The 44,150-nt window shown below is 60.5% G+C and carries 46 protein-coding genes and 3 pseudogenes; 30 read left to right on the forward strand and 19 right to left on the reverse strand.

Going from position 1 to position 44,150, the window contains the following annotated elements:
* The first annotated feature begins 224 nt into the window (after positions 1–224).
* Positions 225–1,655 carry a porin gene (locus tag EN804_RS33195; protein WP_135922193.1) on the forward strand — a complete coding sequence of 477 codons (1,431 nt, stop codon included), beginning with the start codon at positions 225–227 and terminating at the stop codon, positions 1,653–1,655.
* Positions 1,656–1,983: 328 nt separating this feature from the next.
* Here EN804_RS33195 and EN804_RS33200 read toward each other — a convergent pair whose 3' ends face one another.
* Positions 1,984–2,256 (reverse strand): hypothetical protein, encoded by a 273-nt coding sequence (locus tag EN804_RS33200; RefSeq protein ID WP_127275987.1) that lies wholly within the window; start codon positions 2,254–2,256, stop codon positions 1,984–1,986.
* A gap of 93 nt (positions 2,257–2,349) precedes the next feature.
* A pseudogene (locus EN804_RS33205) lies at positions 2,350–2,952 on the reverse strand (alpha/beta hydrolase); the annotation flags it as partial.
* 331 nt (positions 2,953–3,283) lie between these two features.
* Here EN804_RS33205 and EN804_RS33210 point away from each other — a divergent pair.
* The 6 genes and pseudogenes from EN804_RS33210 (at position 3,284) to EN804_RS33235 (ending at position 9,758) form a co-directional block, all read left to right on the forward strand.
* Positions 3,284–3,751 carry a DUF1214 domain-containing protein gene (locus EN804_RS33210; protein WP_246693523.1) on the forward strand — a complete coding sequence of 156 codons (468 nt, stop codon included), beginning with the start codon at positions 3,284–3,286 and terminating at the stop codon, positions 3,749–3,751.
* Between the two features lie 126 nt (positions 3,752–3,877).
* A pseudogene (locus EN804_RS33215) lies at positions 3,878–5,961 on the forward strand (mechanosensitive ion channel family protein); the annotation flags it as partial.
* Positions 5,962–6,089: 128 nt separating this feature from the next.
* Positions 6,090–6,521 carry a potassium channel family protein gene (locus EN804_RS33220; protein WP_127275975.1) on the forward strand — a complete coding sequence of 144 codons (432 nt, stop codon included), beginning with the start codon at positions 6,090–6,092 and terminating at the stop codon, positions 6,519–6,521.
* A 208-nt stretch (positions 6,522–6,729) separates the two neighbouring features.
* Positions 6,730–7,698: a helix-turn-helix domain-containing protein gene (locus EN804_RS33225; RefSeq protein WP_127275976.1), complete on the forward strand. Its 969-nt coding sequence runs from the start codon at positions 6,730–6,732 to the stop codon at positions 7,696–7,698.
* 144 nt (positions 7,699–7,842) lie between these two features.
* Entirely contained in the window at positions 7,843–9,360 is a 1,518-nt protein-coding gene (gene adh, locus EN804_RS33230; RefSeq protein WP_127275977.1) for an aldehyde dehydrogenase, read from the forward strand.
* A 62-nt stretch (positions 9,361–9,422) separates the two neighbouring features.
* The gene (locus tag EN804_RS33235; RefSeq protein WP_127275978.1) at positions 9,423–9,758 is read left to right on the forward strand and encodes a DUF779 domain-containing protein; all 336 of its coding nucleotides are present in this window, start codon (positions 9,423–9,425) and stop codon (positions 9,756–9,758) included.
* Positions 9,759–9,861: 103 nt separating this feature from the next.
* Here the strand turns inward: EN804_RS33235 and hemN are convergent, their stop codons facing one another.
* Complete coding sequence (gene hemN / locus EN804_RS33240; RefSeq protein WP_127275979.1) at positions 9,862–11,211, reverse strand: oxygen-independent coproporphyrinogen III oxidase; 1,350 nt, start codon at positions 11,209–11,211, stop codon at positions 9,862–9,864.
* Between the two features lie 162 nt (positions 11,212–11,373).
* Between hemN and EN804_RS33245 the strand changes: the two genes are divergently transcribed.
* On the forward strand, positions 11,374–12,102 hold the full coding sequence (locus tag EN804_RS33245) for a Crp/Fnr family transcriptional regulator (protein ID WP_127275980.1): 729 nt from the start codon (positions 11,374–11,376) through the stop codon (positions 12,100–12,102).
* A 2-nt stretch (positions 12,103–12,104) separates the two neighbouring features.
* Here the strand turns inward: EN804_RS33245 and EN804_RS33250 are convergent, their stop codons facing one another.
* Positions 12,105–12,515 (reverse strand): hemerythrin domain-containing protein, encoded by a 411-nt coding sequence (locus EN804_RS33250; protein ID WP_127275988.1) that lies wholly within the window; start codon positions 12,513–12,515, stop codon positions 12,105–12,107.
* A gap of 249 nt (positions 12,516–12,764) precedes the next feature.
* On the opposite strand from EN804_RS33250, the gene ccoN reads away from it, so the two are divergent.
* From ccoN to EN804_RS33300, 10 genes are all read left to right on the forward strand, one after another.
* Complete coding sequence (gene ccoN / locus EN804_RS33255; RefSeq protein ID WP_127275981.1) at positions 12,765–14,375, forward strand: cytochrome-c oxidase, cbb3-type subunit I; 1,611 nt, start codon at positions 12,765–12,767, stop codon at positions 14,373–14,375.
* An 11-nt stretch (positions 14,376–14,386) separates the two neighbouring features.
* Entirely contained in the window at positions 14,387–15,118 is a 732-nt protein-coding gene (ccoO, locus tag EN804_RS33260; RefSeq protein ID WP_135922195.1) for a cytochrome-c oxidase, cbb3-type subunit II, read from the forward strand.
* Positions 15,119–15,130: 12 nt separating this feature from the next.
* Positions 15,131–15,280: a cbb3-type cytochrome c oxidase subunit 3 gene (locus EN804_RS33265; protein ID WP_127275983.1), complete on the forward strand. Its 150-nt coding sequence runs from the start codon at positions 15,131–15,133 to the stop codon at positions 15,278–15,280.
* A gap of 2 nt (positions 15,281–15,282) precedes the next feature.
* Complete coding sequence (ccoP, locus tag EN804_RS33270) at positions 15,283–16,146, forward strand: cytochrome-c oxidase, cbb3-type subunit III (protein ID WP_127275984.1); 864 nt, start codon at positions 15,283–15,285, stop codon at positions 16,144–16,146.
* 178 nt (positions 16,147–16,324) lie between these two features.
* Entirely contained in the window at positions 16,325–17,884 is a 1,560-nt protein-coding gene (ccoG, locus tag EN804_RS33275; RefSeq protein WP_127873531.1) for a cytochrome c oxidase accessory protein CcoG, read from the forward strand.
* Positions 17,881–18,378 carry a FixH family protein gene (locus EN804_RS33280; RefSeq protein WP_135922196.1) on the forward strand — a complete coding sequence of 166 codons (498 nt, stop codon included), beginning with the start codon at positions 17,881–17,883 and terminating at the stop codon, positions 18,376–18,378. The genes ccoG and EN804_RS33280 overlap by 4 nt, the downstream gene beginning before the upstream one ends.
* Entirely contained in the window at positions 18,375–20,663 is a 2,289-nt protein-coding gene (locus EN804_RS33285; RefSeq protein ID WP_135922197.1) for a cation-translocating P-type ATPase, read from the forward strand. The genes EN804_RS33280 and EN804_RS33285 overlap by 4 nt, the downstream gene beginning before the upstream one ends.
* Positions 20,660–20,815, forward strand: a complete 156-nt coding sequence (gene ccoS, locus EN804_RS33290; RefSeq protein WP_135922198.1) for a cbb3-type cytochrome oxidase assembly protein CcoS — start codon at positions 20,660–20,662, stop codon at positions 20,813–20,815. The genes EN804_RS33285 and ccoS overlap by 4 nt, the downstream gene beginning before the upstream one ends.
* A 206-nt stretch (positions 20,816–21,021) precedes the next feature.
* The gene (gene nirK, locus EN804_RS33295) at positions 21,022–22,128 is read left to right on the forward strand and encodes a copper-containing nitrite reductase (protein ID WP_127275574.1); all 1,107 of its coding nucleotides are present in this window, start codon (positions 21,022–21,024) and stop codon (positions 22,126–22,128) included.
* Positions 22,129–22,181: 53 nt separating this feature from the next.
* Positions 22,182–23,051, forward strand: a complete 870-nt coding sequence (locus tag EN804_RS33300) for an SUMF1/EgtB/PvdO family nonheme iron enzyme (RefSeq protein ID WP_135922199.1) — start codon at positions 22,182–22,184, stop codon at positions 23,049–23,051.
* Positions 23,052–23,108: 57 nt separating this feature from the next.
* Here EN804_RS33300 and EN804_RS33305 read toward each other — a convergent pair whose 3' ends face one another.
* Together EN804_RS33305 and EN804_RS33310 are read right to left on the reverse strand one after the other, a co-directional pair.
* A complete protein-coding gene (locus EN804_RS33305; protein WP_135922200.1) occupies positions 23,109–24,284 on the reverse strand; it encodes an NnrS family protein in 1,176 nt (391 codons plus the stop codon).
* A gap of 99 nt (positions 24,285–24,383) precedes the next feature.
* A complete protein-coding gene (locus EN804_RS33310) occupies positions 24,384–24,821 on the reverse strand; it encodes a pseudoazurin (protein ID WP_127275571.1) in 438 nt (145 codons plus the stop codon).
* Between the two features lie 151 nt (positions 24,822–24,972).
* Between EN804_RS33310 and EN804_RS33315 the strand changes: the two genes are divergently transcribed.
* Complete coding sequence (locus tag EN804_RS33315; protein ID WP_135922201.1) at positions 24,973–25,674, forward strand: Crp/Fnr family transcriptional regulator; 702 nt, start codon at positions 24,973–24,975, stop codon at positions 25,672–25,674.
* 3 nt (positions 25,675–25,677) lie between these two features.
* Here EN804_RS33315 and EN804_RS33320 read toward each other — a convergent pair whose 3' ends face one another.
* Both EN804_RS33320 and EN804_RS33325 read right to left on the reverse strand, forming a co-directional pair.
* Entirely contained in the window at positions 25,678–25,893 is a 216-nt protein-coding gene (locus tag EN804_RS33320) for a DUF1858 domain-containing protein (RefSeq protein ID WP_135861739.1), read from the reverse strand.
* 169 nt (positions 25,894–26,062) lie between these two features.
* A complete protein-coding gene (locus EN804_RS33325; protein WP_135922202.1) occupies positions 26,063–26,758 on the reverse strand; it encodes a VIT family protein in 696 nt (231 codons plus the stop codon).
* A 381-nt stretch (positions 26,759–27,139) separates the two neighbouring features.
* Between EN804_RS33325 and EN804_RS33335 the strand changes: the two genes are divergently transcribed.
* From EN804_RS33335 to EN804_RS33345, 3 genes are read left to right on the forward strand one after another with little or no spacing between them, the layout of a single operon-like run.
* Positions 27,140–27,901 (forward strand): FMN-binding protein, encoded by a 762-nt coding sequence (locus EN804_RS33335; protein ID WP_135922203.1) that lies wholly within the window; start codon positions 27,140–27,142, stop codon positions 27,899–27,901.
* Positions 27,902–27,926: 25 nt separating this feature from the next.
* Entirely contained in the window at positions 27,927–28,649 is a 723-nt protein-coding gene (locus EN804_RS33340; RefSeq protein WP_245511969.1) for an FAD:protein FMN transferase, read from the forward strand.
* The gene (locus EN804_RS33345) at positions 28,646–30,157 is read left to right on the forward strand and encodes an RnfABCDGE type electron transport complex subunit D (RefSeq protein WP_135922204.1); all 1,512 of its coding nucleotides are present in this window, start codon (positions 28,646–28,648) and stop codon (positions 30,155–30,157) included. Before EN804_RS33340 ends, EN804_RS33345 begins: the two co-directional genes overlap by 4 nt.
* 7 nt (positions 30,158–30,164) lie before the next feature.
* Here the strand turns inward: EN804_RS33345 and EN804_RS33350 are convergent, their stop codons facing one another.
* The 3 genes from EN804_RS33350 to EN804_RS33360 are packed head-to-tail and all read right to left on the reverse strand — an operon-like array spanning position 30,165 to position 32,442.
* The gene (locus EN804_RS33350; protein WP_127873523.1) at positions 30,165–31,508 is read right to left on the reverse strand and encodes a HAMP domain-containing sensor histidine kinase; all 1,344 of its coding nucleotides are present in this window, start codon (positions 31,506–31,508) and stop codon (positions 30,165–30,167) included.
* Entirely contained in the window at positions 31,508–32,173 is a 666-nt protein-coding gene (locus tag EN804_RS33355; protein WP_127275563.1) for a response regulator transcription factor, read from the reverse strand. The genes EN804_RS33350 and EN804_RS33355 overlap by 1 nt, the downstream gene beginning before the upstream one ends.
* The gene (locus EN804_RS33360) at positions 32,173–32,442 is read right to left on the reverse strand and encodes a hypothetical protein (RefSeq protein ID WP_245464237.1); all 270 of its coding nucleotides are present in this window, start codon (positions 32,440–32,442) and stop codon (positions 32,173–32,175) included. The genes EN804_RS33355 and EN804_RS33360 overlap by 1 nt, the downstream gene beginning before the upstream one ends.
* Positions 32,443–32,627: 185 nt before the next feature.
* Here EN804_RS33360 and EN804_RS33365 point away from each other — a divergent pair, with 185 nt between their 5' ends.
* From EN804_RS33365 to EN804_RS33375, 3 genes are all read left to right on the forward strand, one after another.
* Complete coding sequence (locus EN804_RS33365) at positions 32,628–32,861, forward strand: hypothetical protein (protein WP_127275561.1); 234 nt, start codon at positions 32,628–32,630, stop codon at positions 32,859–32,861.
* A gap of 43 nt (positions 32,862–32,904) precedes the next feature.
* Positions 32,905–33,444 carry a DUF2231 domain-containing protein gene (locus tag EN804_RS33370; RefSeq protein ID WP_127275560.1) on the forward strand — a complete coding sequence of 180 codons (540 nt, stop codon included), beginning with the start codon at positions 32,905–32,907 and terminating at the stop codon, positions 33,442–33,444.
* Positions 33,445–33,579: 135 nt separating this feature from the next.
* Entirely contained in the window at positions 33,580–34,278 is a 699-nt protein-coding gene (locus tag EN804_RS33375) for a CBS domain-containing protein (protein WP_127873541.1), read from the forward strand.
* A 76-nt stretch (positions 34,279–34,354) separates the two neighbouring features.
* Here the strand turns inward: EN804_RS33375 and EN804_RS33380 are convergent, their stop codons facing one another.
* The 4 genes from EN804_RS33380 to EN804_RS33395 form a co-directional block, all read right to left on the reverse strand.
* Positions 34,355–34,903 carry a hypothetical protein gene (locus EN804_RS33380; RefSeq protein ID WP_135922205.1) on the reverse strand — a complete coding sequence of 183 codons (549 nt, stop codon included), beginning with the start codon at positions 34,901–34,903 and terminating at the stop codon, positions 34,355–34,357.
* Positions 34,904–35,009: 106 nt separating this feature from the next.
* Positions 35,010–35,279 (reverse strand): DUF6455 family protein, encoded by a 270-nt coding sequence (locus tag EN804_RS33385; RefSeq protein ID WP_127275558.1) that lies wholly within the window; start codon positions 35,277–35,279, stop codon positions 35,010–35,012.
* Between the two features lie 113 nt (positions 35,280–35,392).
* Positions 35,393–38,011 (reverse strand): magnesium-translocating P-type ATPase, encoded by a 2,619-nt coding sequence (gene mgtA / locus EN804_RS33390; protein ID WP_246693524.1) that lies wholly within the window; start codon positions 38,009–38,011, stop codon positions 35,393–35,395.
* Positions 38,011–38,820 (reverse strand): universal stress protein, encoded by an 810-nt coding sequence (locus EN804_RS33395; RefSeq protein WP_167531550.1) that lies wholly within the window; start codon positions 38,818–38,820, stop codon positions 38,011–38,013. The genes mgtA and EN804_RS33395 overlap by 1 nt, the downstream gene beginning before the upstream one ends.
* A 187-nt stretch (positions 38,821–39,007) precedes the next feature.
* Here EN804_RS33395 and EN804_RS33400 point away from each other — a divergent pair, with 187 nt between their 5' ends.
* Positions 39,008–40,564 carry a PAS domain S-box protein gene (locus EN804_RS33400; protein WP_127873518.1) on the forward strand — a complete coding sequence of 519 codons (1,557 nt, stop codon included), beginning with the start codon at positions 39,008–39,010 and terminating at the stop codon, positions 40,562–40,564.
* Positions 40,551–41,165 carry a response regulator FixJ gene (fixJ, locus tag EN804_RS33405; protein WP_127275555.1) on the forward strand — a complete coding sequence of 205 codons (615 nt, stop codon included), beginning with the start codon at positions 40,551–40,553 and terminating at the stop codon, positions 41,163–41,165. Before EN804_RS33400 ends, fixJ begins: the two co-directional genes overlap by 14 nt.
* 9 nt (positions 41,166–41,174) lie before the next feature.
* Here fixJ and EN804_RS33410 read toward each other — a convergent pair whose 3' ends face one another.
* The gene (locus EN804_RS33410; protein WP_127873540.1) at positions 41,175–41,387 is read right to left on the reverse strand and encodes a hypothetical protein; all 213 of its coding nucleotides are present in this window, start codon (positions 41,385–41,387) and stop codon (positions 41,175–41,177) included.
* Between the two features lie 4 nt (positions 41,388–41,391).
* Positions 41,392–41,646, reverse strand: a complete 255-nt coding sequence (locus EN804_RS37460) for a hypothetical protein (RefSeq protein WP_127873517.1) — start codon at positions 41,644–41,646, stop codon at positions 41,392–41,394.
* A gap of 34 nt (positions 41,647–41,680) precedes the next feature.
* Between EN804_RS37460 and EN804_RS33415 the strand changes: the two genes are divergently transcribed.
* The gene (locus EN804_RS33415) at positions 41,681–41,920 is read left to right on the forward strand and encodes a lipoyl domain-containing protein (protein ID WP_135922207.1); all 240 of its coding nucleotides are present in this window, start codon (positions 41,681–41,683) and stop codon (positions 41,918–41,920) included.
* Between the two features lie 99 nt (positions 41,921–42,019).
* Here the strand turns inward: EN804_RS33415 and EN804_RS33420 are convergent, their stop codons facing one another.
* Both EN804_RS33420 and EN804_RS33425 read right to left on the reverse strand, forming a co-directional pair.
* Positions 42,020–42,310 carry a cytochrome c gene (locus EN804_RS33420; RefSeq protein WP_127275552.1) on the reverse strand — a complete coding sequence of 97 codons (291 nt, stop codon included), beginning with the start codon at positions 42,308–42,310 and terminating at the stop codon, positions 42,020–42,022.
* Between the two features lie 76 nt (positions 42,311–42,386).
* Positions 42,387–42,770, reverse strand: coding sequence for a phasin family protein (locus tag EN804_RS33425; RefSeq protein WP_127873514.1), 384 nt, complete (start codon positions 42,768–42,770; stop codon positions 42,387–42,389).
* 214 nt (positions 42,771–42,984) lie between these two features.
* On the opposite strand from EN804_RS33425, the gene EN804_RS33430 reads away from it, so the two are divergent.
* Positions 42,985–43,809 carry a universal stress protein gene (locus tag EN804_RS33430; RefSeq protein WP_127275550.1) on the forward strand — a complete coding sequence of 275 codons (825 nt, stop codon included), beginning with the start codon at positions 42,985–42,987 and terminating at the stop codon, positions 43,807–43,809.
* 136 nt (positions 43,810–43,945) lie between these two features.
* Positions 43,946–44,150 (forward strand): annotated as a pseudogene (locus EN804_RS33435) (5-aminolevulinate synthase); the annotation flags it as partial.

Consider the following 44,150-nt stretch of genomic DNA (forward strand, 5'->3'; position numbering starts at 1 on the left):
AGAAACCGGAGATCCATCTCAAGACGCTCGGCAAGTCGGCCGAAGAGATGGTAGATACCCTGGAACACTGGCTGGACGAGCGTGACATTGCCGAAGAGCAATATGACAATGGCGGCGGCATCTGACGCTTTTTGCTTTAGAATACGAGTGACGCGTCGATTGAAGGAGAACGCTGGCATGGTTCGGGTCGTTGGCTTCCTGCTCTGGCGTGTGCCAAGCCCGGCATGCTGATTGGCAAGCGGAACCCGCCGCCAGTTGGGCCCCTGGCACGGTCGTTCTCGAACGCTGCAAGCCTTTCGCAGGATGACAAAGAGGGCCGTCGGGAGCTGGGCGTGTTACGTGCGCCTGGCTCATCCGTTGACGCAAACAAGTCGCATGACGGTGTGTCGGCATCCACGGGACTGCGCCAAAACTCCGGCGAGGTAGTATTTGGGCGCCACGTTCGCCGCTTTTGCATGATCTGCTTGTGTCTCTTTCGCTTGTTGTCGCCGGCCTTCGCGCAGGACGATGGCGAGGACGAGGAGGAAGAAGATAGCGCCGTGTGCGACATCGATGTCGGCGGGTCTGGCTCGGAAAGCAAACCGCTCAGCGCAACCGATGGCACGGGGTCGCATCGCTACCTCGTCAACGGCGTTTGCTACGATCTATCCGGAAGCCTGCAGGGCACCCTGCAACACACCAATGCTCCGGAGCCGCATTTGGGACCTGGTTCAAGAACCGCCCGGACTTTCAGCTCCGAAGCGGATTTGCGCCTTGCAGCTGCGCGGCTGACGGGATCAGGACCGTTCAAGTTCGTCTTCGGTACTTCCTGGAGCTATAACTCCGACGATGGTTTCGACGCAGCGCCCACCTTGTCCGAAGCAACCATCGAATATGCGGGGGTAAAAGTTGGCTACGCTGAATCCCTCATGAACGCCTGGTCGGGCGATTTCCAGTTCACCGCGTCGTCGCCGTCGCTGAGCAGTTATCTGGCTTCCTACAAATACGAGATCACCGACGATCTATCGTCCTCTGTGGCGGTTGAGGCCGGTCCTCCGACCAGCCGCGGTGCAACCACCTGGGAATTCCCCAAGACGCCGCCGTATTTCACGGCGCAGCTCCATTACGAAAAAGACGACTGGATCATGCAGGTTTCGGCGGCCGCTCGTCGGCAAGAGACGCCGGCCGCGCGCTTGCTCGATTTGTCGGCCGGCAGCCGATTCGGTTGGGCAGCGACAGCCGGCCTTACGGCGCCGGTTAGATTTGCCGGTGAAGACGATAATTTTAGCGCCGGCCTTGCCTATTCGGTAGACGCGCCTGCTTTCCTTGGCACCGAAGCCGACGCCGCCGCTTTCGCCGCGCGCTTCCCCACCGTCGGCCCGATACAGGGTTGGAGCGCCGTGGCTTCGTACCATCATGAATGGTCGGACAAATGGGAGTCGAACGCGTTCGTAAGCTATGTCGCGGTGAATCTCGACCTGTTCGCGACCAACCCCTCGATCAGAACGAAGCGATACGGCGTAAATTTGATCTATCAGCCCACGGAAAAGTGGACGATCGGCACGGAAGTGGATGCGCTTAGCACACATGTCGCGCTCAACGGCGCGGTCGGTCTTATTCCGGGTGCCGATTTGAAAGGGACGACGGACTTCCTGTGGGTTACACGTGAATTTTGATCGGTTCGATGTAAACACGATCATCAAAGCTGTTGCCTCGCGGGATCTTCGACTTTTCTCCGCGCTACGAGAGCAAGAAGCCCGACAAACCTATCGTGCTAATTAGTGGCCGTTTCGGATCGCCGGCTGAAGCTCCTGGGCGGCATCCCCGCCCAGGAGCGAAAGGCGCGCGTGAACGTCCCGTGATCAGCAACAGCGCTGCGCTCCGGAACAAATGGGGCTCCTTCGGCGCAAACTGGGACGGTGGGACCGCAGAAGGCTGGCACGGCCCCAACGGACAGGCGCATCGCGCCTGTCCGGGAGCACTATTGCCAGAAGCCACCCAAAGTCACTGTATGTTGACGACGACGTAGCGCCCGCTGGAGGCCTGATAATACCTGCCGCCACAGTGCCACAGTACGGGGCCGTAGACGGTGGTTTTCACGCATGCGGCCGGGAGGCTGTTCACGTAGACACTCGTCCGACGGATTGTTCGGCGGGTGGTGCGCCTCGCAACGCCAGCGACGCTGCCGGGCGTGAGCGGATGGCCAACTCGCGCCTGCGCGTCGCCGACGAAAGAGGGGAGCGGTACAACTGTGTCGATCAGTCCGCCAAAAATCATGGCGACGGCGATCGCAGCCGCACCACCGGCCAATCTCAAGCTACGTCTTGTCATCGTTCATCCTCTCTATAAGTCAAATACCTGCGGCAAGCGCTACTTGGCCGTCAGGATCTTTATCGGCGCCGCGACGGGTAAAGTAAGAACGCGGGTTGTGGCGCCGGCCAGCCCGCCCTCTTGCTGATCTGGAATACCCTGCGCCAGGGCCTTGCGAAGATCCGGCGCAATTTCCGCGACTTGGGCGAACTTGCCGTGATTGGTCGCATCGTTGGCTTTCACATCAGACAAGTCAACGACTATCGCGCCGAGTTCTGCGAGTTCCGCCGTGTTGCTGCTCGCCCCAATCCGATCTTTGCCGCCAGCGATAAGCCTCGACAGACCCAATGCTTTGTCGTCGCGCGAGACAATGATCAAAAACGGCTTTTTTGGTTTCCCAATTCGCTGCATTTCCGATTTGAATACGTCCTCGTCGATGTCGGGGGCGGCGAGTATCACCGTACCAAGCTTGCTGGCGGAAGTGAGGTTTCCCGATATCTTGATTTGCCGAAATGCCTCGACGGTCACCCAGTTACCCATCGAATGCGCGAGGACGTTGATTTCATCGGCATCGCTGGCCAGCAAAAGGCGCAGCGTCCGCTCCAATCCGTCGCGAGCGATGGTCGCGCTGTTGTTGTCGTACACGCAGTCCAGCGTCTTGCCCCGCGAGGCCCAAACGCGATAACCCGCCGAAGGATGGAATTCATCAGCGGATCGCGGAAGCCGGTGCCATCCACGCCATCGACTACGAGTTCTATGAAGAGCTCCACACGGTCATCGAGCGTGAGCCGAGTTCGATGCTCGATCCGGAAATGCTGGGCCTGTTTGCCTCCATCGGCATCCAGAAGGGCAAGCCCTTCGCGCCGGACGAGCGAATGAAGAAGCTGCTGGTCGAAGCGCTCGCTATCGGCAACGCAACCGCCCGCGCGCTGGCCTTCCGCCCTCGCCTCGACGGCGCCCAACTCTATCCAAACAGCTCCTGGAACGCGGCTTCGTGGACGGCAGCTATGAATGGCTCCGGGACGGCGGCGAGGGCGGCCGCAATCTCGACTCCAGGACCATGTTCTTCTACCAGGCGACGGTGAACACGCCCGCCATGGTGCAGAAAATGATCGGCGTCGGTTCCCAATACGCCTATGCCTCAACCGACGTGAACGACGACTATCTGGACGGTGCCAAGACGTACAGCCTCCACATTCCCGCTAATCCGCCGGTCAAGGATTTCTGGTCCGTGGTGATCGGCGATCCGCAGACGCGCTCGGAGCTTGAGACGGGCCAGACCTTCCCGAGCAAGAACAACAAGCGCGACAAGCTCGCCGAGAACTCTGACGGTTCGGTCGATCTCTATTTCGGCCCGAAGGCCGCTGAAGGTAAAGAAGCGAACTGGGTCCAGACCGTCGCCGGGAAGGGATGGATGGTATCCGATTCTTCGGCTTTATGGCCCGCTCGAACCCTGGTTTGACAAGACCTGGCGGCCGGGCGAGTTTGAGGTGGTCAAGTAGCAGGGTTCCGCGTTCGATCCGGCATGGTTCGTTCGATTGCGGGAACGTCTGGTCGTACTGTCGATCGAAACTTGCCGGAGCGCTCGATGAGCAATGCACTGCCCACTCGAATTGGTCTTCTACTGTCGGCCGTCATTCCGATTTTCCTTTGGGTGCTCCTTGGAGCTTCCTGGGCCCAGCAGCCTCCGGACGGCGTGCCGCCCGAAAAGGCACGGCAATTCCTCGACCTGCTGTCCGATCCGGAGGTCAAGGTATGGCTCGAAGGAAAGATACCGGTAGCCGCCGAGGAACCGTCTGCCGCATCGCTGGCCGACGCAATCTCGAACTGGGAGCTGGCCGTTCGCGCACGTCTCGTCGCGCTCACCGATGCCATTCCTCGCATCCCGCAGGAGGCAGCTAACGCCGCCGGCGTCGTCTCGCGCGACGTGAATTCAGGTAGGCCCGGGCTGGTGATCCTGATCCTGGCAGTGCTGACTGTCGTCGGCTTCGGCGCCGAGTGGCTGGTCCGCCGGGCTTTGTCGCCTGGCGGTTCTGACCCAACAATTGATCCCGGACAGGCAGCCCTGTCCGAGGTCGCTGCCTTGCTGACATTTGCTCTGGCAGCCATCGGCTCGTTCCTCGCGTTCGACTGGCCGCCTTTGCTGCGCCGCATCGTGCTGACTTTGCTGCTCGCCTTCATCGCCGTGCGTGTCGTCCGCGCAATTGTCAGGTTGCTGTTTGGACTCGCCGGCGCGGAGAGCAGGACGCCGGATGAGACGCTGACAACAGTTCCTGTTGCAAACTCGACCGCGCAGCGTTTCTGGCTTCGGCGCGTGAGCCTCATCGCCGGCTTTCTGCTGTTTGGCTGGGCCGTGGTCAGCCTCATGCCGAGCATCGGTTTCTCGGTCGACGTGGCGCGGGTGGTTGCCCTGCTTTGTGGCCTGGGCATGTTGGCCATCGCCATCGAAATCGTCTGGCGGCGGCCGGGCAGCGCAGCTTCCGCTGCCAGGCATTCGCTGCTGACGCTCTATCTGATCGCGCTTTGGCTGGCCTGGGTGGCAGGACTGCTCGGCGTGCTGTGGCTCGGCCTCTATGCGCTGCTATTGCCGGTGGCGGTGCGTGGGGTTGGCAACGTCGCACAGGCCTTCGCCAGCAGAGCGCAGCGCAGCGGCGCCCTCGGCATCATGCTGAACGTGCTGATCGTCAGGGGAGCCAGGGCAGCGATGATTGGCGCGGCGGTCGCTTGGCTCGCCTATGTCTGGCGCATCAGGGCTGCTGCCCTTGCCGGCAGTGAAACAGGCGCGATCGTGATTTCGGGCCTGCTCAATAGCATCATCATCCTCCTGGTAGCGGATCTGCTGTGGCAGCTGGCGAAGGCGCTGATCGCTTATCGGATGGAGCTCGCGTCAAAAGACGGGTCAAGCGCGGACGACCTTGCCCGCAGCGGCCGGCTGCGTACGCTGCTGCCGATATTCCGCAACGTGCTTGCTGTCTTCATCGCGGCCGTCGCAGTACTGACAATCCTGTCCGGACTGGGCGTGCAGATTGCACCTTTGATCGCCGGCGCGGGCATTTTCGGCGTCGCTATCGGCTTCGGTTCGCAGACACTGGTCAAGGACGTGCTGAGCGGCGTTTTCTATATGCTCGACGACGCCTTCCGTGTCGGTGAGTATATCCAGAGCGGCAGCTATAAGGGCACAGTCGAATCGTTCAGCCTGCGATCAGTCAGGCTGCGGCATCACCGCGGCCCAATTTTCACCGTGCCGTTCGGCCAGCTCGGCGCCATCCAGAACATGAGCCGTGACTGGGTGATGGACAAGATGGCTCTCAGCATCACCTACGATTCTGACATAGACCTCGCTCGCAGGCTCATCAAGAAGATCGGTCAGGAGCTGGCCGCGGATCCTGAGTTCGCGGCCGATACGATCGAGCCGCTGAAAATGCAAGGTGTCGACAGTTTTGGCGACTCCGGGATCGACATCAGGATGAAGCTGATGACCAAGCCGGGAGGTCAGTTCGGCATCAAGCGGCGAGCCTTCATGATGATCAAGAAGGCATTCGACGAGAACGGCATCAAGCTCGCTGTTCCCACCGTGCATGTGGAGGGTGGCGGCGACAACGCGGCCGCCGCGCAGCAACTACTCAAGCTGAAGCAGGCTAAGAGCTAGCGGCAAACCCGGCGCCTGATGGCACTTCCGAATCCGGCCCGCTTTGTGACAACGCCACTGCGAGACTTGGCGAAAAAGGCCGGGACACCCCCTGCACTGCAGATTTGATCTGGCACAAATTGGGTCGTGATTTCGATCGGTATGATTATCTATGGTTCTAAATCTGCTCATCGGCACAATCGTCATAAGCCTGACGGTGCTGGTTCATACCTTTGGCCTTATCGCCGTCACACATGCGATGGGATACCTTGTGTCCCGCTTTCGCATGCACGGGCGCCGCAGCCGCATCGTCGCGATGATCAGCGTGGTGATGGGTCTCTTTGCCGTCATGACCACGGAGGTCTGGCTTTGGGCTGGGCTATACCGGATGCTCGACATCTTCGCCGATTTCGAAACTGCCTTGTACTTTTCCACCATCACTTTCTCGACGGTTGGTTACGGCGACATCGTGCCCGCCCATGCGTGGCGCGTCCTGGCGGCACTCGAGGGCGTGAACGGGTTCCTGCTAATCGGCTGGTCGACAGCCTACCTGATAGCAGCAGGCACCCGCATCGGGCCCTTCAAGGCCGGCGAGCATTTTTGACCGCAGCAGATGCTCCCATTTGCTCCCGATCAATGAACGCGCGTCAATCTGTCGGTAGGCTTTCTGTCGATGGTAACCACGAATTGCTCAGAGACAGGCGAGAGGAAGACATCCGCTTTCTGCTTCTTTCGACGAATTGACTATGTGCTACGGGAACCGCAGACCGGTCAGATCGGGAGGAAAGACATCAGGTTGGGAGGATTTAAGCATGGGCGAGGATCTATACGGCCATCATGCCGACCGCATCCAGGCGGCGATTGCCTCGGACGCTGCAGCGAAGTCCGCACTGGTTGCTTCCTGGCGACGGTCTTCCAATTTGCATCGGCTCGATCCAGCCGACTGTAGCCCCCCACGCTATCTGACGGAGGCGGAACTGGGACAGGCCGGGCAACGCATCGAACCTCTCGTCCAAGCTGCCCAATCGAGTCTCGACCGGCTCTATCTCGCGGTTGGCGGCGTCGGGTGCTGTGTCCTGCTTGCCGATCGTGACGGGGTGCCGGTCGAACGGCGCGGTGCGCCCGTCGATGACGAGACGTTTCGTTCCTGGGGTTTGTGGACTGGCTCCGTCTGGAACGAGGAAAGCCAAGGCACCAACGGGATCGGCACCTGTCTGGTCGAGCGGCGCGCTCTCACAATTCACCGTGACCAGCATTTCCATACGCGCAACACGCTGCTCAGTTGCACCACCGCTCCTATCCACGATCATGAAGGGAATCTTGTAGCCGCGCTTGACGTGTCTTCCTGCCGGGCTGATCTGACCGAAGCCTTCGCCAATCTCATCTCGATGGCTGTGGTCGACGCGGTGCGTCGGATCGAAGGTGAAAACTTCAAGATGGCATTCCCAAAGGCGCGAATTCTGCTCGCCCCAGTGACTGACAAAGGCTCCGGAGCGCTGATCGCCGTTGACGCGGACGATCTCGTGGTCGGCGCGACCCGTTCGGCGCGCCTGGCGCTTGGCATTACCCAGCAGTGTCTCGACAAGCCGATGCCCGCCGCCGATTTGTTCGGCTGGGCTGAGCGCGGCTCCAAAATTCTCGCTGAGGCAGAGCGCGGGGCTCTCCAGCGTGCACTCGCGCGCGCTGACGGAAATGTCTCGGCTGCAGCTCAGGCGCTAGGGATCAGCCGCGCGACGCTCCACCGCAAGCTCAACCGCCTGGATGTCCATCGGTCTCACTGAACTCCCTTGGCGACCATGACTGTCGCAATTCTGCGACACATCATGTCCGACCGCGGTGACCAGTGCGGTGACAACTACGGGCGAAAATCGCAAGTCTCTTCCGAAGCGTCGCATCCCGCGACGTCAGCTTTGGGAGGAAGACACATGAACAAGGTTGAATTTTCACGCTCGGTCAAGGCGCCCTTCGACAAGCGCTATGGCAATTTCATCGGCGGCAAATGGGCCGAACCGCGGTCCGGCCGTTACTTCGAGAACCACTCGCCGGTAAACGGGCAGCTGCTGTGCGAGGTGGCGCGCTCAGATGCCCAGGACATCGATGCGGCCCTGGACGCGGCCCATGCCGCCAAGGATGCCTGGGGACGGACCAGCGTGGCCGAGCGGTCGCTTATCCTCAACCGCATCGCCGACCGCATGGAGGAGAACCTCGATCTCCTCGCCTGTGCAGAAACCTGGGACAATGGCAAGCCGATCCGGGAAACGACCGCGGCCGACCTGCCTCTGGCCATCGACCATTTCCGCTATTTCGCCGGCGCCGTGCGCGGCCAGGAAGGCAGCCTTTCGCAGATCGACGACGACACCGTCGCCTATCACTTCCATGAGCCGCTCGGCGTGGTCGGTCAGATCATCCCGTGGAACTTCCCGTTGCTGATGGCATGCTGGAAACTTGCTCCCGCGCTTGCGGCCGGCAACTGCGTGGTGCTGAAGCCAGCCGAGCAGACCCCGGCCGCTATCCTGCTCTGGGCCGATCTTATCGGCGATCTGCTGCCGGCAGGCGTGCTCAACATCGTCAACGGTTTCGGCCTCGAGGCCGGCAAGCCGCTCGCTTCGTCACCGCGCATCGCCAAAATCGCCTTTACCGGCGAGACCACGACGGGTCGGCTGATCATGCAATATGCCAGCCAGAACCTCATTCCCGTCACGCTGGAACTGGGCGGCAAGTCACCCAACATCTTCTTCAAGGATGTCGTCGCCGAAGACGACGATTTCTTCGACAAGGCTATCGAAGGCTTCGTCATGTTCGCGCTGAACCAGGGCGAGGTCTGCACCTGCCCCAGCCGTGCGCTCATCCATGAATCAATCTACGACAGATTCATGGAACGCGCCCTCAAGCGCGTCGAGGCGATCGTGCAGGGCGACCCGCTCGATCCGGCGACGATGATCGGTGCTCAGGCCTCGTCGGAGCAGATGGAAAAGATCCTGTCCTACATCGACATCGGCCGCCAGGAAGGAGCGGAGTTGCTGACCGGTGGGGCGCGCAATCTTCTGCCGGGCGACCTCGCCGGCGGCTACTACGTCCAGCCCACGGTGTTCAAGGGTCACAACAAGATGCGCATCTTCCAGGAGGAAATATTTGGGCCGGTGGTATCGGTCACGACCTTCAAGGACGACGACGAAGCCCTCAGCATTGCCAACGATACGCTCTACGGTCTGGGCGCAGGCGTCTGGACACGCGATGCCAACCGCGCCTACCGCTTCGGCCGGGCAATCCAGGCTGGCCGCGTCTGGAGCAATTGCTACCATGCCTACCCCGCGCATGCGGCCTTCGGCGGCTACAAGCAGTCCGGCATTGGCCGGGAGACCCACAAGATGATGCTCGACCACTACCAGCAGACCAAGAACATGCTGGTCAGCTACAGCCCGAAGAAGCTCGGCTTCTTCTGATCGCTGCGCCCATGCGCGCGGCCCCAAGGGACCGCGCGCATGACTGGAAACCGGATAAGACCATGCATGCAAAAGTCACAGCGACGCCGGCAGCCCTTGAACTGATCACGGAGATCGTCACCGATCATGGCCCGGTGCTGTTCCATCAGTCCGGTGGCTGCTGCGACGGCTCTTCGCCAATGTGCTATCCGGTGGCTGGCTTCATCATCGGTGACCAGGATGTGTTACTCGGCCACATCGGTGAGGCGCCATTCTACATCGGGGCCTCGCAATTCGAAGCCTGGAAGCACACCGATCTCATTATCGACGTAGTGGCTGGTCGCGGCGGCATGTTCTCGCTCGACAATGGACGCGAGAAGCGATTCCTGACGCGGTCGACGATTTGCGCTGTCAGATGAGGATGTGGGTCATCCATCGGGTCATGGACACGGCCGTCATAGGCTTGACGGCCCTGACACAACGTTCGGTCCCATCGCATTCAGTTCGCGACCAAGCCGCCGCTCAGACCGCTACCGAATGTCTCGCCTTGCCGGTTTCGAAATACTTGTCGAACTTCGCGGCGACGCTTCTGACAAAGGGCCGGCTTTCCACCGGCACGACGAAGTGGTCACCGTTCAATTCAAGCATCGGCGCTGGATCAAGCAGGGCGGTCGAGCTTGCCTTGCTGAGAAGCTTTTGGCCGGCTTCGCCGAAGCGCTCAACCAAGTCGATCGCGGAAAAGGCGAAGTCGCACATCAGCCGTTCGATGATCCAGCCGCGAACGCGATCATCCATGGAGAACGCGATGCCTCTGACGGTCGCCAGCCCGCCGTCAGCCACCATGCGGCCATACTCTGTGGTCGAAGGCATGTTCTGTGCATAGCCTTGCCGATACTGGCTGATGGATGACGGACCGAGGCCGATCAAGGTTTCGCAGCGATCCTCGGTATAGCCCTGGAAGTTGCGGTGCAACGTCCCTGAGCGCGCGGCCAGCGCCAGCGCATCGCCTGGTTTTGCGAAATGGTCGAGCCCAATTGCTTCATATCCTTGGTCGAGGATGGCGCGCGCTGCCAGTTGCGATTGGGCGAACCGCTCCTCCGGGCCTGGCAACCAGGCGTCGTCGATCATTGTCTGATGTTTCTTGAACCATGGCACATGAGCATAGCCAAAAAGCGCGATCCGGTCCGGCTCCAGCGACAGCGCCTGTTGGACCGTGGATAGGACACTCTCCCTGGTCTGGTGCGGCAAACCGTAGAGCAGGTCCAGGTTGACCGATTCGACACCGCGCGAGCGAACGCCGTCGACGACGGCTTTGGTCTGCAAAAAGGTCTGCTCGCGATTGATGGCCTTCTGGACCTTGGGGTCGAAATCCTGGACGCCGAGGCTCGCTCTCGTCATGCCTATTTCGGCAAGCGCGTCGAGGCGGGCTTCGTCCATGTCGTTGGGTTCGATTTCGACGCTGATCTTGGCGCCGGGGAGGAATGCAAAGCTGTTGCGCAGCACTGTTGCCAGCGCCACTATGTCCTGCGGTTTGAGCATCGTCGGCGAACCGCCGCCGAAATGGACGGCATGCACGCGGCCCTTGCCTCCGACAAGACTGGCAACGGTAGAGATCTCGGCATGCAGTGAGCGAAGATAGGCCGTCACGGGCTCGTAGTGGCGCGTCTGCTTGGTATGGCAGGCACAGAACCAGCAAAGCTTGTCGCAATAGGGGATGTGCAAATAGAGCGAGATCTCGTCGCCCTCGTTGAGCGCCTGCAGCCAGCCACGACAAGCGGCAGCATCGACGCCCGGATGAAAATGCGGCGCCGTTGGGTAGCTGGTATAGCGCGGCACGTTCTCACCAAGTCTGGCAACTAGATCTGGCCGCATGTCGCAATCAACTCCGGGCTGTGTCGCGCGATACTGCTCACCAGGGGCGACAACCGCCTTGATCTCGGTCAATGCCCATCGGCTGCGGACAAACTGCCGCAAGGCTTTTTGCTGGGCCGATGCTATATTCTGACGGGACCTATGGTTCCGCGGACGACCACGATGACAGTGCGCCAGGATGTACACAGCGCCGGCATTCCCGTGCTTTGCCAATCATGCGAAGCGCGGCACCACGGTGTTTGCGGAGCGCTCGATCCCGAACAATTGGTCGGCCTCGCCAAGACCTCGTCGAAGCATACCGTTGAACCGGGCGTGGAATTGATTGGCGACGCCGAAACCGTCGACAGTTACTCGAACGTGCTTTCCGGCGTGGTCAAGCTTACAAAGAGCCTTTCGGACGGGCGCCAGCAGATTGTCGGGCTTCAATTTGCTCCCGATTTTCTGGGCCGGCCCTTCAAGGTGGAAAGCGCGATCAACGCCGAAGCCGCAACGGCAGTCTCCCTGTGCTCGTTTCCGAAGGCCGCCATCGAACGGATGATGAAGGAATCGCCGGAACTGGAGCACCGTCTCTTCAAGCAGACGCTGAATGAACTCGATGACGCCCGCGATTGGATGGTGACGCTGGGCCGCAAGAGTGCTTCGGAAAAGGTGGCGAGCTTTCTTCTCATGATCGCCAGAAACATCGACCCCACGCTTGACCCGGCCGCCCAGTCGACAAGTTTCGACCTGCCTTTGACCCGCGCCGACATCGCCGATTTCCTTGGTCTGACCATCGAGACCGTCAGCCGCCAGCTGACCAGGCTGCGATCAGATAGCGTAATCCGGATAGAGAACAATCGGCATGTTGTCGTGGATAGCTTGGACCGGCTGCAGCGACGCTCCGGCGCCTAGGATCAATCGACGATCCCGATCATAGGGAGGACGTGCTCGCGTTCAAACGCTATGTGCCGGCGCAAGTTCTCGAACAGGCCGCGTAACATGAAACCGATGGCCTCGGGGTTCTCGACTGTCTCGCCATGACCGATGGCCAGCAGAATTTCGGTCACCTCACCGGCAAAGCACTCATCTTCCACATGTTCAGCCCGCAGTCGCCGGGTTGAAGCAAGGTTCGCATTACTGCCGACCACGGCCTCCTCGTAGGCGGGGAAGATGACTGTCTCTTCATATCGATGGATGTCGCGCAGCAGCGGGACGATGGCGTTGGCCGTGCCGAGGCACTTCAGACGATCGACGCTGGGCAATGCATCCGCGATTCTCTCCAAGGCATCGCAGAGTTGCAACTTTTCCCTGTGCGCGCGCTTCATCACCGCGGCCGGGACCACTTCTGTGGATCGGTCAACTGGTGCGGCATCTCCATCGCGTACTTCGAACAGCGACGATCCTGGCCCTTTCTTCCGGCTCAACGGCGACCCTCCAGTCATTTGCAGACCAACGCTGCCCAATCCGAAAGCACTGAGCTTTGACATGGATCAAGGCGGCGACAACGCAACTGCTGAATTGGTGTCCACGCGGATTGGCGTCCGCGCATCGGTATCCAAGGTCGGGGGCATCTCATGAAGTTCGGCACACCAATCTTCGCTTTGGGCCTGTTCACATTTGCGGCTCTGGTGGCCGCCGGCTTCGGTGCAGATGAGCCTTTCCGACAGCATATGTGGGTGCTTTTTTTCGTGCTGCTCGGTTTTGTCGCCATCCTCCTCCGCAACACGAAATTCGACGTGGCCGCGCCGGTCGACCCCTCCGCTTACATGGACGGACCCATCCGCTACGGCGCCATCGCTACAATGTTCTGGGGGGTGGTCGGCATGCTGGTCGGCGTCGTCATCGCGCTGCAGCTTGCCTACCCTGATCTCAATATCCAGCCCTGGTTCAATTTCGGCCGCCTGCGGCCGCTGCATACGTCGGGCGTCGTCTTCGCCTTCGGCGGCAATGCGCTGCTGTGCACATCATTATACGTCGTGCAACGCACCTGTCGCGCCCGGCTCTTCGGTGGCGATCTCGCCTGGTTCGTGTTCTGGGGTTACCAGCTCTTCATCGTGATGGCCGCGACCGGCTACCTGCTCGGTATCACCGAAAGCCGCGAATACGCCGAACCCGAATGGTATGTCGACATCTGGCTGACAATCGTCTGGGTTGCCTACCTCATCCTGTTCCTTGGCACGATCCTGAAGCGCAAGGAACCGCATATCTATGTCGCCAACTGGTTCTATCTGTCCTTCATCGTCACCATCGCGATGCTGCACGTCGTCAACAATCTGTCGATGCCGGCTTCTTTCCTTGGATCGAAGAGCTACTCGGCGTTCTCGGGTGTCCAGGACGCCCTGACGCAATGGTGGTACGGCCACAATGCCGTCGGCTTCTTCCTCACGGCCGGCTTCCTCGGCATGATGTATTATTTCGTTCCCAAGCAGGCGAACCGGCCGATTTATTCCTACCGGCTGTCGATCATTCACTTCTGGGCGCTGATCTTCCTCTACATCTGGGCCGGTCCGCACCACCTCCACTACACGGCCCTGCCCGACTGGGCGCAGACATTGGGCATGGTGTTTTCGATCATGCTTTGGATGCCGTCATGGGGCGGCATGATCAACGGCCTGATGACGCTCTCGGGCGCCTGGGACAAGATCCGCACCGATCCAATCATCCGCATGATGGTGATGGCCATCGCCTTCTACGGCATGTCCACCTTCGAGGGACCGATGATGTCGATCAAGACGGTCAACTCACTGTCGCACTATACCGACTGGACCGTCGGCCACGTCCATTCCGGTGCGCTCGGCTGGGTCGGCATGATCTCGTTCGGCGCGATCTACTACATGGTGCCGAAGCTCTGGAACCGTGAACGTCTTTATTCGCTGCGGCTGGTCACCTGGCACTTCTGGCTGGCGACGCTCGGCATCGTTGTCTACGCGGCGGTGATGTGGGTATCCGGCATCATGCAGGGTCTGATGTGGCGTGAATACGACGAGCAGGGTTTCCTGGTCTACTCCTTTGCTGAAACCGTCGCCGCCATGCACCCATACTATGTCATGCGTGCCATCGGCGGGGCCATGTACCTCTCCGGCGCCCTGATCATGGCCTGGAACATCACCATGACCATCCTTGGATACAAGCGCGCGGAAGAGCCGATGCCGGGCTCCGCACCCTCCCTGCAGCCTGCCGAATAAGGAGCCAGAGAATGAGCCTGATGGACAGACACGCACTCATCGAGAAGAACGCCACGCTTCTTCTCGTTGGCTCGCTTCTTGTGGTGACCGTCGGCGGCATCGTCGAGATCGCGCCGCTCTTCTACCTCGACAACACGATCGAGAAGGTGGAAGGCATGCGCCCCTATTCGCCGCTCGAACTTGTCGGGCGCAACATCTACGTGCGCGAAGGTTGCTACCTCTGCCACAGCCAGATGATCAGGCCGTTTCGCGACGAGGTCGAGCGTTACGGCCACTACAGCCTGGCTGCGGAGTCGATGTACGACCACCCCTTCCAGTGGGGATCCAAACGCACCGGGCCAGATCTCGCCCGGGTTGGTGACCGTTATTCGAATGCCTGGCACGCCGCGCACCTTGCCGACCCACGCTCGGTGGTGCCGGAATCGGTCATGCCGAGCTATGCCTTCCTGAAGGACGCGCAGATCGAGGTGAAGGATTTCTCTACGCACCTGATCGCCAACAGGCGTGTCGGTGTCCCCTATGCCGATGACATGATCGCCAACGCCAACGCCGATCTGATGGCGCAGGCCGACCCGAATGCCGACACCTCCGGCCTTCAGAAAAGATATCCCAAAGCCAAGGTCGGCGACTTCGACGGCAATCCGCAAAAGGTGACCGAAATGGATGCCCTCGTTGCGTATCTGCAGATGCTCGGCACATTGGTCGATTTCAAGAATTACGACGAAGCCGCCGGCTACCGCTGAGGAGAGTTATCCATGCAATACAATTTGATGCGGGAGTTTGCTGACAGTTGGGGCCTGGTCGCCATGGCGCTTTTCTTTGTCGGGGCAATTGTCTTCTCCCTCCGCCCTGGCAGTCGCAAGCTGGCCGACGAGGCTGCCCGGATCCCCCTTGAGGACGAGTAATCATGAGCGACGAGCACATCGACGAAATCTCTGGCGTCTCAACCACGGGCCACGAATGGGACGGCATCAGGGAGCTGAACAATCCGCTTCCGCGCTGGTGGGTCATGACTTTCTACCTCACCATCGTCTGGGCGATCGGCTACACGATCGCCTATCCGGCATGGCCACTGCTGCACTCGGCGACGAAGGGTGTGCTCGGCTATTCCAGCCGCGGCGAGGTCAAGAACGAGCTGACCACGGCTGAAGCCGCCAAAGGCAAATATGTCGCGGCGGTGCAATCCAAGACCGTCTCGGAGATAGCCGCGGACGATGCCTTGCGCGAATTCGCAGTCGCTGCAGGTGGCGCCGCATTCAAGGTCAATTGCGTGCAATGTCACGGCTCCGGTGCCCAGGGCTCCAAGGGCTTTCCCAATCTCAACGACGACGACTGGCTTTGGGGTGGCAAGGCTGAGCAGATCCAGCAGACGATCACGCATGGTATCCGCTTCGCGTCCGATCCGGACACGCGCTTGTCGGAAATGCCTGCCTTTGGCGACATCATAACCGCCGACCAGATCGCCCAAGTCAGCGCCTACGTTGCCAGCCTGTCCGGCAAGGTCCACGATGCTAGTCTGATCCAGCCCGGGGCCAAGGTCTTCGCAGAAAACTGCGTTGCCTGTCATGGTGACAACGCGAAAGGCAACAAGGAGCTCGGCGCCCCCGACCTGACCGACGCGATCTGGCTCTATGGCTCGGGCGAGACGGCAATCGCCGACCAGGTTCGCGCACCCAAGCAGGGCGTCATGCCAGCCTGGGGAGCGCGTCTTGGCGAAACCAAGGTCAAGGAACTGGCCGTCTACATCCATTCGCTTGGCGGTGGAGAATAGGAAGCGGGGACCTGTTCTCGACCCTTCACCTTCCAGGCGACGAGGCCCGGCCCAGCCGGGCCTCGACTCTTTTCCGCAAAGCCAAGATTGACCTGCATCAACGCGGGCAGGTCCACCGGGCGGCATTGTTGCCCGGCGCATTCAAATCGCCGTCTGCGTGTAGAGCGGAGAAAAGTCGTTGCTGGACAATACGCAGGTAGAGCGGCTGGAAGCCGAGGCGGTCAATTCCGCCAAGATCCGTCAGCCTCTTTATGCGCCGCGCAAGAAGATCTTTCCAAAGCGCGCCTCAGGCAGCTTTCGCCGCTTCAAATGGCTGGTGATGGCGATCACGCTTGGCATCTACTATCTGACGCCGTGGCTGCGTTGGGACCGTGGTCCGTTTGCACCCGACCAGGCGGTGCTGCTCGATGTCGCCAATCGGCGCTTCTACTTGTTCTTCATCGAGATATGGCCGCAGGAATTCTTCTATGTGGCGGGCCTCCTGGTCATGGCCGGCGTCGGTCTTTTCCTGATCACCTCGACTGTCGGCCGTGCCTGGTGTGGCTATGCGTGCCCTCAGACGGTGTGGGTCGATCTGTTCCTCGTCGTCGAACGCGCGATAGAAGGCGACCGCAATGCCCGCATGAAGCTCGATACGGGTCCCTGGACCGCCCGCAAACTGGTGCTGCGCGTATCAAAGCATGCGATCTGGCTGGTCATCGGCGCGGCGACTGGAGGCGCCTGGATTTTTTACTTTGCTGACGCACCGACACTGCTCGGCCAGCTCTGGACCGGCAGCGCCGCACCCGTGGCCTACATCACCATCGCCGTGCTGACGGCAACCACCTACACGTTCGGCGGCCTGATGCGTGAACAGGTCTGCACCTATATGTGCCCATGGCCGCGCATTCAGGCGGCCATGCTTGACGAAAATTCTCTCACCGTCACCTACAACGACTGGCGCGGCGAACCGCGTTCGCGTCACGCCAAGAAAGTGCTGGCGGTTGGCCAGCCCGCAGGCGACTGTGTCGACTGCAACGCCTGTGTCGCGGTCTGCCCGATGGGGATCGACATTCGCGACGGCCAGCAGCTCGAATGCATCACCTGCGCGCTTTGCATCGACGCCTGCGACGGTGTCATGGACAAGCTCGGCAGGGAGCATGGGCTGATCGCGTATGCGACGCTGTCCGACTACAACGCCAATATGATGCTGGCGACAGCAGGCGGCTCCAGCCCAGTCAATCCATCGCTCGTCAGGACCGCTGGCGGCGCTTTCTCCGACAAGGTAGCGCATTTTCACATTCGCAAGATCTTTCGGCCGCGCACCTATGTCTACATGGGCTTGTGGTCGCTGATCGGCCTTGGCCTGCTCTATTCCCTGCTGACGCGCGATCGGCTCGAACTAAACGTGCTGCATGATCGCAATCCTCAGTTCGTCACGCTTTCCGACGGGTCTATCCGCAATGGCTATACCGTCAAACTGCTCAACATGATCCCCGAGCCGAGGACGATCGTCGTCACGATTCAAGGCTTGTATGGAGCTGACATGAGCGTGGTCGGCGAAGACATCCCGGCAGGCCGCTCCTTTGCCATTCCGGTCGAACCCGACCGCCTGAAAATGCTGAAGGTCTTCGTCCGCCAGCCGGCGGACCAGATCCGCGCCCCGGCGCAGACCTTCAAATTCCGCGTCGAGGACAAGGCCAGCTTCGAGTCCAACGAATACACCGCCACTTTCAACGCTCCAGAGGCCGCCAGATGACCGCCAATGCCCAGAAGCCTCGGGAATTCACGGGCCGGCACATGCTGGTCATTGTCCTCGCCTTTTTCGGGGTGGTGATCGCGGTCAACCTGACCATGGCAACGCTTGCCAACACCAGTTGGACCGGCCTCGTCGTCGAAAATACCTATGTTGCGAGCCAGCAATTCAACAAGCAGGCGCAGGAGGGCCGGGCGCAAGCGGCACTCGGCTGGACAGGCAAGCTAACCATCGCATGGGGCCAAGTCCGCTACAGCATCGCCGACGCAGCCGGCAAGCCGGTTCCTCTGCGCGGCGTGAAGATGGTGTTTCGTCATCCCGCATACGAGAAGGAGGACGAGTCGGTCACGCTGGCCCTTGCTTCAGGCCAGGAATTCGCGGCGCAGCATATTCCAAAGGACGGCGTCTGGATCGTCGAGGTCGACGCCGATGCCGGCCTGGATAGGCCGTACCGCGACGTCCGTCGGATCATGATTTCCGATGGAGCGCTGCAATGAGCTGTTGCGCACCGGGCACCGAAATGGCGCTGGATCTGGGCAGCGCCGCATCGACGCTGCCATCCAGCCAGGAGATCAGGCTCGCCAGCCGCTCGCTTGGCGACAATCTTCGGCAGACCGATCTTTCAGTGCCGACGGTTCATTGCGCCGCCTGCATCCAGACGATCGAGACGGCGCTGGGAAAGATCGACAATGTCGAAGGCTCGCGTGTCAACCTTTCGACGAAACGCGTCGCGATCCGGTGGCGTGGGGACGAGGTGCCACCCTTCGTCGCCGCGCTTGGCAGGCTAGGCTACGAGGCGCACCTGTTCGAAGTCGACGCTGATAGGAAAGACAAAACGCTTGCCGAACTGATCCGCGCCGTCGCCGTTGCCGGCTTCGCGGCCGGAAACATCATGCTGTTGTCGGTCTCGGTCTGGTCAGGCGCCGAAGGGGCCACCCGCGACCTGTTTCACTGGGTCTCCGCGCTGATCGCCATTCCGGCGCTCGCCTTCGCCGGCGGTATCTTTTTCCGATCGGCCTGGAATGCGCTGCGCCATGGCCGCATGAACATGGACGTTCCGATCGCGGTCGGTGTTTCACTTGCCTACGCGATGAGCCTCTATGAGACGATCAACCATGGCGAGCACGCCTATTTCGATGCTTCGGTATCGCTGCTGTTTTTCCTGTTGATCGGCCGCACGCTGGATCACGTAATGCGGGAACGTGCCCGCACCGCGGTGAAAGGCCTGTCGCAGCTGGCCTCGCGTGGCGCCATGGTGGTTCGCGGCGATGGTGCGCGCGACTATCTACCGGTCGGCGAGATCGAACCGGGCATGCGGTTGTTGATCGCAGCCGGCGAAAGAATCCCCGTCGACGGCAAGATCATCCAGGGAGCGTCGGATCTCGACTGCTCGCTGGCTTCAGGCGAAAGCACGCCAAAAAACGTAGGGCCCGGTGAAGCCGTGCAGGCCGGCGTGCTCAATATCACCGGCCCGCTGACCATCGAAGCCACTGCCGCCGCAAGGGATTCGTTCCTGGCGGAGATGGTGCGGCTGATGGAGGCCGCGGAGGGCGGCCGCGCGCACTATCGCCGCATCGCCGACCGCGTCTCGGCGCTCTACGCCCCCGTGGTGCATCTCACCGCCTTCTTGACATTCCTTGGCTGGGTGGCGGCGACCGGCGACTGGCACCGGGCCATGACGATCGCTATCGCTGTTCTCATCATCACGTGCCCCTGCGCGCTTGGCCTGGCAGTGCCGATCGTTCAGGTGGTCGCCGCGCGGCGCCTGTTCGAGAACGGCATCATGGTCAGGGACGGCTCGGCCGTGGAGCGCCTGGCAACAATCGACACGGCTGTGTTCGACAAGACCGGCACGCTGACGCTCGGCCAGCCCCGACTCGTCAACGCGCCATCGGTCAGCCCAGATATGCTGGCCCTGGCAGCCGACCTGGCCACGCATTCGCGCCATCCGTTCTCAAAGGCCATAGCCGGCTTTGCCACTCTGGGCGGCCGGTTCAAATTCGAGGCCGTCACCGAGCATCCTGGGTTCGGAATCGAGGCCACTGCAGCCGGGAGCACATGGCGCCTGGGCCGACGCGGATGGGCCGGCTGGAAGGCTCGAACTGGCGGCGAAGGCAAACACGGATACGGTGGAACGGTCCTGACAAAGAATGGGATGATTGTCGCATCCTTCATTTTCGACGATGTGCTTCGCGCCGATGCCACACCAGCCATCGATCGGTTACACGACGCCGGGGTATCTGTCGAAATGCTGTCAGGGGATACAGCGGCAGCCTGCGCCGATGTTGCGAAGGTGCTTGGTGTCGAAGACTTTGTCCCCTGCCTGCTGCCATCCGGCAAGGTCGAACGCATCGAGACCTTGGCGAAAGACGGACACAGGGTTCTGATGGTTGGCGACGGTCTCAACGACACGCCGGCACTAAGCGCTGCGCATGTATCGATTGCACCGGCGACCGCCGCTGATATTGGCCGCAACGCTGCGGACTTCGTCTTCCTGCGCGAGAGCCTTATGGCCGTCCCGCTGGCGTTGGACGTCTCGCGCCAGGCAGGACGCCTGATCCGGCAGAACATCGTCATCGCGATCGTCTACAATGCGGTCGCAGTACCGATAGCGATCCTCGGGCACGTTACGCCCCTGATCGCGGCGATCGCCATGTCCGCCTCATCGCTGCTTGTCATTGGCAATGCTCTACGCCTGCGATCGTCGCAACCGTTCTCAACGGCCAAGGATGTTCGCCGCAACAGGGTGTCCAACTTCAACAACCTGGTCCGATCGTCATGACCACTCTCACCTACCTCATACCCGTCGCTCTCTTTCTTGGTGCGCTTGGCTTGGGGGGATTCCTGTGGGCATTGAAGAATGGCCAATACGAAGATCTCGACGGAGCCGCCGAGCGAATCCTGATTGATCTGGAAGACAAAAGCGGCGACTGATATTCAGAAAGACGCTGGTGGCAGCGCACCGTTACTGAAAACCGCGACACCGAACTTTCACATGTCAAATCGTGACCCACAAGACCTCTGCATCCCGAGCTGTTGTTCCTGCGATTAACAACACAGTTTGAGCCAGCGCAAAGAGGGCTAGCGTCAGGTCATGTACCTTCTGCTCATCCGCAACAGTCGAGAGACAGGAGATTGACATGATTACGCGACGCGAAGCCCTCTTTGGAGCCGCGCTTGGCGCTGTTGCTGTTGCAGCACTGCCCGCATTGTCGGCCACGGTTACAAAGGCAGAGATTCGCGGGCTGCCCCGCGAGAAGATCACGCTCGTAGCACCACCGTTCGTGCATCCGCATGATCAGATCGCCAAGGGCGGTCCGAAGATCGTCGAATTTACCATGACGATCGAGGAAAAGCCTGTCGTCATCGATGCCGAAGGCACGAAGCTCAATGCGATGACCTACAACGGCTCGATCCCTGGCCCACTGATGGTCGTGCATCAGGACGACTATATCGAGCTGACGCTCATCAATCCCGATACCAACTCGCTAGCCCACAATATCGATTTCCACGCGGCTACCGGCGCGCTGGGTGGCGGCGGCTTGACCTTGATCAATCCCGGTGAACAGGTGACCCTTCGCTTCAAGGCGACGCGGACGGGAACGTTTGTCTATCACTGCGCACCTGGGGGCGCGATGATCCCATGGCATGTCGTTTCCGGCATGAACGGCGCCATCATGGTGCTGCCGCGTGACGGGCTCAGGAACGACAAGGGCGAACCGGTCAAGTACGACAAGATCTTCTACATCGGCGAGAGTGATTTCTATATTCCGCGCGACGAGAAGGGCAATTTCAAGAGCTACGAATCCGCCGGCGACGGCTACGACGACACCGTCAAGGTCATGCGCGGTCTCGTTCCGACGCATGTGGTGTTCAACGGCAAGGTCGGATCCCTGACCGGCGACAACGCCATGAAGTCGAAGGTCGGCGAAACGGTGCTTATCGTCCATTCACAGGCCAACCGCGATACGCGGCCGCACCTGATCGGCGGCCACGGCGATTACGTCTGGGAACAGGGCAAATTCGCCAACCCGCCGTCCAAGGATCTTGAGACATGGTTCATCCGTGGCGGTTCTGCCGGCTCGGCGCTCTACACCTTCCTGCAACCGGGCGTCTACGCCTACGTCAACCACAATCTGATCGAGGCCGTTGAACTTGGAGCCACCGCTCATTTCAAGGTCGAGGGCGAGTGGGATGACGACTTGATGACGCAGGTCGAAGCGCCCAAACCCATCGCCACCAATTGAACGGCACTCCGATATGCCCGGACAGAGACACTCTCCGGGCATGGAGAAAACACATGCCGCCTCTCATAATGAAGCTCGTTCCGATCGCTGTGGCAGCCTTAGCCTTGCCGGTTGGGCTCTCGATGCAGGCAGCCGGCGGTCATCGGCCGCCCGACGCCGTTGCCAGGACGATCAGCATTGATCCCCATTCGATCGTCTATCCGATGCCGGGCGAGTATCTTAAGGACGGACGCCCTCAGGCCAATCCCAAGGTTGAGCGGCACCTGGAAGGCCCCCTGGAGATCATGGCGTACCAAGTCAGCGCGGCCGATTACGCAGCTTGTGTGTCGGCCGGCGCCTGTCGGCCGGCGGAGGAAACCCGCTCAGTCCCGCGTGACGCACCCGCAACCGGCGTGAGTTACCTCGACGCCGTTGCCTACGCCCGGTGGTATACTGAAGCAACCGGCAGTCAGTGGCGGTTGCCATCCGACGAAGAATGGGCCCTTGCGGCAGCCGAGCGGTTCGCTGGCGAATTCGAGGGTGTCGAAAACGATGCCAACAACCCCGCCAGGCGTTGGCTGACCAGCTATCAGGCGGAGGTCGAACTCAATCGCAAACCGGACCCGTTGCCCAGGAGCCGCGGCTCTTTCGGACTGAATTCGCGCGGTCTTGCCGACTTTTCCGGCAACGTCTGGGAGTGGACTTCAACCTGCTATGTCCGCACGACGCTCGCCGAAGACGGCAGCGATGTTGCGAGCTCGGTCAACAATTGCGGGGTTCACGTCCTGGAAGGCCTGCACAGAGCCTATATGTCGAATTTCGTCAGCGACGGGAAAAGCGGAGGTTGCGCCGTTGGTTTGCCTCCCGACAATCTGGGGTTCAGGTTGGTCTTGGACCATCGGGGGTGGGTGGGCCGTATCCTCGCCCACCTCAGCTTCGGCTGACAAAATCAGGAATAGCTCCGCTCCGTTCTCGTCTTGGGGGTCGCCTGCTCTGCCGCCTCACCGCGCCTTGGGCGTCATCAATGCCATCCCATAGACCAGGATGAAGCCGGCAAATGCCGCGACCCATGCGACGCCCGCCATGTCGATTACCGCGCCATAGGGGACGAAGGCGGCCAGAATTCTCAATAATCCCGCGAGAAGGATGGCTACGAAGATAAACAAGGCGCCTTTTCCAGCCTTCAGCTCTCGGCCGGTGTGCCCGAGCGTCGCGCGGGTCATGACAGCAAGCGTCATGGCGCCGACCGCACCAGCTCCAAGCGCGTGGAGCCCTGCAGCGGCCGGCACGATAACAGGAAAGAAAATCGCCGCCGAAACCAAGGCGAGACCGATCGGCACAAAGGCGTATGCAAGATGGAGCATGAGCACCAGCGGATCCGGCAAGGTGCGCTCGCCAGCCCAGCGCGACAAACGCCACGCCTGGCAGGTTGCGGCAATGGCCATGAGCGTTCCTGAGGTGGCGCTGTCGGGGGCGAACGTCCATGTTGCCAATGCGATGGCCGAGATGGCTATCGAAGCGATGTCGAATCGGTCAAATGGCGCCGGCAGCCTGCCGGGATTTTCGCGCACGAGCCAGTTGCGTGTGAAGCTCGGAATAATTCGCCCGCCGATCAGCGAGATGAGCAGGATCGCCGCAGCCATGCCGAGTCTTCGGCTGATGTCCGACACGCCCTCAACATGGGCCTCGATGTGGAACGCGCCGTTCGCGGACGCCAGCACGACGAGCGGCAGCAGCACCTTGAGGTTTCGCCAGTTGCGTCCCGCGACGATTTCGCGGGCTGCCGCGGCAGCCACCGCAAGCAGAAATGAGCCATCGACCATAGCTGCTGCTTCCCAGCCAATGTCTGCCGAGAAGAAGACAGCGGCGCGGCCGGCAAGCCATAGGACGACCAGCGCCAGCAGCGGCAGTCCTTGCACGGGAAGCCGGCCGGTCCAGTTGGGGATGGCTGTCAGCAGAAACCCGGTCACGATCGCCGGCAGATAGCCGAACAGCATCTCGTGGACATGCCAGTCGACCGGAACAAACACACTATGGGCTTCGAGGCCGCCCGCATACATCGGCAGCCAGAGCAGAATGGAGAGCCCCGCATAAAGCGACCCGAGAAAGAAGAAGGGTCTGAACCCATAGGAGAGAAAAGCCGGACCGGAATAGTCCCGCAGACGTGGAATTGCCATGACCTACATCCTGAAATGAACAGGGCCGGATGAACCGCCGCCCTCGGTCCGTCCGGCCCATGCCCGCCCGTTTGTGGCAGGCAGGCTATCTCATGCCGATCAGTTGGCGGGAATCTGGGTGAACAGATCCGCGAACACCGTCTTTGCCTTGCCAGGATGCTTGACCGCTTTCGCGGTATCGAGATTGACCGGCTTGCCGACGACGATCATCGCGACCATGCCCATGCCGTAGTGGGGCGCGCATTTGACGCCATAGACACCCTCCTTGGTCAGCGTGACGGTGATTTCCTCACTGGGCTTGCCCTTGAAAGGCTCGGCGCCATCCGGGATCATGCCCTTGATCGACTCGGCGTCGTGGCTCTTGTCGGTCGGCACGAACTTGACGGTGTCGCCGGGTGCGGCCTTGACGAAAGCCGGCTGGAAAACCATTGCGCCCTTTTCGCCCTTGTTGAGCATCTGCACGACGTGCTCTTCGGCGCTTGCGCCGCCAGCGAGCGCGAGAAGGGAGATTGCGGCGGCGAAGATAGTGCGTTTCATCGAATTGTCCTTTGTCTCATGTTCGCGGCGTTGCGCCGTTCCCTCTCATTTAGCCTGATGCCCCCGCGAACAATTTGCGCTGGCGCAAACTCGCGATAAGAATGGTTGGCACTGTGCTGGCGCGGTGTCTTGGGGTCGTGAGGAGATACGTTTGGCTGCTCTGGACCGATCTCTGATATCGCAGCTGCCGCTCTTCCAGGGGATGACTGCGGAAGAACAAAGCGAAATCCTGCGAAGCGCACGGTCGTCACGCTATGCCAAGGAATCCACGATCTTCGAGCAGGAGACAGAGGCTCATTCGTTTTTTGTGCTGATTTCTGGCCATATCCGCGTCGTTCGCACTACGCCGGACGGACAACAGGTCATTGCCAGATACATCAGTGAAGGCGAAATCTTTGGTGTCGCCGCGGCGCTCGGCCGAACGACCTATCCCGCCAGCGCCCTCGCGGCCGTCGACTGCGTGGTACTGACGTGGCCCAACGCTCTGTGGGCGGAGATGGCGCGACGATTCCCGGCATTTGGGGCAACCACCTACAGAACCGTCGGTACCCGGCTGCAGGAGACCCAGACGCGGGTGGTGGAGATGTCGACCGAACAGGTCGAGCAAAGGATCGCGCATGCCTTGTTGCGGCTGGCAAACCAGACCGGCCGAAAGACCGAAAGCGGTATCGAAATCGACTTCCCGATTTCGAGACAGGACATCGCCGAGATGACAGGCACGACGCTGCACACCGTCAGCCGGGTGCTCAGCAGGTGGGAAGACATCGGAATAATCGCCAGCGGCCGCCAGAAAGTCACGGTCAAGGATGCCCATCGCCTTGTGGTTCTCGCCGAGAACCCGGGCAAACACTGACGATCACCGTTCGCCCCGGATAGTCGCGTCCAGATCGGCCAGGAAACGCGCCTCATCCACGCAGTGCTCATGGCACGCCTCGGCCACGGTGTGGAACGTGCCGATCGGACAGCCGACACAAAGCATCCTGTAGCTGAGCAGCACGGTCACGCTTGCCGGCCATTTCCTCATCATCTCGTCAACCACCGTATTGGGAGTGATAGACCTGGGTTTCTTCACGACGCAGTCCTCCGCGATTTGCGAAGCCCTCGTCATAGTTCGCTCAGGGGACGGCTTCGTTGCGCTTTCGCAACTTCATGGAACCAGCGCTGAAACGTCTTGAGGCAATACTATCTTGCGTGACGAAAAAGGACTCGCAGCCATCGGAGCGGATATGGCTGCCGCGCCGTCATATGGCAGTACCGACGAGCGCGCCGATACCTGCGGTCAGCGCCATTGCCGCCGTGCCCCAAAAGGTGACGCGAACCGTTGCTTTCAGCACATTGGCTCCGCCGGCTTTGGCTCCGATGGCGCCCAGGACCGCCAGGAACAGGAGTGAGGCAACAGACACCGTTGCGGCAAGCCAGGCGGCCGGCGAAACAAGCACCATCGCCAAAGGCATGGCCGCGCCAACCGAAAATGCTGCCGCCGAGGTCAGCGCGGCCTGGATTGGTCTGGCCGTGGTGACTTCGGAGATGCCGAGTTCGTCGCGAGCGTGGGCGCCGAGCCCATCCTTCGCCATCAATTGGTCGGCGACCTGCGAGGCAAGGGTCGGCTCGACGCCTCGTCTGACATAGATCTCTGCAAGTTCCTGCCGCTCGAAATCTGGTTGTGTCGCCAATTCCTCTCTCTCACGCGCAAGGTCGGCTCGTTCGGTGTCGGACTGCGAACTGACCGAGACATACTCGCCTGCCGCCATCGACATCGCACCGGCGACCAGTCCGGCGACGCCGGCCACCAGAACATTGGAGGCCGCGGCATCGGCTGCCGCCACGCCGACGATCAGGCTTGCCGTCGACACGATGCCGTCATTGGCGCCGAGCACGGCAGCGCGCAACCAGCCGACGCGGGATACAAGATGGTTTTCATTGTGCAGCCGGCTCATGATATCACGGCGCCCCGCCGTTCAGGTCGCAGCATCCTGACCAGCGCCGCAATTGTCCAATGCAGCAATATCTGGGTTCCGGTGTATCCGGCTGGCTTGTTGGCAACAATCATAGGCAGTTTACCTGGTTTGAGAGAACCTTCCTACATCGCCGCTCATGCGGCAATCTTGATCTGGGACAAGCCAATCTACCGGCTGACACCCTCTCCCGGCGGTCCATTCTCGACCCTTCGGCAACGAAAGTCATAAGACAAGCTTTCACTGTCCCCTCGCAGTTCGACCTCGGCTGACAGCCAGTTGTCAGCTTGGTTGTGGGATATTGCCTCCGAAGCGGACCAGACGGGTCGCGTTTGCAAGGTTCAATGTGGAAGCACAATTCCGATGAAAGAGATTGCCCTGTCACTTTTGGTGATCGCCGCCTCGGGCGTTTATGTCTGGGATCAGGCCGGCAAGGATTCGGCAAACGATATGCTCGGCGAGGCGCTGCCGGCCGACGCGGCCGAAGCGCCTTCCGTGCAGCCAAAAGAACCCGCATCCGCTGCGGCTTTGCCGCTGCTTCGCACCTCGCCGGCGCCCCTCGATCTCCGGTTTAGAACAAGGTTCCCGATTTCCGGGGAAACGACAGCTGGCATAGGAGCGCCTGCCGAACGCCCCAATGATCCAGTCAAGCCGACAGTGGTTCCGGTGGCGCCACAACCGTCCCCAGCGCCAGTGGCGCCGTCTGTCGCCGATCCTGCCTCGTCAGCGCCTTCCTTCGCCGTTACGCCCGCCGTCTACATACCAGTCCCGCAGCCGAGGCCGGCATATCCGGATGCACCAGCACGGGTCGTCCGGGTGGGCATGAAGCTCGCCGCAAAGAGCTATGCCGACGGCGTCTACACCGGCCCGACGGCCGATGCCTATTACGGCATCATCCAGATTCAGGCCCTCGTACAGGGCGGGCAACTGACGGCGCTGAAAGTGCTGAAATATCCCTCCGACCGCCGCACCTCCGTCAACATCAACAGGCAGGCGCTCCCCATGCTGCGCGACGAAGCGATCAGCGCCCAGAGCGCCGATGTCGATATTATTTCGGGCGCGACGCTAACCAGCAGGGCTTTCATCCAGTCGCTGCGCGGCGCGCTGAAGAAAGCGTCGTCGTAGGTCCATGCGCGACACGCGAATTTTGATGGGCATGCCCATTACCGTCGACCTCGGCGGCGCGTCGAATGCTGAACTGATCGAAGCCGTCTTCGGCTATTTCGAGCACATCGACCGGCGCTTCAGCACCTACCGGGCCGACAGTGAAATCACGGCCATCAACCGAGGCGACGTTCCGGTCGTCGACTGGAGCGGCGAGATGATGGAAGTGTTCGCTCTCGCCCGACAGACGAAAGACGAGACGGACGGATATTTCGATATTCGCAAGCCCGATGGGTCGCTTGATCCTTCCGGCATCGTGAAGGGCTGGGCCATTCGCAATGCAGCGGAGATTGTTCAGCGAGCCGGCATCAGCGATTTCTTCATCGAGGCGGGAGGCGATATCCAGTCCTGCGGCAAGAATGCATCGGGCCATGACTGGAGCGTCGGCATCCGCAATCCCTTCAATGCGGACGAGATCATAAAGATCGTCTATCCCCGCGGTCGCGGCGTCGCAACCTCCGGCACCTATGTCCGCGGTCAACACATCTACAATCCGCATGGAATTGGCAGTCAGATACAGGACATCGTCAGCCTGACCGTGATCGGCGCCGATGTGCTCGAAGCCGATCGTTTCGCCACCGCGGCCTTCGCCATGGGACGTGACGGCATTCTCTTCATCGAGCAGACGCCTGGCCTGGAAGGCTATCTCGTCGACGCCAATGGCCGCGCCACGCCGACAACCGGGTTCGGAGCCCTTTGCCTGCCATGATCAAGACCATCGACCGATTTCTCGATCACCTGACCATGTACAGGCTGGTCCTCTACTATCTGATGACGCTGGTCGGCGCAGCGTTCGTGCTCGGCTTCGTCAAGCTGGTGCCACACGATCCGATTGCGCTTGCCTTCACCACAACGCTTGCGCTGGCCGCCTGCTGGATCACCAACAAGGTTTTTGCGCATGTCTTCGCAGTTCCGGCCAACAACGAGTCCGTCTACATCACCGCGCTCATCCTGACGCTTATCCTCGATCCGGTTGCGGTCACGGACATCAAGGGGATTGCGGCAGTGGTATTCACATCCGTCTGGGCGATTTCATCCAAATTCATTCTCGCCATCGGCCGGAAGCACCTTTTCAACCCGGCTGCGCTGGGCGTGGCGCTGTCCGCGCTGCTGCTCGACCAGCCAGCCACCTGGTGGGTGGGCGGCAATCTGCCATTGCTTCCGATCGTGCTCGTCGGCGGCATGCTCATTGTCCGGAAACTGCGCCGGCTTGACCTTGTCTCGACCTTCGTTGTCGTGGCGCTGGCGACCATTCTGGCAACCACGGACCCATCGCAATACTGGACCGCGCTTGCAGAGACACTGGGTTCATCGCCGGTGCTGTTCTTTGCCTTCGTGATGCTGACCGAGCCGCTGACCGCGCCGACGATGCGTTGGCCGCGTATCGCCTTTGCCGCCATTGTCGGCTTTCTGTTTGCTCCCAACATCCATATCGGCTCGTTCTATTTCACGCCGGAACTGGCGCTGCTTGCCGGCAACGTGTTTGCCTATGCGGCTGGCCCCAAGGCACGCTTCGTGCTGACCTTGGAACGCATTGAGCAATCGGCCGTCGACAGTTTTGACTTCGTCTTCCGGTCGCCACGCAAGCTCGCATTCGAGGCCGGCCAGTACCTCGAATGGACGCTTGGCCTCGATCGTGCCGACAATCGCGGCAACCGCCGCTATTTCACAGTCGCCTCGGCGCCGACGGAGGAAACAGTCCGCCTCGGCGTCAAGTTCTATCCGCAATCAAGTGCCTTCAAGCGCGAGCTGATGACCATGAAGCCAGGCAGCACGATCCATGCCGCGCAACTGGCCGGCAATTTCACGCTGCCCGCCCGGCGTGAAACCAAGATCGCGTTCCTGGCCGGAGGCATCGGCATCACGCCGTTCCGCTCGATGCTGCAATATCTCATCGACCGCAAGGAGTGGCGACCGATCGTCATCCTCTACGCAACAGAGAGACAGCAGGACATCGCTTATCGCGACGTGCTTGGCGCGGCCAGGCAGGAGCTTGGCATCAAGACGATCCACGCTGTGGCGCACGGTGGCGAGCGCGGGCAATATCCCGGATATATCGACGAGCGCCTGATCCGTCTGGCCATACCCGACTACCTCGAGCGCACTTTCTACATTTCCGGCCCGCAAGCGATGGTCAAGGCGCTGCGCCAGAAACTGCTGGCCATGGGCGTTCGCCGCTCGAAGATAAAGGTCGACTATTTCCCGGGTTTTGCCTGAAGCAGGCTCAACTGTGTCGCGGCAAGGAAATGGTCACCACAAGGCCCGGATCGGCGTTAGCCATGGCAAGGCGTCCGCCATAGGCTTCGACGATGTCGGAAACGATGGCCAGGCCAAGACCGCTGCTGCCTCCTTTGCTGTCGAGCTGGACACCACGTGACATCGCGGACTCCCGATCGGCATCCGGTATACCTGGGCCATCATCAGCAACACTGACGGTCACCTCGTCCCAGGCAGTGGATGCACCGACACGGACTGAGGATTTTGCATAGCGCGCGGCATTCTCGACCAGATTGCCGAGAACTTCTGACAAGTCGCCTTCGTCGATTGGGGCCGTCAAATCTTCCGCGATATCCAGCTTGAAAGAAAGCTGCTTGCCGCTTGGTGTCCGTTTGACGACGGCAATGACGCCAGCCGCGACGTCCGACACAAGGCAGGATGCCTTGCCGGAAACGCCGGGGGCGAGGCGCGCTCGCGCGAGCTCCCGCTCGACATGGCGCCGGATCGCTCCGGCGCTCTTTTCAATCTCGTCAGCCAGAACCGTCTCGCCTTTCTTGCGCAAGGCCCGGATGTCGGCCGACAGCACTTGCAGCGGTGTCTTGAGGCCATGCGCCAAATCGGTGGCGCGCGAGCGGGCTCGCGCAAGCGCCTTCTCCTGGGCATCGAGAAGACGATTGATTTCGTCCGCGAGCGGCTGCACCTCGCTCGGCGCCACCACATCGAGCCGTGCTGATCGCTGCGCAATCACGTTTCTGACCGAAACCCGCAAGGTCTCCAGAGGCGCAAGACCGACGGTGATCTGGATGAAGAAGGCGGCCATGAGGGCAATGGCGAGCAGAACAAGGGCTGGCGCAAGGTCGCGGACATACCCATCGACGGATTCCTTCACCGTTTGATGGTCTTCCGCCACGACGGCGCGAAACGATCGCCCACTGGCGTCGATGATCGTGCGCTCGACGGCGATGGTGAGCTCCCCTTGTGGCCCCTTGAATTCCTTGATCTCCCTGAATTCGCCGTTGGTTGCGCGATCAGGCAAGGCAAGCGTCGCGTCCCATAGTGAACGCGAGCGGACAAGGTTGCCGGATCCGGTATCCTGCACCTGCCAGTAGTGGCCGGAAAAGGGAATGGAGAAACGTGGGTCGGCCAAGGTCGCCTGGACCGAAAGACGGCCATCGGCGGCAAAATTGGTCGCGCCAATAAGATCGTTCAGGTCGACTGTCAGCTCGCTGACAACGCGCCGCTCGACGTTAAGTTCGAACAGATAGCGCAATCCAACGCCGGCGATGGCAAGAGCAACCAGGATCGAGATCGTTGCCGCCAACCAGAGCCTGAACCGGATCGAGTTGCCCATCAGCGGGAATCGTCGGGCATCAGATACCCGAATCCGCGCCTCGTTTCGATGACGTCGCTCCCGAGCTTGCGACGCAGGCGCGCGACGATCACCTCGATCGTGTTCGGATCGCGGTCGTTGCCTGAATCGTACAAATGCTCGGCAAGTTCGGTCGGCGCCACCACCCGGCCGGCGTGGTGCATCAGAAACGCCAGGAGCCGGTATTCCAGCGGCGAAAGCGCAACGGGAATGCCGCGAAGCGAAATGCGCATCTGGCGTGTGTCCAAGAGCAACGGCCCGGACCTCAACACGGGTGCCGCCTGCCCGGCCGAGCGACGCAGGATTGCCCGTAACCGGGCGAGCAGTTCTTCCATTTCAAAAGGTTTGGGAAGATAGTCGTCGGCACCGGAATTGATGCCGTCGACGCGTTCGGTCCACATGCCTCTTGCGGTCAGGATGAGAACCGGGAACCTGCGCGCATTCGCCCGCCAACGTTTCAAGACCGTAAGACCATCGAGCTTGGGCAAGCCGAGATCCAGAATCGCGGCGTCATAATTCTCGACATCGCCTGCGAACCAGGCAGCTTCACCATCCTTTACGATATCGACCGCCATTCCCGATGCTTTGAGGGCGGTCGCGATATCGGCAGCGATACGGGGCTCGTCTTCGGCCAGGAGGATCTTCATCAGTCACCCTCCCCATCGCGCATGATGACACCGGCACCGGCGTCGACGTCGACGGTCTTTCGCCGGCCATCGGCACCCACGACCTGAAAACGGTAGACCCATCTGTCGGCCTTGCGGATGAGATCGACCGCAACAACATCGCCGGGAGCCTTGGTGCGGACAACGTCCAGTATATTGGCAAGGCCCTTGATTTCGCCGCGTTCGTACAAATCCCGCGCCCGGTCATGGTCGCCGTCATCGTCCTCGTCGGCACGGGCAGCGAGAGGCATGGCCAAGACAAGTCCCGCGAGAACCAGCACCGCCAAACGCTTCCATTGTCTTTTCATCGGCAAGGCATGTCGCACGTTGCAGCTTTCAATTTGCTGTCAGTTATCCTCAGCCCACAGCAAGCAAGGGGACCATATCAGGGCATCATCGCGTCCAATCATGGCCGCGCCAAGAAGGATACGAGACCATGCGCAATTCCATGCTTGTCCTTGCAGCACTTGCAAGCCTCACGATCTTCGCGCTGCCGGCGGCCGCTGAATCGGACGAAGGATCATGTGGGGCGTCATCGTCTGTTGTCCCATCCGGTCCGATCGATCTGCAGGCCATCCCGATGCAGGACGCCTCCACCCCGAAAGCCATCAAGGGTGGCGACGATGCGTGTGACGACCAACAAGGCGATGAGGCCGACGAAAACGACTAGGTCTCCCACGGCGCGTGGCCGCCACCGCATATGACGGTTGCCAATGTCGTGGGCCAAGGCTCGCTGCAAAGTCGGCAAATTATCCAAGCTCCTTGCCAATTTCTGGAGAGTTTTCGTGATCCCTATTCAACATATCCACCCAATTCTTGTTCATTTCCCTATTGTTCTGATCTACATGCTTGTGGCTATCGACCTTGTGGCGCTGGTTGGCGGCAGCGCCGTTACCAAGAGATCTGGCGCCGGTACGATCTCTACTTTCGTAGCCCTGTCTGCCGGAGTGTTCGCCATTGGGACCTGGTTCTTTGGAGGTCTTGCCCTGGATCATGCCGAAGCGGCCGGCTTCAGCAGCGATATCGCGGAGATCCACGAAAGCCTGGGAGGTATCACTGCCTTTGCCTTCCTGGTCTGGGGACTTGTGCGGTTCGCGCTTTGGATGCGGAACCGTGACATGCGGGCTGTAACGATCGCCATTCCTTTGATCGAAATTTGCGGTGCATTCCTGGTCACTGCGACAGCCTACTATGGTGGGCTGCTTGTCTACGAACTTGGTGTCAACGTCGCCAAGACCGCGGTCGCTGGTTGACCGGTTCGCGCCCAGTCATTCAAGGTTGCAATTTTGGATGACCATTTGCCTCGACCGAAAAATGATTCAGATCAAGGCGCTTCGTGCATGTGCAATCTAAGAAGCCGGAGGTTGGAAAAACTCCGGAGAACGACCATGCAAGCCGAAGCCATAATGAGCAGGCCAGTCGTCGGCATAGACCCGTCCGCATCGATCGCCGAGGCTGCCGGGTTGATGCTCTCCAAAAAGGTCAGCGGCCTCCCCGTCATTCGAAACGACGGCAGGCTGGTGGGGATCGTCAGCGAGGGCGATTTCCTGCGACGCGGGGAACTGGGCACGGAGCGCAAGCGCTCGCGCTGGCTGGAGTTTCTCGTCAGCCCCGGAAAGGCCGCCGACGAATATGTCCGCGCCAATGGTCGACGGGTTGAAGAGGTGATGTCGCAAGATGTCGTGACGGCATCCCCTGCAGCATCACTCGCGAAAGTCGTCGAGCTCATGACGCGTCACCATGTCAAACGCATTCCGGTCGTCGAAGCTGGGAAAGTCGTTGGCATCATCACCCGCTCTGATCTTCTGCGGGCATTGCTCGACGTCCTTCCGGATGGAGCCGCTACGGTCATCGATGACGAACAGATTCGGCAGAACATCGCTACCGAGCTTGCGAGGCAGAGATGGGCCGGCAACGATTTGATCAACGTGACGGTGGACAAGGGTGTGGTGACACTGAGCGGCGCCATCTTCGACGAACGCGAGCGCCAGGCAGCGACAGTCGCGGCCGAAAACGTCGCCGGCGTCAATGCTGTCAAGGACAATCTCTTCTGCGCCGATCCCGTGTCGGTCGTCCTTGTTTCGTAGCGGAGCTGACATTGGTCCGCAGCGAGGCACCATTGCCTCTCTGTGTTGCTGGTCGTTGCCCAAGGCTTCGCCGCGCTTAGGGCGCGACCAGGGGAATCAATGGTCGAAGGAGTAACAGGGCAAAGGCAAGAAGCGCGGCGCCCGCAACTTTTTCTGCCAGTGTTTTGCCTCCGCAGAAGCGCCGCCCCAGCAAAAGCCACACCGATCCGCTGGCAGCTGTCATCACCAGAAGCGCAATCCAGAAGATCCCCAGTTCGCGCGGTTCGATGTTCATCGGCACGATAGCCAGGCAATAGATGAAGGCCTTCGGATTGAGAGCACTGGTCACCGCAACAGAAATGGCGTCGCCGCTTTTGGCAGCGTTGATCCGGGCGCTTGCCGTAAGACGCAGGCCAAGAATGACGAGCCACCCGGCCGCTACCAGCCCGAGTATTTGAATGGCGTCAGGCGACACGAAGGGACGCAGTGAAAACCAGCACGCGGATGCGATCCCGTATCCGCATGCCTGAGCGGCCAAGAGCTTGACCGCTTTCTCCCGCTTGACCGACCCTGTCAGCAAAAGAGCGTTGGTTGGCCCTGGTGCGACAAAGAGCAGGAATGCTTCCAGAAAAAATAGGGTGTCCAACTGCCTGGTCCCGTGGAATGCAAACCTGTCAACTGCAAGACTCGGTTGCGTTGACTCTGTCAAAACACCGGCAGCACGACATCGTCCAGGCTGAGTACTCGAATGACTAGCGTTGGCCGGCCGCATGCTGCAGTCGAGCGATCAGGTCGCCGTTGCGGCAATAGTCTGGCGGGTTATTGGCTTGCTGATGTTCGTCGAGCCAGACCGAGCATTCATCCTGATGTCCGCAGGAACGGCAGCGATCCACTGCCCTGCTGGTGACGGCGGCATGGTCGGCTACGACTTTCAACTGTCTGTCGACGCCGAGCTTCCGCATCATGCGGTCCATCAAGGTGGTTCTGGCATCAACTGAAATCAGGTAATCGAGAAAGGTCATGGTAATCACTCCTGCCTGCTGGCCATCATGGCATGTTGGCGGCAAGCGGCGTTGATCTCGATCAACAGGCGGTATCGTTGCCGATCCCTGAGCCCCAAACAGGGAGCATGGCGCTAAACCTTGGCCACAAGGCGATCGAGAAAGGACCGCTGACCGGCAAGCAACTTCTTGCGGGCCCGGCTCTCTTGTCCGAAGAACCAGCGCTTGGTCGCCTCCGAGGCGCATAGGTAGAGTGCGGTAATCGCGACAAGCGCGACAAGTACGGGCAGAGGCAGTGGCACGAAGCCGAACCAGGCTGCAAACGGCAGATAGGGGATCATGATCGCCATAATCCCGACGGCCAATGTAAGCCAGGCAAGCAACGGGCTTGGACGGCTCGCCCAGAAAGCCCTGTGCGTGCGCACGATGAGCACGATGGCAAGCTCCGTCAGCAACGACTCGACAAACCAGGCGGTCTGGAATGCGGCCTCCGTGGCGTGCGCAAAAAACAGAAGGAAAACGAAGGTCGCGAAGTCGAACAGCGAACTGACCAGGCCAAAGCTGATCATGAACCGCCGCACAAAACGGATATCCCAGTGGCGAGGCCGGCGCAGTTGGTCGGGATCGACGTTGTCGCTTGCAATGGCGAGTGAAGGAACGTCAGAGAGGAAATTGTTGAGCAGGATCTGCTTGGCAAGAAGCGGAAGGAAAGGCAGGAACAGCGAGGCGACAGCCATGCTGATCATGTTGCCGAAATTGGCGCTGGTGGTGATTGAAATGTACTTCATCGTATTCGCGAAGGTCTTGCGGCCATCGTCGACGCCGCGCACCAATACGCCGAGGTCCTGCTTGAGAAGGATGATATCGGCCGCCTCGCGCGCGACATCGACAGCGGTGTCGACCGAGATGCCTATGTCTGCCTCATGAAGGGCAGGCGCATCATTGATGCCGTCGCCAAGGTAACCAACGACATGGCTCCTGCTCCGCAAGGCCTGAACGATGCGCTCCTTCTGGTTGGGGTCGATCTCGACGAAGAGGTCGGTGTGCTGCACGCCCGCGAAGAGCGCGCTCTTCGTCAATTTCGAAAGCTCCTCGCCGGTCATGATCCTGTCGGCGCGCAAGCCGATCGCCTGGGCGAGATGCGCGGCAACGTAACGGTTGTCGCCAGAAATGACCTTTACCGCGATGCCGCGGTGGGCGAGCTCGGCAAGCGTCTCCTTGACGCCCTTCTTTGGAGGGTCGAGGAAAAGCAGGAAGCCAGCGAAGGCGAGATCGATCTCGTCTTTCCTGCTGAACGTTTTCTGGCTCTCGAACTGACGGATTGCCAGGCCCAGAACGCGGTAGCCGTCCGCGCTCCAGCGCCGGAATTTTTCGTCGATTGCCGCACGGTGCGTTTCATCGAGGGGTTCCAGCCCGGTGGCTGCTCGGGCGAAGCTGCAGGTTTCGAGGACATTTTGTACGGCACCTTTGGTAATCAGAAGGTTCTGGGCGTCCTTGGTCCGGACCACAACGGATAGCCGCTTGCGAATGAAATCATAGGGGATTTCGTCGACTTTCGTGAAGGCCGCCAATAATGCGCCTTCGCCCGGCGCACCGGCGATTGCTTCGTCCAGCGGGTTCTTCAGTCCGGTCTGCAGGGTCGCGTTGAGACGTGCCCAGAGCAGGATATCGGTTGACGGATTGCCGTCGACATCGAGCCATCCATCCAGGTGGATAACGCCTTCCGTCAGCGTCCCCGTCTTGTCGGTGCACAGCAAATCCATGCTGCCCAGATTCTCGATGGCATCGAGACGGCGCACGATGACGCCATTGGCTGCCATCGCGCGAGCCCCTCGAGCCAGCGTCACGCTGATGATGGCCGGGAGAAGTTCGGGCGTAAGACCAACCGCCAGTGCCAGCGAAAACAGCAGCGATTCAATCAGCGGTCGATGCAGCAGCAGATTGGCGAAGAACACCAGGATGACGATTGCCAGCATGATCTCGGTCATCAGATAGCCAAACAGCCTGATACCCCGGGCAAACCCTGTTTCGGGGATTTGTCGCTCCAGGGCGGCGGCGATCGATGCGAATTCAGTGCTGGCGCCGGTCGCTGCCGCAAGCACGGTTGCAGTGCCGCTGCGGACCGACGTGCCCGTGAAAACGGCATTGCTGCGCTGTGCTATGGAGGCCTCGGGCGCCGACCGCCCCGGTGCCTTCACGACGGGAAAGGTTTCGCCGGTCAGTACAGCCTCGCTGACATTGAAATCGCGCGCGTCCAGAATGATACCGTCCGCGGGAATGAGGTTTCCGGCCGAAAGCCGGATCACGTCGCCCGGCACGATATCTTCGGCGGCGACCGAGCACTCGGCGCCATCGCGCAACACAATAGCCTTGCGCGAAATGCGCTGTTTCAGTGCTTCGGTCGCCAGCGACGCACCGTACTCTTGGGTGAAGCTCAGGACGCAGCTTGCCAGCACGATCGCGCCGATGATCGCAGCCTCCTGGCCCTCCCCGACGAAGGCTGATACGCAGGCCGCGAAAATGAGGATCAGGACCAGCGGGCTGCGGAACTGGCGGGCAAACACTGCCAGGGCCGACGCGCCTGACGTCGACGCGGGTGTGTTTCGGCCGAATTTTGCGAGCCTCGATGCCGCTTCGGACGAAGCAAGCCCCGAGACTGAGGTCTCAAGACCTAACAAGAGGTCATTGGTCTCGATCGACCAATAGGCACCGTCCTCTGGCGAGACGGATTGCTGGCCAGCTTCGCCTATCATCAATACGACATGAAGCGGTTGATGCCGCTCTCTTCGATCAGCGTGCGGGTGACGCCGCCGAACGCCCATTCCCGCAAGCGGCTATGGCCATAGGCGCCCGAGACGATGAGATCCGCATGGATCGAGCGTGCGAATGTCAGCAACCGGTCGCCATCAGCCTCACCGGCGATCAGCTCGGTTCGCGCCTTGATGCCATGGTGCTCGAGAAAGACCGCGACATCGGCGAGGCTGTCGCGAATGCTTTCGTCGCGCTCGGTGTCGATCGTGGCAATCACGACTTCGCTGGCTTTGGCCAGGAAAGGCAATGCGTCAGCCATCGCTCGCCGAGCCTCCCTAGTGTCCTTCCACGCTACGAGAACAGTTTTTGCAAGGACGTGCTCGACGTTGGTTGCGGCGACCAGGACCGGACGCCCGGCGCCCAGTGTCAGACTGCCGACATCCACGGCGCGAAACACATTGTCTCCTGCCTGGCCGGTAACGATAAGGTCGGCTGCTCTGGCCGAAACGCTGAGGAACCGGGTCGGGCTGCAAACAGCTTGGCCCCATTCGCTAAAGATCGAAGCAGGAACCAGCCTCTCGAACTCGGCACGCAGTTCGGCAAGCCGCTTTTCGATTTCTGTTCGCTGGATCTGCATGATCTCGCCTTCGTAGACCATGCCTTGGCCGGTCGCGACCAAGGGCGGAACATCGGCTGCCGCCAAGCCGATAAGACAGGCTCCGAACCGTTCCGCGAGTTCGACCCCCACCTTTACAATAGGTGCAGGAGGCGCATCGATGGCGAGGTTGACGATGATTGACTTGTAAGACATTGCGGACGCCTTTCGCTGAACTATGGAATGCGTGATGAATTGCATTCGCCAGCGTCCAATGCCTTGACGCGCGTCAAAGATCGCCAACTGCGCCTGCGCACGAAAACGTCGGCTCGATCCGTTTTGCGTGAGCGGCGAGAAGTGATAATTAGCCCCGGTAGCACCGTCTCGAACTCAGGAACCTCAGGTGATCAAAGACGAAGCGCTCAGTTTGTCGCCCGGCGGGACGACACTCAAATCACTGCTGTCGCGAATGTTCGATCAGGCTCCGGGATTTATAGCGCTCATGCGCGAGCCAGGTCACGTTTTCGAACTGACCAATGCCGCCTACCAGCAATTGATCGGCAACAGGCAAGTGATCGGAAAGTCCGTGCAGGATGCCTTTCCCGAGCTCGAAGGATATGAGTTTTTCGACCATCTGGACCAAGTCTACACGACCGGCGAGCCCTATAGGGGCCACGGGGTGAAGGTTGGCCTTCGCAACACAGCCGACGGCCCGGTCGAAGAGCGCATCCTTGATTTTGTCTATCAGCCGATCAAGGCTGACGATGGCCGTATCACCGCGATCTTCATTGAAGGCACGGATGTCAGCGAACTCTCCTTTGCAAACGCCGCACTTCGGCTGCGCGAGGACCATTTGCGATCCATCCTGGCAACAGTGCCGGACGCAATGGTCGTCATTGACGAACAGGGCCGGATCCAGTCCTTCAGCACCGCTGCCGAAACGCTGTTCGGCTATCAGTCAAGCGACGTCATTGGTCAAAACGTGAGAATGCTGATGCCCTCGCCCTACCGCGACGAGCATGATGCCTATCTGCTTCGCTATCTGACGACGGGAGAGCACCGGATCATCGGACTCGGCCGCACCGTTACCGGCGCGCGCAAGGATGGCACGACATTCCCAATGGAGCTTTCCGTCGGCGAGATGCATCCGGGAACCGGACGTTTCTTTACCGGCTTCTGCCGCGACCTCACCGAACGCCACCGGGCAGAAGCAAGAATCCAGGAGCAGCAGCAGGAACTGCTGCACATGGCGCGGTTTACAGCACTCGGCGAAATGGCTTCGACGCTTGCTCATGAGATCAACCAGCCACTGACGGCGATCACGAACTACCTCAAAGGCAGTCGTCGACTGCTCGAGAAAAGCCAGGACGAGAATGCGCCTATGCTTCGGGATGCTGTCGAAAAGGCAGCTGAGCAGGCATTGCGAGCAGGCGACGTCATCCGTCATCTGAGGGATTTTGTGGCCAGGGGCGAAAGCGAGCGCCAGGTCGAACGACTGCCGGTTCTCATCGAGGAAGCCGCGTCCCTGGCCCTGGTCGGCGCGAGGGAGATAAATCTCCTTGTCAGCTACAAGCTTGACCCTGCCGCCGAACTGGTCTTGACCGATCGCATCCAGATTCAGCAGGTTCTGCTCAACCTGATGCGCAACGCGGTGGAGGCTATGCAGGACGCGACGCGACGCGAATTGAAAGTCACAACCGTTGCCCGGGATGATGGGATGGCCGAGGTAAGCGTAATCGATACAGGTCCGGGTCTCGCGCCGGAGGTCTCGGCCCAGCTCTTCCAGCCGTTCGTAACGACCAAGAAGCAAGGCATGGGTGTTGGCCTTTCCATTTGCCGTACCATCGTTGAATCGCACGGTGGCCATATATGGGCCGAGGTAACGCCGGCCGGCGGAACCGCTTTCCGGTTCACCTTGCGCATCGTAGAGAAGGAAGAGGTCACAAATGGCCGACAGTGATCTGGTGCACGTGGTCGACGACGATGTCGACGTCCGCAAGTCGCTCGGTTTTCTTCTGGCCACAGCGGACTTCGCCGTACGCCTGCACGAATCGGCCACGGCATTTCTTTCGACGGCAAAAGGCAACCTCGAGGGCTGCATTGTCACCGACGTACGCATGCCGGGCATAGACGGTATTGAGTTCCTGCGGCAACTCAGGGCGGGCGGGCATACAATTCCCGTCATTGTCATGACGGGCCATGCCGATGTGGCGCTTGCCGTTCAGGCAATGAAGGAAGGCGCTGCCGATTTCATCGAGAAGCCGTTCGACGACGAAATGCTGATCGAAGCGATTCGCTCCGCGCTGGCCAATCGGAACCAAGCAAACGCGGCGCATCCCCAGTCTGCGGATATCCGCACGCGTCTGTCGGCCTTGTCAGAGCGCGAGCGGCAGGTGCTGGATGGACTTGTTTCGGGTCTGCCTAACAAGACGATCGCCTACGATCTGGGCATCAGCCCGCGCACGGTCGAGATCCATCGCGCCAATGTCATGAGCAAAATGGGCGCAAGCAGCTTGTCACATCTTGTGCGCATGGCGCTGATCGTGGAATCCCGACCCTAGGAAGAGTTTTCAAGAGGGTTTGCGAATTCCGACCTGGGCCCGCTCCAAGTCCCAATCGCGCCAGTGGGTCGGCCGGATGTCGACACGGGCACCGCTGGCAGCATTCTTCCAACCCTCCGTCACCCTTCTGCAGGCAAACACAAGCGCGTGCTCGCCGTCTTCGTCGAAGACGGCGAGTTCGAGATCGCGACCAAACGGAGCGCTTAGGATTGGTTTCCACATCGCATCAAAATCTTCGCAAACGGTGCGTTGCGCATTGATCTGCATCATTTTCTGGAATCGCCGAACAGGCATGCGCGTTGCCGGGCGTCGAGCTGATCTGGCTAATAGCTGCTGCGGCAGACGCCATATCGTCATCGGTGCCAATCACATGCATGGCGCGGGCAGCCCAATTGATTGCCAACGCAGCGCTGATACCTGATCCGGCGCCCATCGCGACGCTGGACGCCGATTGATCGGGATCAAGGACCGTGCTGCGCAAGCGCATATCATCAGACGGTATAGGGAGAATTGGGATGCACTATATCAAGGCCGATGAAGCCCTGTGGGCCTCCAGCATGTTGCCGGAAGGCATCCTGGAGCGCTGGTTCATTACGAGCGGCGACACAATCAAGGCCGGCGAGCGAATAGCCGAAGTTAGCGTTGAAGACGCGCTGCACGAGATTGTAGCGCCGGCAGGTGGCCGCGCGACGATTGTCGCCACCGCGAATACCGTCATCGAACCAGGCTCGATTCTGGCAACGCTGGAGTCTTAGCCCGGTGAGGACGCCTCACCGGGTTGATTGCGCTCATTCCTCCCTTGTAGCCTCAAGGAGAGCATCAGGCTTGGTCGCCAGCTGCGTCCGCAGCTCCGATCACGGTTTCTGCAAGGTGTTGATGTAAGCGATTATTGCATCGATCTGGTCGGGGCTGGCGATCCACTCAGGCATGTCCGGATGGCCCGTCGAAATCCCCTCGGCGAGGGCTTCCTCGAGATCGGTGATCGGATAGCGCTTTGACAAGGTGCGAAACGCCGGGGCGTCGGGATGACTGCTCTTGTCGGTTTTTCCAATGGCGTGGCAGCGGGCGCAATTGACTTCCACCAACGCCTTCCCGTGATCCGTTAGGCTATCGGCACGGGCTGGGTGCACATATCCGAGCAGCATCAGTGCAAGGACGGAAGCCGGCAGACGACGATGCCCACAAAAGCTGTTCATGTCTGACGACCTCTGCATTGCCGATCTACGCGACTGTCTTCGCCGCTGCGTCCTCGATCGCGGTTCTGGCTTCCTCGCGGACCCGTTTGGCCGTTTCCGAAGCAAGCCTGGAGGTCAGTGCGGCGACCTTGCCGGCTTCGCTGACGTATTGCGATGTCGCATTCTGCAGAAAAGCAGAGAAGATGTCGAAAGCGTCATTGAACTCCGGACAGGTGATGAGATCGTCGGCCAGCTTGATGTCCTGTTCGCAACGATGCTTCAGAAATGCCAGCGTTTCGACGTTATAGCGCATCATCGCCTTGAAGGCGTGGACTTGAAGAGACGCGGCAGCAAGGAAGAACGTCTGGCCATTTCCCGCAATCGGCAACAATTGTGTGCCGAATGAGGATGGCTCGGGCTGAGTGTGCATTATCGACTACTCCATCCTGAGGCATGCGAACATAATCTCCACAGCGCAACGTTGACGCCATTCGTCGCCGTGTCCTTGATCAGGATCAACCCTCTGACCTTGCGGACTGTACGAGCGACCCGGCACCAACCGGTCTCGTTGCGGTTTGACCCGCATCAAGGTGCTTGCCTCTATTTGATGGCCAAGTCGCGTCAACCGCAGATGGAATGACGCGATGGCTTTCAAGACGATCATGGTTCAACTGGACGTGGACGCAATCGCAGCGCCACGCATCGCGATGGCGTGGGATCTTGCTCAACGGATCGAGGCCGACCTGATCGGCTTCTGCGCCGCCGAGCCGCATTTTGTCCTCCCAACCAGCACTGATGACCAGGCCGCGACCAAGGCGTTGTGGCGCCAGGTAGAGGAGATAGAAGGTCGCCTCGACTGCCTGAGGGAGGAATTCCTGAGCATCGTCAACGGCAGCAATCGTGCCTCGTGGCGCGGAGAGGTAGGCAATCCCACGCGCCAACTTGCGCTCAATGCGCGTGCCGCCGACTTGATCCTCGCTGGCCCGCCGACGGCCGATCTGGTGGTCGACCGTCATCGTGTGCTTGATCCGGCAAGTCTCATCCTTGCGGCGGGCCGTCCGATACTCGTGGCATCGGAACCCCTTGCGCCGATAAGAGCCGAAAGCATCCTGATTGCGTGGAATGACACGCGGGAAGCGCGACGTGCCGTCGTCGACGCTATGCCTTTCCTGATCACCGCCAGGGATGTCGTGATCGCCACCGTGGACAATGGGAATACTGGACCCAGGGAAAATGCAGCGGATGTCGAACTCTTTCTGACGCGCCACGGTGTGAAGGCGCGATCCGAAATCTTGGATGCGTGCCGCTCCGAACCGGCGGAAATCCTCCTCCAGATCGGACAGGATATCGCGGCCGATCTCATCGTTCTCGGTGGCTACGGTCATAGCCGGGTACTGGAGAGGACCTTTGGCGGCGTGACGCGTTCTGTGCTGCGCAGCGGATCATTGCATCGGTTCATATCGAACTGAGGAGGTGACACCTCCAAATCGTGGTTTTGACATAAATCAAGGTCTTCCGCTTCCGCAAACGGTTACGTCTAACCTTGCCAAGTTCGGTGTAGCTGATGCCCGCAGCGCAACCGCGAGCAAATAAGGAAATTCGGACATGAATTACCAGCGGTTCTTCGAGGACGCGATCGACCAGCTCCATGCCGAGCGTCGCTATCGCGTCTTCGCCGACCTCGAGCGCATCGCGGGCAAGTTTCCGCGCGCCATCTGGCGTTCCAACGGCCGCGCCGAGGAAATCACCGTCTGGTGCTCCAACGACTATCTTGGCATGGGCCAGCACGCCGACGTCATCGCCGCGTTCC

The organism is Mesorhizobium sp. M8A.F.Ca.ET.161.01.1.1, assembly GCF_004792105.1.
In the GTDB taxonomy this organism is placed as follows: Bacteria; Pseudomonadota; Alphaproteobacteria; order Rhizobiales; family Rhizobiaceae; genus Mesorhizobium.

Coding starts and splice junctions, on each gene's coding strand:
- mgtA (WP_246693524.1), bottom strand. CDS start 38,011: ATGATAGGCGAAGCTGGCCAGCAATCCGTCTCGCCAGAGGACGGTGCC.
- EN804_RS33410 (WP_127873540.1), bottom strand. CDS start 41,387: ATGTGGAAACCAATCCTAAGCGCTCCGTTTGGTCGCGATCTCGAACTC.
- EN804_RS33220 (WP_127275975.1), top strand. CDS start 6,090: ATGGTTCTAAATCTGCTCATCGGCACAATCGTCATAAGCCTGACGGTG.
- EN804_RS33375 (WP_127873541.1), top strand. CDS start 33,580: ATGCAAGCCGAAGCCATAATGAGCAGGCCAGTCGTCGGCATAGACCCG.
- EN804_RS33335 (WP_135922203.1), top strand. CDS start 27,140: ATGAAAGAGATTGCCCTGTCACTTTTGGTGATCGCCGCCTCGGGCGTT.
- EN804_RS33245 (WP_127275980.1), top strand. CDS start 11,374: ATGACAGTGCGCCAGGATGTACACAGCGCCGGCATTCCCGTGCTTTGC.
- EN804_RS33265 (WP_127275983.1), top strand. CDS start 15,131: ATGCAATACAATTTGATGCGGGAGTTTGCTGACAGTTGGGGCCTGGTC.
- EN804_RS33200 (WP_127275987.1), bottom strand. CDS start 2,256: ATGATTTTTGGCGGACTGATCGACACAGTTGTACCGCTCCCCTCTTTC.
- ccoP (WP_127275984.1), top strand. CDS start 15,283: ATGAGCGACGAGCACATCGACGAAATCTCTGGCGTCTCAACCACGGGC.
- EN804_RS33195 (WP_135922193.1), top strand. CDS start 225: ATGCTGATTGGCAAGCGGAACCCGCCGCCAGTTGGGCCCCTGGCACGG.
- ccoN (WP_127275981.1), top strand. CDS start 12,765: ATGAAGTTCGGCACACCAATCTTCGCTTTGGGCCTGTTCACATTTGCG.
- EN804_RS33280 (WP_135922196.1), top strand. CDS start 17,881: ATGACCGCCAATGCCCAGAAGCCTCGGGAATTCACGGGCCGGCACATG.
- EN804_RS33420 (WP_127275552.1), bottom strand. CDS start 42,310: ATGCTGCTCGGATATGTGCACCCAGCCCGTGCCGATAGCCTAACGGAT.
- EN804_RS33235 (WP_127275978.1), top strand. CDS start 9,423: ATGCATGCAAAAGTCACAGCGACGCCGGCAGCCCTTGAACTGATCACG.
- fixJ (WP_127275555.1), top strand. CDS start 40,551: ATGGCCGACAGTGATCTGGTGCACGTGGTCGACGACGATGTCGACGTC.
- EN804_RS33310 (WP_127275571.1), bottom strand. CDS start 24,821: ATGAAACGCACTATCTTCGCCGCCGCAATCTCCCTTCTCGCGCTCGCT.
- EN804_RS33355 (WP_127275563.1), bottom strand. CDS start 32,173: ATGAAGATCCTCCTGGCCGAAGACGAGCCCCGTATCGCTGCCGATATC.
- EN804_RS33325 (WP_135922202.1), bottom strand. CDS start 26,758: ATGAGCCGGCTGCACAATGAAAACCATCTTGTATCCCGCGTCGGCTGG.
- adh (WP_127275977.1), top strand. CDS start 7,843: ATGAACAAGGTTGAATTTTCACGCTCGGTCAAGGCGCCCTTCGACAAG.
- EN804_RS33285 (WP_135922197.1), top strand. CDS start 18,375: ATGAGCTGTTGCGCACCGGGCACCGAAATGGCGCTGGATCTGGGCAGC.
- EN804_RS33300 (WP_135922199.1), top strand. CDS start 22,182: ATGCCGCCTCTCATAATGAAGCTCGTTCCGATCGCTGTGGCAGCCTTA.
- nirK (WP_127275574.1), top strand. CDS start 21,022: ATGATTACGCGACGCGAAGCCCTCTTTGGAGCCGCGCTTGGCGCTGTT.
- EN804_RS33395 (WP_167531550.1), bottom strand. CDS start 38,820: ATGTCTTACAAGTCAATCATCGTCAACCTCGCCATCGATGCGCCTCCT.
- EN804_RS33345 (WP_135922204.1), top strand. CDS start 28,646: ATGATCAAGACCATCGACCGATTTCTCGATCACCTGACCATGTACAGG.
- EN804_RS33425 (WP_127873514.1), bottom strand. CDS start 42,770: ATGCACACTCAGCCCGAGCCATCCTCATTCGGCACACAATTGTTGCCG.
- EN804_RS33370 (WP_127275560.1), top strand. CDS start 32,905: ATGTCGTGGGCCAAGGCTCGCTGCAAAGTCGGCAAATTATCCAAGCTC.
- EN804_RS33430 (WP_127275550.1), top strand. CDS start 42,985: ATGGCTTTCAAGACGATCATGGTTCAACTGGACGTGGACGCAATCGCA.
- EN804_RS33415 (WP_135922207.1), top strand. CDS start 41,681: ATGCACTATATCAAGGCCGATGAAGCCCTGTGGGCCTCCAGCATGTTG.
- ccoS (WP_135922198.1), top strand. CDS start 20,660: ATGACCACTCTCACCTACCTCATACCCGTCGCTCTCTTTCTTGGTGCG.
- EN804_RS33305 (WP_135922200.1), bottom strand. CDS start 24,284: ATGGCAATTCCACGTCTGCGGGACTATTCCGGTCCGGCTTTTCTCTCC.
- EN804_RS33225 (WP_127275976.1), top strand. CDS start 6,730: ATGGGCGAGGATCTATACGGCCATCATGCCGACCGCATCCAGGCGGCG.
- EN804_RS33385 (WP_127275558.1), bottom strand. CDS start 35,279: ATGACCTTTCTCGATTACCTGATTTCAGTTGATGCCAGAACCACCTTG.
- EN804_RS33340 (WP_245511969.1), top strand. CDS start 27,927: ATGGGCATGCCCATTACCGTCGACCTCGGCGGCGCGTCGAATGCTGAA.
- EN804_RS33360 (WP_245464237.1), bottom strand. CDS start 32,442: ATGCCTCTCGCTGCCCGTGCCGACGAGGACGATGACGGCGACCATGAC.
- EN804_RS33250 (WP_127275988.1), bottom strand. CDS start 12,515: ATGAAGCGCGCGCACAGGGAAAAGTTGCAACTCTGCGATGCCTTGGAG.
- EN804_RS33350 (WP_127873523.1), bottom strand. CDS start 31,508: ATGGGCAACTCGATCCGGTTCAGGCTCTGGTTGGCGGCAACGATCTCG.
- EN804_RS33365 (WP_127275561.1), top strand. CDS start 32,628: ATGCGCAATTCCATGCTTGTCCTTGCAGCACTTGCAAGCCTCACGATC.
- hemN (WP_127275979.1), bottom strand. CDS start 11,211: ATGCGGCCAGATCTAGTTGCCAGACTTGGTGAGAACGTGCCGCGCTAT.
- ccoO (WP_135922195.1), top strand. CDS start 14,387: ATGAGCCTGATGGACAGACACGCACTCATCGAGAAGAACGCCACGCTT.